This is a genomic window from Roseateles sp. P4_D2 (genome assembly GCF_056401875.1).
Genome location: NZ_JBFUIM010000008.1, coordinates 55,599 through 111,456, shown reverse-complemented (window position 1 = coordinate 111,456; position 55,858 = coordinate 55,599). Strand labels below are relative to the sequence as shown.

The 55,858-nt window shown below is 65.8% G+C and carries 50 protein-coding genes, 2 tRNA genes and 1 pseudogene (2 of these 53 only partly in view); 24 read left to right on the top strand and 29 right to left on the bottom strand.

Translation table 11 applies throughout. The features are described from left to right. Positions 1 to 533, top strand: partial view of a hypothetical protein gene (locus AC1DW0_RS15955; RefSeq protein WP_056203458.1) — the 3' portion only. 334 nt of this gene lie to the left of the window's left edge; the window shows 533 of its 867 coding nt (coding positions 335-867); the start codon falls outside the window, past its left edge; its stop codon occupies positions 531 to 533. A gap of 52 nt (positions 534 to 585) precedes the next feature. Here the strand turns inward: AC1DW0_RS15955 and AC1DW0_RS15950 are convergent, their stop codons facing one another. The 8 genes from AC1DW0_RS15950 to AC1DW0_RS15915 form a co-directional block, all read right to left on the bottom strand. Then, positions 586 to 1,098 (bottom strand): hypothetical protein, encoded by a 513-nt coding sequence (locus AC1DW0_RS15950; protein ID WP_477946824.1) that lies wholly within the window; start codon positions 1,096 to 1,098, stop codon positions 586 to 588. A gap of 9 nt (positions 1,099 to 1,107) precedes the next feature. Continuing rightward, positions 1,108 to 2,079, bottom strand: a complete 972-nt coding sequence (locus tag AC1DW0_RS15945; protein WP_477946822.1) for a family 43 glycosylhydrolase — start codon at positions 2,077 to 2,079, stop codon at positions 1,108 to 1,110. A gap of 19 nt (positions 2,080 to 2,098) precedes the next feature. Next, on the bottom strand, positions 2,099 to 2,593 hold the full coding sequence (locus AC1DW0_RS15940; protein ID WP_477946820.1) for a hypothetical protein: 495 nt from the start codon (positions 2,591 to 2,593) through the stop codon (positions 2,099 to 2,101). Positions 2,594 to 2,634: 41 nt separating this feature from the next. Beyond that, the gene (locus AC1DW0_RS15935) at positions 2,635 to 5,058 is read right to left on the bottom strand and encodes a glycosyl hydrolase 115 family protein (protein ID WP_477946817.1); all 2,424 of its coding nucleotides are present in this window, start codon (positions 5,056 to 5,058) and stop codon (positions 2,635 to 2,637) included. Then, on the bottom strand, positions 5,058 to 6,047 hold the full coding sequence (locus AC1DW0_RS15930) for a glycoside hydrolase family protein (RefSeq protein WP_457349996.1): 990 nt from the start codon (positions 6,045 to 6,047) through the stop codon (positions 5,058 to 5,060). Before AC1DW0_RS15930 ends, AC1DW0_RS15935 begins: the two co-directional genes overlap by 1 nt. Continuing rightward, a complete protein-coding gene (locus tag AC1DW0_RS15925; protein WP_477946815.1) occupies positions 6,044 to 7,876 on the bottom strand; it encodes a rhamnogalacturonan lyase in 1,833 nt (610 codons plus the stop codon). Before AC1DW0_RS15925 ends, AC1DW0_RS15930 begins: the two co-directional genes overlap by 4 nt. A gap of 95 nt (positions 7,877 to 7,971) precedes the next feature. Continuing rightward, positions 7,972 to 11,118, bottom strand: a complete 3,147-nt coding sequence (locus tag AC1DW0_RS15920; protein ID WP_477946813.1) for a TonB-dependent receptor — start codon at positions 11,116 to 11,118, stop codon at positions 7,972 to 7,974. 376 nt (positions 11,119 to 11,494) lie between these two features. Further along, the gene (locus AC1DW0_RS15915) at positions 11,495 to 12,847 is read right to left on the bottom strand and encodes a TolB-like translocation protein (RefSeq protein WP_477946811.1); all 1,353 of its coding nucleotides are present in this window, start codon (positions 12,845 to 12,847) and stop codon (positions 11,495 to 11,497) included. Positions 12,848 to 12,967: 120 nt separating this feature from the next. On the opposite strand from AC1DW0_RS15915, the gene AC1DW0_RS15910 reads away from it, so the two are divergent. Together AC1DW0_RS15910 and AC1DW0_RS15905 are read left to right on the top strand one after the other, a co-directional pair. Next, entirely contained in the window at positions 12,968 to 14,614 is a 1,647-nt protein-coding gene (locus AC1DW0_RS15910; RefSeq protein WP_477946809.1) for a rhamnogalacturonan acetylesterase, read from the top strand. A gap of 54 nt (positions 14,615 to 14,668) precedes the next feature. Beyond that, a tRNA-Met gene (locus AC1DW0_RS15905) sits at positions 14,669 to 14,745 on the top strand. Between the two features lie 202 nt (positions 14,746 to 14,947). On the opposite strand, the pseudogene AC1DW0_RS15900 reads toward AC1DW0_RS15905, so the two are convergent. Further along, a pseudogene (locus tag AC1DW0_RS15900) lies at positions 14,948 to 16,048 on the bottom strand (IS3 family transposase). A gap of 694 nt (positions 16,049 to 16,742) precedes the next feature. Here AC1DW0_RS15900 and AC1DW0_RS15895 point away from each other — a divergent pair. Beyond that, positions 16,743 to 17,555: a class I SAM-dependent methyltransferase gene (locus AC1DW0_RS15895; RefSeq protein WP_457389073.1), complete on the top strand. Its 813-nt coding sequence runs from the start codon at positions 16,743 to 16,745 to the stop codon at positions 17,553 to 17,555. Between the two features lie 262 nt (positions 17,556 to 17,817). Next, a complete protein-coding gene (gene pepA / locus AC1DW0_RS15890) occupies positions 17,818 to 18,483 on the top strand; it encodes a flocculation-associated PEP-CTERM protein PepA (protein ID WP_056203427.1) in 666 nt (221 codons plus the stop codon). Positions 18,484 to 18,512: 29 nt separating this feature from the next. On the opposite strand, the gene AC1DW0_RS15885 is transcribed toward pepA, so the two are convergent. Continuing rightward, positions 18,513 to 19,334, bottom strand: a complete 822-nt coding sequence (locus AC1DW0_RS15885; protein ID WP_200955330.1) for a Crp/Fnr family transcriptional regulator — start codon at positions 19,332 to 19,334, stop codon at positions 18,513 to 18,515. A 311-nt stretch (positions 19,335 to 19,645) separates the two neighbouring features. Between AC1DW0_RS15885 and AC1DW0_RS15880 the strand changes: the two genes are divergently transcribed. After that, positions 19,646 to 20,023 carry a hypothetical protein gene (locus tag AC1DW0_RS15880; RefSeq protein WP_477946805.1) on the top strand — a complete coding sequence of 126 codons (378 nt, stop codon included), beginning with the start codon at positions 19,646 to 19,648 and terminating at the stop codon, positions 20,021 to 20,023. Continuing rightward, positions 20,020 to 21,375, top strand: a complete 1,356-nt coding sequence (gene miaB, locus AC1DW0_RS15875; RefSeq protein ID WP_235532087.1) for a tRNA (N6-isopentenyl adenosine(37)-C2)-methylthiotransferase MiaB — start codon at positions 20,020 to 20,022, stop codon at positions 21,373 to 21,375. The genes AC1DW0_RS15880 and miaB overlap by 4 nt, the downstream gene beginning before the upstream one ends. On the opposite strand, the gene AC1DW0_RS15870 is transcribed toward miaB, so the two are convergent. Then, entirely contained in the window at positions 21,365 to 21,640 is a 276-nt protein-coding gene (locus AC1DW0_RS15870; protein ID WP_477946803.1) for a hypothetical protein, read from the bottom strand. The two genes, miaB and AC1DW0_RS15870, sit on opposite strands and share 11 nt — an antisense overlap. Positions 21,641 to 21,695: 55 nt before the next feature. Between AC1DW0_RS15870 and hemA the strand changes: the two genes are divergently transcribed. The 6 genes from hemA (at position 21,696) to AC1DW0_RS15840 (ending at position 26,551) form a co-directional block, all read left to right on the top strand. Beyond that, positions 21,696 to 22,958: a glutamyl-tRNA reductase gene (gene hemA, locus AC1DW0_RS15865; protein ID WP_056203417.1), complete on the top strand. Its 1,263-nt coding sequence runs from the start codon at positions 21,696 to 21,698 to the stop codon at positions 22,956 to 22,958. Between the two features lie 68 nt (positions 22,959 to 23,026). Further along, complete coding sequence (gene prfA / locus AC1DW0_RS15860) at positions 23,027 to 24,112, top strand: peptide chain release factor 1 (protein WP_477946800.1); 1,086 nt, start codon at positions 23,027 to 23,029, stop codon at positions 24,110 to 24,112. Beyond that, on the top strand, positions 24,109 to 24,918 hold the full coding sequence (gene prmC, locus AC1DW0_RS15855) for a peptide chain release factor N(5)-glutamine methyltransferase (protein ID WP_477946798.1): 810 nt from the start codon (positions 24,109 to 24,111) through the stop codon (positions 24,916 to 24,918). Before prfA ends, prmC begins: the two co-directional genes overlap by 4 nt. A gap of 111 nt (positions 24,919 to 25,029) precedes the next feature. Continuing rightward, complete coding sequence (locus AC1DW0_RS15850) at positions 25,030 to 25,614, top strand: hypothetical protein (RefSeq protein WP_056203407.1); 585 nt, start codon at positions 25,030 to 25,032, stop codon at positions 25,612 to 25,614. Positions 25,615 to 25,670: 56 nt separating this feature from the next. Continuing rightward, positions 25,671 to 25,985 carry a Grx4 family monothiol glutaredoxin gene (gene grxD / locus AC1DW0_RS15845; RefSeq protein WP_056203405.1) on the top strand — a complete coding sequence of 105 codons (315 nt, stop codon included), beginning with the start codon at positions 25,671 to 25,673 and terminating at the stop codon, positions 25,983 to 25,985. Continuing rightward, positions 25,985 to 26,551, top strand: coding sequence for a UbiX family flavin prenyltransferase (locus AC1DW0_RS15840; protein ID WP_457443082.1), 567 nt, complete (start codon positions 25,985 to 25,987; stop codon positions 26,549 to 26,551). Before grxD ends, AC1DW0_RS15840 begins: the two co-directional genes overlap by 1 nt. Before the next feature lie 167 nt (positions 26,552 to 26,718). Here AC1DW0_RS15840 and AC1DW0_RS15835 read toward each other — a convergent pair whose 3' ends face one another. The 3 genes from AC1DW0_RS15835 to AC1DW0_RS15825 form a co-directional block, all read right to left on the bottom strand. Next, entirely contained in the window at positions 26,719 to 28,857 is a 2,139-nt protein-coding gene (locus AC1DW0_RS15835) for a M3 family metallopeptidase (RefSeq protein WP_477946795.1), read from the bottom strand. 83 nt (positions 28,858 to 28,940) lie between these two features. Beyond that, complete coding sequence (locus AC1DW0_RS15830) at positions 28,941 to 29,549, bottom strand: lytic transglycosylase domain-containing protein (RefSeq protein WP_056203398.1); 609 nt, start codon at positions 29,547 to 29,549, stop codon at positions 28,941 to 28,943. Then, positions 29,546 to 31,291, bottom strand: a complete 1,746-nt coding sequence (locus tag AC1DW0_RS15825) for a proline--tRNA ligase (protein ID WP_477857502.1) — start codon at positions 31,289 to 31,291, stop codon at positions 29,546 to 29,548. Before AC1DW0_RS15825 ends, AC1DW0_RS15830 begins: the two co-directional genes overlap by 4 nt. A 167-nt stretch (positions 31,292 to 31,458) precedes the next feature. Between AC1DW0_RS15825 and AC1DW0_RS15820 the strand changes: the two genes are divergently transcribed. Then, complete coding sequence (locus tag AC1DW0_RS15820) at positions 31,459 to 32,061, top strand: RNA pyrophosphohydrolase (RefSeq protein WP_457389214.1); 603 nt, start codon at positions 31,459 to 31,461, stop codon at positions 32,059 to 32,061. A gap of 12 nt (positions 32,062 to 32,073) precedes the next feature. On the opposite strand, the gene proB is transcribed toward AC1DW0_RS15820, so the two are convergent. From proB to rplU, 4 genes are all read right to left on the bottom strand, one after another. Further along, on the bottom strand, positions 32,074 to 33,189 hold the full coding sequence (proB, locus tag AC1DW0_RS15815; RefSeq protein WP_477946792.1) for a glutamate 5-kinase: 1,116 nt from the start codon (positions 33,187 to 33,189) through the stop codon (positions 32,074 to 32,076). After that, the gene (cgtA, locus tag AC1DW0_RS15810; RefSeq protein WP_056203387.1) at positions 33,186 to 34,250 is read right to left on the bottom strand and encodes an Obg family GTPase CgtA; all 1,065 of its coding nucleotides are present in this window, start codon (positions 34,248 to 34,250) and stop codon (positions 33,186 to 33,188) included. The genes proB and cgtA overlap by 4 nt, the downstream gene beginning before the upstream one ends. Before the next feature lie 197 nt (positions 34,251 to 34,447). Beyond that, entirely contained in the window at positions 34,448 to 34,711 is a 264-nt protein-coding gene (rpmA, locus tag AC1DW0_RS15805) for a 50S ribosomal protein L27 (protein WP_056203384.1), read from the bottom strand. Positions 34,712 to 34,748: 37 nt separating this feature from the next. Next, on the bottom strand, positions 34,749 to 35,060 hold the full coding sequence (gene rplU, locus AC1DW0_RS15800) for a 50S ribosomal protein L21 (RefSeq protein WP_056203376.1): 312 nt from the start codon (positions 35,058 to 35,060) through the stop codon (positions 34,749 to 34,751). Between the two features lie 367 nt (positions 35,061 to 35,427). On the opposite strand from rplU, the gene AC1DW0_RS15795 reads away from it, so the two are divergent. The 8 genes from AC1DW0_RS15795 (at position 35,428) to AC1DW0_RS15760 (ending at position 42,110) form a co-directional block, all read left to right on the top strand. After that, positions 35,428 to 36,357, top strand: a complete 930-nt coding sequence (locus tag AC1DW0_RS15795; RefSeq protein WP_056203374.1) for a polyprenyl synthetase family protein — start codon at positions 35,428 to 35,430, stop codon at positions 36,355 to 36,357. Between the two features lie 20 nt (positions 36,358 to 36,377). Beyond that, positions 36,378 to 36,454 (top strand) — tRNA-Pro (locus AC1DW0_RS15790). A gap of 213 nt (positions 36,455 to 36,667) precedes the next feature. Further along, a complete protein-coding gene (pilB, locus tag AC1DW0_RS15785) occupies positions 36,668 to 38,335 on the top strand; it encodes a type IV-A pilus assembly ATPase PilB (RefSeq protein ID WP_082532993.1) in 1,668 nt (555 codons plus the stop codon). Between the two features lie 19 nt (positions 38,336 to 38,354). After that, the gene (locus AC1DW0_RS15780; protein WP_056203372.1) at positions 38,355 to 39,578 is read left to right on the top strand and encodes a type II secretion system F family protein; all 1,224 of its coding nucleotides are present in this window, start codon (positions 38,355 to 38,357) and stop codon (positions 39,576 to 39,578) included. After that, positions 39,578 to 40,507 carry a prepilin peptidase gene (locus AC1DW0_RS15775; protein ID WP_056203370.1) on the top strand — a complete coding sequence of 310 codons (930 nt, stop codon included), beginning with the start codon at positions 39,578 to 39,580 and terminating at the stop codon, positions 40,505 to 40,507. The genes AC1DW0_RS15780 and AC1DW0_RS15775 overlap by 1 nt, the downstream gene beginning before the upstream one ends. 4 nt (positions 40,508 to 40,511) lie before the next feature. Continuing rightward, positions 40,512 to 41,120 (top strand): dephospho-CoA kinase, encoded by a 609-nt coding sequence (gene coaE / locus AC1DW0_RS15770; protein ID WP_477946789.1) that lies wholly within the window; start codon positions 40,512 to 40,514, stop codon positions 41,118 to 41,120. A gap of 22 nt (positions 41,121 to 41,142) precedes the next feature. Beyond that, positions 41,143 to 41,898: a cell division protein ZapD gene (zapD, locus tag AC1DW0_RS15765; RefSeq protein ID WP_056203365.1), complete on the top strand. Its 756-nt coding sequence runs from the start codon at positions 41,143 to 41,145 to the stop codon at positions 41,896 to 41,898. After that, complete coding sequence (locus AC1DW0_RS15760) at positions 41,895 to 42,110, top strand: DNA gyrase inhibitor YacG (RefSeq protein ID WP_056203363.1); 216 nt, start codon at positions 41,895 to 41,897, stop codon at positions 42,108 to 42,110. Before zapD ends, AC1DW0_RS15760 begins: the two co-directional genes overlap by 4 nt. Before the next feature lie 8 nt (positions 42,111 to 42,118). Here AC1DW0_RS15760 and AC1DW0_RS15755 read toward each other — a convergent pair whose 3' ends face one another. From AC1DW0_RS15755 to tal, 3 genes are read right to left on the bottom strand one after another with little or no spacing between them, the layout of a single operon-like run. Beyond that, positions 42,119 to 42,739 carry an HAD family hydrolase gene (locus AC1DW0_RS15755; RefSeq protein ID WP_056203360.1) on the bottom strand — a complete coding sequence of 207 codons (621 nt, stop codon included), beginning with the start codon at positions 42,737 to 42,739 and terminating at the stop codon, positions 42,119 to 42,121. Further along, entirely contained in the window at positions 42,736 to 44,358 is a 1,623-nt protein-coding gene (gene pgi / locus AC1DW0_RS15750) for a glucose-6-phosphate isomerase (protein WP_477946786.1), read from the bottom strand. Before pgi ends, AC1DW0_RS15755 begins: the two co-directional genes overlap by 4 nt. A gap of 1 nt (position 44,359) precedes the next feature. Beyond that, positions 44,360 to 45,301: a transaldolase gene (tal, locus tag AC1DW0_RS15745; protein WP_477946784.1), complete on the bottom strand. Its 942-nt coding sequence runs from the start codon at positions 45,299 to 45,301 to the stop codon at positions 44,360 to 44,362. A gap of 123 nt (positions 45,302 to 45,424) precedes the next feature. Between tal and zwf the strand changes: the two genes are divergently transcribed. Further along, entirely contained in the window at positions 45,425 to 46,870 is a 1,446-nt protein-coding gene (zwf, locus tag AC1DW0_RS15740) for a glucose-6-phosphate dehydrogenase (RefSeq protein WP_457325867.1), read from the top strand. A 2-nt stretch (positions 46,871 to 46,872) separates the two neighbouring features. Beyond that, the gene (locus AC1DW0_RS15735; RefSeq protein ID WP_056203638.1) at positions 46,873 to 47,733 is read left to right on the top strand and encodes a MurR/RpiR family transcriptional regulator; all 861 of its coding nucleotides are present in this window, start codon (positions 46,873 to 46,875) and stop codon (positions 47,731 to 47,733) included. Here the strand turns inward: AC1DW0_RS15735 and AC1DW0_RS15730 are convergent, their stop codons facing one another. The 8 genes from AC1DW0_RS15730 to AC1DW0_RS15695 form a co-directional block, all read right to left on the bottom strand. Then, the gene (locus AC1DW0_RS15730; RefSeq protein WP_056203352.1) at positions 47,734 to 48,042 is read right to left on the bottom strand and encodes an STAS domain-containing protein; all 309 of its coding nucleotides are present in this window, start codon (positions 48,040 to 48,042) and stop codon (positions 47,734 to 47,736) included. 2 nt (positions 48,043 to 48,044) lie between these two features. Beyond that, a complete protein-coding gene (locus tag AC1DW0_RS15725; protein ID WP_056203349.1) occupies positions 48,045 to 48,695 on the bottom strand; it encodes an MlaC/ttg2D family ABC transporter substrate-binding protein in 651 nt (216 codons plus the stop codon). Between the two features lie 88 nt (positions 48,696 to 48,783). Further along, positions 48,784 to 49,644, bottom strand: a complete 861-nt coding sequence (locus tag AC1DW0_RS15720; protein WP_477856460.1) for an MlaA family lipoprotein — start codon at positions 49,642 to 49,644, stop codon at positions 48,784 to 48,786. Beyond that, positions 49,641 to 50,141, bottom strand: a complete 501-nt coding sequence (gene mlaD, locus AC1DW0_RS15715) for an outer membrane lipid asymmetry maintenance protein MlaD (protein WP_457350026.1) — start codon at positions 50,139 to 50,141, stop codon at positions 49,641 to 49,643. The genes AC1DW0_RS15720 and mlaD overlap by 4 nt, the downstream gene beginning before the upstream one ends. Positions 50,142 to 50,153: 12 nt before the next feature. Beyond that, positions 50,154 to 50,933, bottom strand: a complete 780-nt coding sequence (gene mlaE, locus AC1DW0_RS15710; RefSeq protein WP_056203342.1) for a lipid asymmetry maintenance ABC transporter permease subunit MlaE — start codon at positions 50,931 to 50,933, stop codon at positions 50,154 to 50,156. After that, the gene (locus AC1DW0_RS15705) at positions 50,930 to 51,784 is read right to left on the bottom strand and encodes an ABC transporter ATP-binding protein (RefSeq protein WP_056203339.1); all 855 of its coding nucleotides are present in this window, start codon (positions 51,782 to 51,784) and stop codon (positions 50,930 to 50,932) included. Before AC1DW0_RS15705 ends, mlaE begins: the two co-directional genes overlap by 4 nt. A gap of 38 nt (positions 51,785 to 51,822) precedes the next feature. After that, the gene (locus AC1DW0_RS15700; RefSeq protein WP_477946780.1) at positions 51,823 to 52,482 is read right to left on the bottom strand and encodes an energy transducer TonB; all 660 of its coding nucleotides are present in this window, start codon (positions 52,480 to 52,482) and stop codon (positions 51,823 to 51,825) included. Beyond that, on the bottom strand, positions 52,461 to 55,858 hold the 3' portion of the coding sequence (locus AC1DW0_RS15695; RefSeq protein WP_477946778.1) for a pilus assembly protein. Its footprint extends 118 nt past the window's final position; the window shows 3,398 of its 3,516 coding nt (coding positions 119-3,516); its start codon lies beyond the right edge, outside the window; it ends in the stop codon at positions 52,461 to 52,463. Before AC1DW0_RS15695 ends, AC1DW0_RS15700 begins: the two co-directional genes overlap by 22 nt.

Here is a 55,858-nt window from a genome sequence, read left to right as displayed (position 1 = left end):
GGCTCTGGGAACTGCATGACGCCACGCGCCGCCTGAAGATCCTGGGCGGCATCGCTTCGACGGACCCGGCCATCACCGGCATCCTGGCCGACGCGGCGCGGCTCCAGCTGGCGCTGGAAGCGCACGAATACATGGCTTCGCTGCCGGCTGTGCCACAAGCGGAATTGCGCCTGCGACTGCGGCGCAGCGACCCGCCGGACTTTCATCTGAGCCGCCGCCAGCGCTGTGCCATGAGTGGCGTCGACGCCGATTGGCACAAGTCGGTCACGATGCAACTCGCGCAGCACGCGCTCACGCTGCCGTTCTCCGTCCACCAGTTGCACCAGTTCCAGGCGGGTACGCCCCAGGCGCTCCGCCTACTGGCCATGCCGCTGCTCTTCGCCCTGCCCTTCCTGGTTCGCGCCATCCAGGCCATGGACCTGCTGACGCCCGGGCGAGTCCCCAAGCCGCCAAGCCGCACGGCTCGCACCATGACGGTGTGGCGCACCCTGGCCGAGCGAGGCACAAGAGACACCGGACGAGCCGCTGGCTAAAGGTACTGCTGCTCTGGATGACCCGTCTGCAGCGGCGGCAGCGAGCGGGCCATCAATCCCGCAGTACCGCCTGCAGGCGTTCGGCCAACTGGGCACGCTTGGCGTCCGAGCCGGCATTCGCCAGCGCACGCCGGGCCGCGGCCCTGGCCTCGTCGGCGCGGCCGACGGCCAGCAGCGCCTCGGCCTGCGCGGTGTTCAGCAGCCAGTCATCGGGCAGGGCGGCCAGCGACGGCGCCAGCACCTTCAGCGCCCGCCCGGTCTCCGCCAGGCGCAGCAGCCGGTCCGCCAAAAAGTAGCGCGCCACCTTCACGCTGGGCTGCGAGTCCCCCTGCCCCAGCGCCAGTTCTGCCGCCAGCGCCAGTTCGGATTGGGCGACGGCATCGGCCAGACGGCCGGCACCGTCCATCACGGCCGCCAGCTGGCCGTGCAGGTCGGCGACACCCGCCTGCCCGCCGGCTGCGGCGATGGCTCGGACAAAGCAGGCCTCGGCCGCGTCGAGGCGCCCGGCCTCCCAATGCGCGCGGGCCTGCCGCGCCAGCGCGTTGATCGATTCATCAGTGTTCATCGCTCCCCCTCAGCGCTTCGCGGCGCGCTGCGGGAAGTCGCCCACGCCTTGCTCCGTGCGCTCCACCTTGCGGATCGTGCCGTCGTCATTGAAGTGCAGGTACTCCGCCGCCACGTGCCGCTGCTTCTTTGCACAGACCGCACCGGAGACGTCCAGCCAGCGGTGATAGAACAGCAGCCACTGGCCTTTGTACTGGACGATGGAGTGGTGGTTGTTGCCGCCCTCGGCGTCCATGATGACGCCGCGGTAGGTCCACGGGCCTTTGGGCGAGGTGCCCGTGTAGTAGGTCAGGATGCGGTTGTGCTCGGGCATGGTGAAGTAGTACAGGCCGTTCCTCTTGAACACCCACGGGCCTTCCATCGGCGGCTCGTAGCCGCCCATGTCCATCTTCTGCAGTTCGCCCTTGATGCTGCGCATGTCGTCAGCCATCTCCGCCACCAGGTAGTTGACGCCTGATGTGCGGCTGTAGAGGTAGGCGCGGCCGTCGTCGTCAACGAACAGCACCGGGTCATTGGCGTAAGGCTTGCGCCACAGCGGCGCGCCGATCATGTCCTTGAAGGGGCCGGCGGGCGAGTCGCTCTCGGCGATGCCGATGCCCATCCACTTGGTGCTGTTCTTCGGGTTCTGGCGGTCCTTGACGCCGGTGCCGGCGGGGAAGACGAGGTAGTACCTGCCGTTCTTGTAGGCCGCGTCGGGCGCCCAGGCGTAGTCGTCAGCCCACTTCAGGTCCTTGACCGACAGCACCGCGCCGTGGTTCGTCCAGTTGACGAGGTCGGTGGACGAGAAGGCGGTCCAGTCCTTCATGTGGAAGTCGGCCTGGCATTCCTCGTCGTGCGAGGTGTAGAGCCACAGGCGGCCGTCGGGCCAGACATGGCCGGAGGGGTCGGCGGTGCGCAGGTCCTTGCCGAGGGCCAGCGGGTTCTGGGCTTGGCAGGCCGAGGCGGCGAGCAGGGCGGCAAGGGCGAGCGAAGCAAGTTTCACGAGGTCACCTCAGAAGCGGTTACCGGCACGTTGCGACGAGCACGCGGCGGAGCACCTTGCCGAGCGAGGCACCCTGCTCGTCGAAGGCCTCCATCAGAACCTGGCCGCCGAACTTGTCCGTCTTGCCGATGAGGTCGAACGTCCTGAGCCGCCGCACGTCGGCAGGCGAGAACGGCAGGTTGACGAAGTCACGCGTCTTCGGGGATTCGCGAAGACCCTGCAGGTGCACCAGCGAGCGTTCGGCGGCATTGAACTGCGCGAACTCCTTGCCATGGGGATCGGCGGCGAGTTTCAAGCCGGGGCGGACGACTTCGTCCACGGGCGAGGTGGCCGCGTTCGTCGTGCTGCCGTTGACCACCGCATCAAATCGTCCGTCCGGTCTCGCCTTGATCTCGACGGCAAACCGCCCCTGGCCGAACGCCGAGAAATCTGCGACGCAAGTCGTCTGCGCATGAGCGGCGCCTGTGAGGGCCAGCAGACAAGGGATCAGCGTGACTGGGATGCGTGCTCTCATGGGGAGGTGGGGTCAACAAGGTTGGGAATTCTGACTCGCGGTCAGGAGCGGCAGGCGCCGGGCAGCAGTTCGGCGCCATCGAACATCAGGTCGCGCTGGCCGGCCGCCAGTTGCAGCCGCAGCGTTCCGGCGGCGCGTTCTGGCAGGGTCAGGGATGCGCTCAGTCGATTGGCCAGCACGCCCTGCCCCCAGGCGGCGTCCTGCACGCCGCGCGGCCAGCGCAGTGGGTGGGTCTGGCCGTCGACGACCACGTCAGCCTGCCAGGGCTCGCCTGCGGTCAACGGGTAGGTGGGGAGCACGTAGACGCGCAGGCAGCTGGCGCCGGCGGGTGCCTGCGCTTGCAGCGCCAAGGTCGAGCCGGGCTGCTGTGCGGCGAGCACGCCGTCGCCGCGACCGAGGCCGGGGATGAGGCGCCAGCCCTGCGAGGCGGTCACACGCAGCGCGGGTGGCGCTGCAGCGGCCGTGGCCACGGGTGCGAGGTCGGCAGCGGCTTTCGCGATGTCGCTCAGCGCATCGGCCGTGCTGCCACCCAATCCGGCGGCCGGTAGCAACGGCGCCTGCTGGCGGTAGCTGGTCCAAAGGCCATCGGCCGGTTCCTCGGCCAGGATGCCGGCCCAGCGGCCGCCGTTGCAGCGCGCGGTCAAGGCCTTGAGGCGCTGATCGGCGCGCACGGCCTGGGCGGCGAAGCGGCGGGCACCAGCGGGATCGCGCTCCATCGTCGCCGCGTAGCGCTCCAACGCAAAGAAGCGCTCGTTGGCCAGGGCCGAGGCGCGCAGCGGGTATTCGACGAGTTGGAAGAAGCCGTCGCGCTGGGCGGCAGTGACGCGCAGGCGTACGGCATCCAGGCGCTCCAGCAGGCGCGCAAAGCGGCCCAGGCGCTCGTCGACGGCAGCAGGTGCGAGTCCGCTGCGGCGCATGCGCTCACCCGGCAGGTTGAATTGCAGATGCTCGGGGCGGCGCTCGAAGTTGAGGCGGTAGTAGCCGTCCCAGATGTCGGCGATGCCAGCAACGCCGAAGAGCCGCTGCGCCAGCTCACGAAGGTAGGCCTGCTGGCCCTGCGCCCGCACGGCGGCCGGGTTCCAGGCCAGGTCGAACCAGTGGCTGAGGTTGACCTCGTGCGGCTTGATGTCGCCGGCGTTGGCGATCCACAGCCGCTGCGCGCCGGCATCGAAGGCGCGGCCCATTTCTTCGGCGACGAGTGCGGGCGGCGTGGTGGACAGCCACAGATAGGACAGCGGCGCGCCGAGATAACTTAGGTGGTAGTACACGCCCGAGCCGCCTGAGCGCTTGGTCTGCTCCGCGTCGGGGAACTGGCGGATGTAGCCGAAGTTGTCGTCGGGCCAGACCAGCGTCACGTCGTCGGGCAGGGCCAGCCCGGGCAGCAAAGGCAGCACTTCCTTGTAGGGCACAAAGACCTGCGGCAACTGCGTCGGGTCGCCCACATGTTTGGCGAGCAGCTCGCGCTGGTCGGCAATCAGGTGGTTCAACAGCGCCTGCTTCTCGGCCACCGTGCCGCCGCCCTGCATGCCAGAGTCGTGGATGCCGCGCATGCCCAGCGTGTAGAGGTTGTCGAAGCGGCCATTCGTCTTCAGCCGCGCGGCCCAGTAGTCGCGCACCTGTTCGGGATGAGTTGCGTAGTTGTACTGCTCGGCCGGCGCCTTCCACTCGGCGACGTTGTTGCGCAGCATCGGCTCCGCGTGGGATGAGCCCATGACGATGCCATAGCGCTGCGCGAGCTCGGCATTGCGCGGATCGGCGTTGAAGGCGCCCGAGACTTGGTGCATGGCCGGCCACAGCGTGTTGGCCTTCAGGCGCAGCAGCAGGCGGAAGACCTGCTCGTAGGTGCGCGGGCCAATCGTGCGGGCCTCGGGCTCGAAGGTGCGAGAGGCCCAGGGGAAGAGGCCCCAGTCCTCGTCGTTGATGAACAGGCCGCGGTACTTCACGGCGGGGCCGTCGTGCAGCGGCTCGGTCAGGCTGACATGCAATGGCCCGCGCTTGAGCGGCGCGACGTCCGCCCACCAATGCCAGGGCGACACGCCCAGCGCCTGGCTCAGCGTGTAGACACCATAGGCCGTGCCGCGGCGGTCGGCGCCGGCGATGACGAGAGCCGCTTTCACGCCCGGTGCGGGGTCGCGCAACAACGCGATCTGGAAGCACTCCCAGCAGCCCTTGAGCTTGCTGAGGTCCAGACCTGATGCGTCGATGGCCGCGTGGTGGCCGGCGGCGCCTACCCAGATCTGCACGGCGCCTTTGTTGTTGCCCATGCTGGCGCGCAGGCCGAGGCGCTTCAGGTCATCCGCGAGGTCCTGGGCAACAAAAGCTTCGAGCGGATCGGCATCCGGCGCGGCGACGATGACGGCGCCGTCGAGCGGCACGCTGCCCGGCGTGGCCTTGGTTGCAACGTTGAGCCCGGCTTGCGCGGTGCCAGCCAGACCGATCCACAGACCCAGCAGCAGCGCGCGCATCAGCGGGCCTTGAATGCAGACCGCAGATCGGGCGGCGGCGCGTTGCGGTCCACGGTCAGCCAGCCGTCCTGCAGCTTCATCTCCGCGACCTGGATGACGGTGCGCTGGTGCCAGCGGTCGTCGGCCTTCGCTTCAGGCTCGCCGCTCTGGTGCGTGAAGTAGAAGAGGTAAGCCCGGCCGTCGACAACGGTGACGCCCGGGTGCTGGCCCTTGGCGCGGTCGGTGGGATGCTCGCCGATGCCGGCCAGCAGTCGCGTGGGCTGCTCCTGCCAGTTCTCGGCGTCGTCGGAGCGCAGCACCAGCAGCCCCTTCCACAGATCGGCCACCAGCCACCATTTGCCGGCGAACTGGAACACCGTCGGCCCTTCACCGGGCAGCGGGCTGACCGGGCCGCGCACGGTCCAGGTCTTCATGTCGGGGCTGTCGGCCACCTTGAGCTTGCTGCCGCCCTGCTCGTCCTTGAACCACATGCGCCAGCCGCCCTGCGGCGCGCGGATGACGGACGCGTCGATGACCTTGGGCGAGCCCAGCTCCGCCTTGCCGGCGCAGGTCCAGTTGCGCAGGTCCGTGCTGGTGAGGTGCTCGATGCGCCGCTCGCCCGTCCAGCTCTTGTGCACGCCGGGCACGATGGTGAGCCACAGGTGGTACACGCCGTCGAAGTCCTGGATCTCTGGCGCCCACAGCGTGGCGCCGGTGCACTCGGCAGGGAACTTCGCCTCGCCCGACGCGCGCCAGCGGTTGCCGTCGTCCGTCGTCGCGATGCCGATGGGCGTGGCGTGCACCCAGGTCACGTCCTTGGGGTCGTCCAGCCGCATCGTCGCGCGACGGTTGGTGTAGAACATCTCCCAGCGCTTCAGGCCACGGTTGAAGACGAGGGAGACATCGGCCGCGCCGTCCAGCACCGGGTCTCGGTAGAGCGGCCGCGGTGCCGGTTCGGGAGCAGCGCAGCCGGCAAGCAGTGCCAGCAGCAACAGCGCAATGAACTTCATGGCGTCGTGACGGCCAAGTAGCGCGGCGGCTTCATCCCGTGGCCGAGGTGGAAGCTGGTGTGCGGCGGCTGGTTGTAGCCGGCGTTCTGCGCGGCCACCTGCACGCGGTATTGCGGGTCGTGCATCAGCGTGACGAGGCGGTGCTCAGTCGGCACGGCCGTCGAGAAGACCAGCAGGGCCGTGCTGTCCTCGTTGCGCCAGACGACTTCCTCGCGCCAGTCGCCGAACAGGTCGGCCGACAACACCGGGTTGCCCTTGGTGCCGTTGTTGGACGCCGCACCAAACTTCTTGCCGTTCAGCACGTTCTCGAACTTGAAGCTGGCAGGGTTCCACTTGTCGATGGCGACGTGGTCCAGTGACTCGCGCAGCAGGTCGCCGTCCCACCAGATGGCGAAGTTGTAGCGGTTGGGGTGCTGCTCGCTGATGAGCTTGCCGCCCGCGCTCATCAGGCCGCCGACCGAGCCCCAGCATTCGGCGCCGGGGTAGGCCGGGTCGATGTCGAAGCAGACACCGCGGCCTACGTCGGTGTTCTTGCCGGACATGCTCCACAGCAGCTTGCCGGTGGCGGCGTCGTGCATCTCCAGCCCATGCTCGCCGTAGCAGCGCGGAGTCTCGTGGACCATGAAAACTTGCTGGCCCTCGCGCGCCGGGTCGAAGGCGCTGGCGTGCAGCGCGTCGCCGTGGCACAGGCCGGTGCTGTAGAGCAGCTTGCCGGTGCCGGAGATGGTGGCAGCGCCGTAGATGATGTCGTCCAGGCCGTCGCCGTTGACGTCGGCCACCGAGAACCAATGCGCGCCCTGGCCCGCAGCGGGCTTGCTCGCAGCATCCGCGTCGCTGTCGAACACCCACCGCTGAGTCAGCTTGCCATCGCGCCAGTCCCAGGCGGCCAGCACGGCGCGGGTGTAGTAGCCGCGCGAAAACACCGCGCTGGGGCGCTGGCCGTCGAGGTAGGCCACACCGGCCAGGAAGCGGTCGACGCGGTTGCCGTAGGCATCGCCCCAGGCCTGCACGTCGCCGCGCGGCGGCGTGTAGTTCACGGTGGCCATGGCCGCGCCGGTCAGGCCGTTGAATACGGTCAGGAACTCCGGCCCGGCCAGCACATAGCCCGCCTCGTTGCGGTAGTCGGCCTTGGCGTCGCCAATCACCATGCCCGCGCCATCCACCGTGCCGTCGGCCGTCTTCATCATCACTTCGGCCTTGCCGTCGCCATCGAAGTCGTAGGCAAGGAAGCTGGTGTAGTGGGCGCCGGCGCGGATGTTCTGGCCAAGGTCGATGCGCCACAGCCGCGTGCCGTCGAGCTTGTAGGCGTCCAGCAGCGTGTGGCCTGTGTGGCCCTTGTGCGAGTTGTCATGCGCGTTGGTAGGCTGCCATTTCACGACGAGTTCGTATTGGCCGTCGCCGTCGAGGTCGGCCGCTGCGCCGTCGTTGGCCTCGTAGCGGTAGGCCAAGCCGTCGGGCGTCACGCCGCCTTCGGGCTTTTGCAGCGGCACGCGCAGATAGGGCTGGCTCCACGGCGCGACGGCGGCGGACGCAGGCTGCTCCTGGCCGCCCACAACGGCGCGCACGGTATAGAGGCTGTCGCTGCGGCCTTGTGCATCGACCAGGTTGGTCAGCGCCTGAGGCTCGTGGGTGACGCGCTGGCCGTCGCGGTAGACGTTGAAACGCACGCCGGCCGGCTCGGTGCCCAACAGGCGCCAGCTGACGAACACGCCGGACGAAGTCGTCAACGCAACGACGCCGCGATCAAGCCTCTCCATCTGCCTGGGCTGTGCTTGAGCTGCGCCGGCCAACAACAGGCAGCAGACGAGGAGATGGCGCAGAAGACTCATGGTGGCGGTCAAAAAAAGCGGCCCCAGCGGAGGCGGGGGCCGGTGCGCGATCAGCGCAACACAGAGGCCATGCCGGCCCGGGAGTCCAATTCAGGTCAGAGCTTGTAGCCCAGTGTGACGTAGTAGCGGCGGCCCGACCAGGCCAGCTCGTTGGGCCGGCCCAGGTCGCCGGCATAAGTCAGCTCGGCCTGGTTGGTCAGGTTCTTGGCTTCCAGGGCCAGCGTGAAGTTCTTCGTCGCCTTCCACTGGATCTTGGCGTCCAGGTAGCCGGTCTTGTCGCTGAAGTTCGGGTTGCCCGACACGTCGTTGCCGCCGGTGTAGTACTTGTCGCGATAAGCGTAGGCCAGGCGCGCGTTGAAGTTGCCGTCGTCGTACCACAGGCCCAGGTTGTAGGAATTCTTCGACATGCCTGGGTAAGGCAGAACCGAGTTGTCCAGCGGGCTGATGAGTTCGTTGCCCTTGGCGTAGCTGAACGCCATGCGCGTGTAGTTGGCATCCACGCCGAAGTTGCCCAGCCAGCCCGGCAGGAAGGACAAGGCCGTGCGGCCCGCCAGCTCGATGCCCTGCGTCTTGGCACCCTCGCCATTGACGGCCTGGGTCACGTCGAACAGCCGACCGTCGCCGTAGAAGTTCACGCTCGGCCGGTAGACGCCGGTACGCACATAGGTGCCGATCTCGGTGCGGAACGTGGCCAGGCTGACCTGCGTGTCGCGGCTGGGGTAGTACTCCACGCTCAGGTCGTACTTGGTGGCGCGGTAGGGCTTGAGTTCCGGGTTGCCGGCCGTGCAGTCGTCGGTGCCGTCACCGCCGCGCGCCGGGTCGCCGCTGCCGGTCGTGCAGGTGACGTTGGGCGCCAGCAGATTGATCGCCGGACGGGCCATCACCTTGGCCGCACCACCGCGGACCAGCAGCTTGCCGTTGATCAGCTGCAACGTGGCGTTCAGGCTGGGCAGCACGTCGCTGTAGCTGTTGCTGATGGACACCACCTTGTTCGTGTTCACGAGCGGCGAGCAGGTCGACACCGTGGCCGGGTTGCAGGTACGGTCCGTCTGCAGGCCGGTCGAGGTCACGTCGGTGCGGGTGTAGCGCACACCGACATTGCCATCCAGCGGCAGGCCGAGGATCTCGGTGCCCCAGTCCAGCCGCACGTAACCCGCCTTGACCTTCTCGGTGATGTCGAAGGCCGGGATCTGCGGATAGGTCTTGCCGTCGTTGCCAGGCGTCGAGTACAGGTATTTGTGGCTGAAGTCGCTGGTGTCGAAGATGCCCGAGGCCACCGTGGCGGCATAGTTCGGCGCCGTCCAGTTGGCGGGTACGCCGGAGACGTCGCCATAGCCGCCCATGAAGGTGCCGGGCGACTTGGTGCGGATCGCGTTGACGATCTCCTGCATGCGCGCGCCGGTCACATACGCCGTCTTGAAACCGCTGTTGATGTAGGTCTGCGCGTCGTTGGGGCGTTGCGCCGTGCCGGTGTAGAGCGGGTCCCAGATGAAGGTCTGGTTGACGTTTGCCGTGCGGGCATTGATGTCCACCGCCTCGTCGGTGGCGGTCAGGCTGCCGTTGTTCTGCACCAGGTAGCCGCCACCGTTGTACTGGCGCGAACTGGACTCGCGCGCCTGGCCGCCGAACCACAGGCTCTGGAAGAGGTTGTGGTCGAAGTTGTACTGGAAGTCCAGCTTGCCCTGGCGCTCGGTGTTCTTCGTGGCCGACGGCCGGTACTGCAGCTGCGCCTGCACATAGGACGACGCGTTGTCCGGGCTGTAGGCCGTCGGGAACGTGAACTGCGGCAGGTGGCTGCCGTCGAGCTTGACGACCAGGCCCGGCGCGTTCTGCGTCAGCACGATGTTGTTGCTCTCGCTCTTGTAGTCCGACTTGGAGTCGCCCAGCAGCCCTTCGACGCGCCAGCTGTTGTTCTTGAACTTGAAGCCGGCGGTGGTGTACTTGGACTCGATGTCCAGCGCGAAGTCGCGCGCCGACGTGCTGAACGCGCCCTGGCCGCCCTGGCCCGCCACGTTCAGGCAGTTGCCGACGGTGAACTGCGTGACGTGGTGGTTCTCCACCACCATGCCGGCCGGCGTGGCGGCGGTGGGCGCCGCGACGCAGGTGCCGGCAGTCTGCACCGTGGCGTCGGCGCGGTAGACCGGCGCATTGCCCGGCGAAGCCAGCCGCGTCACCGCCGAGAAGTCGGTACCGTAGTTCATGTCGTTGAGCCGCTGGGCCTGCGTGTTGGCCTGGTAGCTCACGTAGGCGTCCAGCTCCTTGGTGAACTGGTATTGCGCCGTCACCTCGGCGGAGCTGCGCTTGTGGTCGCGGGTCCAGATGCCGTAGCGCGAGATGCGCGGCGAGTAGTCGAACCACTGGCTGCGGCAAGGCGCCTGGTCAGCGGCAGCCAGGCTGCTGCAGCCGGCCGACGTGGTGACAGCCGCCGCATTGGCGTTCAGGCTGGTGACGGTCTTGTCGGCCGAGAAGTCCCAGTCGCGCAGGAAGGCCCAGGAGGTGTTGCGGGAGAAGTCACCGCGCGTGTAGATCTTGTCGTAGACCAGGTTGGCCATGAGGCCGAGCTTGCCGTCCAGGAATTTGTCGGCCAGCAGCAGCGTGCCGCGCGGCTGCATGCCGCCGCGCAGACTGCCCTGCTCGGCCGCCAACGTACCAGCGATGGTGCGCTTGGTGAAGTCGAGCGGCTTGCGCGTCGTGATGCGCACGGTGCCGCCGATGCCGCCTTCGGTCAGGTCGGCCGTGGAACCCTTGATGACGTCGATGGAGGAAATCAGCTCCGACGCCAGCTCGCGCAACTCGGCCCCGCGGCCCGCGCCGCCGTTGGTACCGAGCACCGACATGCCGTTGATCTCGACGCGGTTCAGGTCGGGCTCGACACCGCGGATGGACACCTGCGAGCCTTCGCCGAACTGGCGCGACAGCTGCACGCCGGTGATGCGCGACAACGCCTCGCCGACGTTCTTGTCCGGGAACTGGTCGATGTCTTCCGCAACGATGCTGTCGCTGACGGTCGACGCATTCTTCTTGCGGTCGATGGCGCTCTGGATGGAGCGGCGGATGCCGGTGACGGTGACCGTGTCGAGCTGCTGGGCCTTGGCCTTGTCGGCGGCCGCAGGTGCCGAAGCGGCATCAGCCGGCGCGGCGGGCTGCTGGGCGTGCGCCTGGCCGGCCAGGACCGCCGAGATAGCCAGGGCCAGCGGCGTCCAACGCGAAACCGGCGAACCACCGTGAATCTTCTTCAGCATTTTGTCTGTCTCCGAAAATATCAACCGGGGAGAACTCGAAAAGGCTCTCTTTAATGCCCCGAAGACAGTCTAGGGGCCGGTTTTGCGCTGTGTTCACACGCCGGCAAAGAATCACGACCGTGATTGCTTTGACTCCGCAAAAACCCTTGAAAGGCGCAGATTCGCTCAAATTCCTGATTAACCCGGCCCAGCGGCTGAGCGCGCAACGGCCCAATGGCCAGTGATGCGGCCATGCGCCAGCCGCGTGCCGGCAATTTGAGCGTTAGGCAATATGGCGCCTGATTTTCAATATCAACAAACCCGCCCGCGACGGTTTCATTCGAACGAATCGAATATCAATATTTGAATATTGGCGTCGAACCGTCAGCGTACAGGCTCACGGCTTGCGCTCGACCCAAGCTTGGGGTACCGGCACGATGCAGATATTCATCTCGCGTCCGTCGGCGGCGAGCATGGCGGACTGGATCTGGATCTTCTTGCCGTCCGGGCTGAAGGTCGGGTGCGGGTGGTCGCGCGCCGTGGTCTTGTGGCCGGTGGTCAGCAGGATCATTTCGCGCGTCTTGCGGTCGATCAGGTAGAGGCTGCGGCTGAAGTCGTCGCCAACCGCAAAGCGCCCGTCTGACGAGCCGTGGACATGCCACAGGCCGCTGCCCGAGGGCGTCTGGCCGGCAATCGTCATCTCCCGCGTGCGCAGGTTGACGATGGCCAGGCCCGTCGGCTTCTCGCGCGTGCCGGCATCGCCCCAGGCGGCGTCCTGACCGGGGTTGGCGCCGCCCACGTCGGTGGCGGCCGGCCGGTTCGGATCAACGACGCCGGGAATAGCGCGGTGGCCCATGATGGCCAGCGCCACCTCGTCCTTGCCGATGAAGGCCTCGTGCGTGACCCATTCATACGGTGCTTCGGGGTAGAGCGGCCGCAGGCCGGTGCCGTCGCCCTTGACCGTCCAGGTCCGCTGCGGTGACTTGCCGCCCGTCTCCCAGCTGAACACCAGTTCGCCCGGGTTCCAGCTGTTGCTCTGGATGTGGCCGATCTGGAAGGGCACCGAGACGACGTGGCGGATCTCGCCCGTCTGCACATTGATCTTGCCGATGGCATGCGGCCCGGCACCCATGCCGCGCGGGCCGAAAGGTGGCTCGATCTTGGTACCAGCGGGCAGGCGGGCACCGGCGTAGGCCTTGCCCTGGATGCGGAAGTAGAACCACTGGCCGTCGGCATCCAGCGCGTTGTCGCCTACGGCCTCCAGCTCGGGCGGCAGCGTGCCGATGACGCGCTGGTAGCTGCTGGCCGGCTTGATCATGCCGGCGCGGCTGTCGGCGAAGACGCGGTCCAGGTCGACCTCGATGGCCTGCATGGCCTTGGGGGCGCCCTTCCTGTCGGGCCGCAGGAAGTAGAGCTTGTTGCCGCCCGACTGCGCGAGGTTGAGCATGCCGTCGTAGCCGCCCTCGGTGACCTGCACCATCTCGCCGCTGGCCTCGCTGACGGCGATGGCTTCGCCCTTGACGCGGTTGGAGCGGAACACCAGCCACTGGCCGTCGGCCGTCCACTGCGGATGGCTGGGGTAGATCTTGGAGTCGCCGCGCGGCTGTGTGGTCAGGAAGGTCAGCAGCGCGCCGGTGACGGGGTCGGGCACGACGCGCTTCTCGGACGGGAAGCGCTGGCCGATCTGTGCCCAGGTGGACGCCGTGGCCAACAGCAGGCACAGCAGCAGGGAGGTCTTGCGAAGCGACATGATGGGTGCCCGGTAGAAGTGGCGCGACTCTAGGACTCGCTCTGTTGCGCGATGTTGCTGGGCCTCAATCGCTCAAGAACTTGCGCCGTCCTGGCCCGGCCTGCTCCTAGCATGCGCGCCATGATCCGCACGCTCATCGCCTTGCTCTCACTGTTCGCCTTGCCCCTGACACAGGCCCAGACCTTCACCGCCAGCACCGACCCCGCCCGCGCCCAGGTCAAGCTGCCCGAGCCAGCCAAGCCCGAACTGCCGTCGCTGATCCTCATCGGCGACTCGACAGTGCGCAACGGTCAGGACGACGGCCAGGGCAAGGGAGCCGAAGGTCAGTGGGGTTGGGGCAACCCGATCGCCGCCTACTTCGACACGAACAAGATCAACGTCGTCAACCGCGCCGTGGGCGGCCTCTCCAGCCGCACCTATCGCAGCAGCGGCCATTGGGACCGCACCAAGCCCTTCATCAAGCGAGGCGACTGGGTCGTCATGCAGTTCGGCCACAACGACGCCAGCCCCGTCAACGACAACAGCCGCGCCCGCGGCGTGTTGCGCGGCACGGGGTCGGAGAAGGAAGACATCGACAACCAGCTGACCGGCAAGCCGGAGACGGTCTACACCTACGGCGCCTACCTGCGTGGCTACATCGCCGAGATCCGCGCGGCCGGCGCCACACCCGTCGTCTGCTCGCCCGTGATCCGCAAGCGCTGGGAGGCTGATGGTGTGAAGGTGACGCGCGCCGGCGGTAATTTCGCGGCTTGGGCCGCCGAGGTGGCCAGGCAGGAGGGCGTGACCTTCATCGACCTCAACGAATGGGGCGCGTTGCGCTATGAGGCGCTCGGCAAGGCCACGGTCGAGAAGCTCTTCCCTGCCGACACGCCGCAGGAGACCGTACACACCAACTGGCTCGGCGCGGCGGTCAACGCGCAGCTCGTCATCGCCGGGCTGATCCAGAACAAGGTGCTGCCGGACGCCTTCTACACCCGTCGCTTCGCGCCCGACGGCTCAGACGACCGGCCTGTCGTCGACGCCCGCAAGGTCAAGGTCGAAGCACCTCGCGATCCCAAGTTGCCCAGCCTCGTGCTGATTGGGGACTCCACCGTGCGCAGCGGTGGCCAGAACGGCGCCTATGGCTGGGGTGAGCGACTCGCACCCTTCTTCGACACCCAGCGCATCAACGTCGTCAACAACGCCATCGGCGGCCGCAGCAGCCGCACCTTCTTCACCGAAGGCCGCTGGGCCTCGGTGCTCGACCAGCTCAAGGCCGGCGACACGCTGCTGATCCAGTTCGGCCACAACGACGGCGCCCGCATCGGCGACCCGGCGGGCAAGAACCGGGGCTCCGTGCCCGGCATCGGCCCCGAAGCCGTGGAAGACACCAAGCCTGATGGCAGCAGGGAGATGGTGCAGAGCTTCGGCTGGTATCTCGCGCGCTTCATCAGCGATGCCAAGGCCAAGGGCGCGAGCGTTATTGTGTTGTCGCCCATCCCGCACAAGGACCGCTGGCAGACGGGCCAGCCGCGCGACTTCGAGAACTACACCGCCTGGGGCGAGCAGGTGGCGCGCGAGAACGGCGCCCAGTTCATCGACCTGACGATGCTGGTGACCGAGGCCTATCGCGTCATCGGTGCCGAGCGCGTCGACGCCTATTTCGCCGACGCCCGCACCCACACCAATGACGCCGGCGCCGTGTTCAACGCCACCCGGGTCGTCGAGGGCCTGAAGCGCCTGCCGGGCAAGCCGCTGCAAGCCTACCTGCGCGAGCCCACGCTGTGATCTTTCGCGACAGCTTGCCAGCCTCCAAAAACTTCGCTTAGAATAGCCGGCTCAGGCGCTTTAGCTCAGTTGGTTAGAGCGATGGAATCATAATCCACAGGTCCGGGGTTCGAGTCCCTGAAGCGCCACCAAAAATAGTCCAAGCGCGAAAGCACTTAGACACGAAAGCCACCCTAGCGGTGGCTTTTCTGCTTTCTAAGCTTCAGTGGCGGCCTATAGCGCTTCTTACGCGCTTCTTACCCCCAAGGCGCCTACGGAGCGCGCCTCTGCCCGCACGTACGGGACGGCCCCACTTCCCCGTACGTACGTCGTCGGGGCGGCGTATTGTGCTGATCAAGTTTTCTCGGACACAGCGATAGGTTGTTTGACTGCCGATTGCTGCTCGAAGGCATTGGGTAGCAGGTTGCCCAGTTTGAGTGCGGGCGCACGCTGTTGTAGAAGTCCACGGTGTAGTCGGCGATGTCGGTCATGGCCTCGGAGTGGTTGGCGCAGGCGCGTTGCCAGACGCGCTCGGTCTTGAGGCTCAGGAAGAAGCGCTCCATCACCGCGTTGTCCCAGCAGTTGCCCTTGCGGCTCATGTGCCGACCAGGCCGTAGCGAGCCAGAAGCCCCTGATGCAGCGCACTGGCGTACTGACTGCCCCGGTCCGAATGCACGATCAGCCCTGGCGCCGGGTGACGTTGCGCGATGGCCAGTTGCAACGCCGCGCAGACCAACTCGGCGTGCATGCTCGGTGCCATCGCCCACCCACGACTTTGCGCGCGTACAGGTCCAGCACTACCGCCAGGTACAGCCAGCCGCTGCGCGTGCGGATGTAGGTGATGCCGCTCACCCAGGCCTGGTTGGGGCCGCTGGGATCAAAGCGCCTCGCCAGCACGTTGTCGGAGACGGGCAACACATGGCCACTGACGGTGGTGTGAATGAACTTGCGCCTCCACAGCGCGTGCAGCCGGTGCTCGCGCATCAGCCGACGCACCGTGTCGCCCCAGCCGCGGACCCTTGGCGCGCAGCGCCGCACACAGCCAGCGGCTGCCGTACACCCGGCCGCTGGCGGCGAACCCTGCCTTGAGTTGCGTGCGGCGGCCCACAGTGATGGCCTTCTTGCTCAACTGCTCGACGAGTCGGTGACTCAGCGCAGTTCCCGGGCGAAGAAGGCCGATGCTTTTTTAGGATGTCGACGTCGCCTCGCAGCTGCTTGTTCTCGGCTTCAAGCTGACGGATGCGCTGCTGCTCTGCGGTGAGCGGCTTGCCGATGCCAGGCCGGCCGGTCGCCTCTTCATCGAGCTGGGCCTGATCTTGCCACCGCCTCATGGCGAGGCTCGCCCAGCTTCATGTCGCGGCAGACCTCGCTCACGCCCAGGCCATGCTCGCGAATCATCTGCACGACCTGCAGCTTGAATGCCGCGTCGAAGTACCTTCGTTGTCTCTTGCTCATGTCCCTCGTCCAGGTGAATTCCACCTATCGAGGTGTCCGTGGAAATTAGACCAGCACCGGTCCGATGCGCAGCGGCTATGTAACTAATAACGCTCATGGAGAAACGCAGGCCGATCCGTCGTAATCTCCAGTCGATCGCCTTCACAGGGGCTGCCTCGGGAAATCTTGGGACAGTCGTTGACGAAACGAATGAGTTGGGCTGCGTAGTGGAGCACGATCCGGGAACAGGCGGGGTAATCAGTCAGTACGGCACCGCAGCTCCGACCGGTTCTGGACTTTGGGCGGTCGGTGACCGTGTTATCCAGCTGGCTTCGGCGGTAGGACTGCCTAAGGCATGGCGCTGCACTGTGGCCGGAAATCCTGGCACTGGGTCGTCAGAGGGCAACCTTGGAAACGACGGGTGGACGAATATGCCTGAGCACAATTCCGGTTAGGCGCATTCAGATGTCGTAGCGAATGATGTGGGGAGCATCAATACCACCGATCGCGGCGAGCAAAGAGCTAGTTAGTTGTAAGCCATGGCGGCAGCAATGTCGGTGTGCTAGAGGTGCTTCAATTCACCCGCGAGGCGTCTTTTGATAAGTGTGAGGCGAACTCTTGGCTGAAATCATGTCAATGTCACTATGCCAATGTCACTATGCCAATGTCACTATGCCAATGGTAATTCTTCGCTATGGCAGTTAGGAGAAGCTTGATGGATGACGGAAAATTTGAGCTATATATTTCTGGCAAAAGGCTCTACGGAGATGATTTGACGCCTCCGCAGATAATGGATTGGTTCAAAAGCGAGGAAGATGGGTATGCAAATCTTGGCGCAAAGGACAAATCGAACTATCGTTATGAGTATCACGCATTAAATAATGAGCTGTTCTACAAATTTCTCAGAGGGAAGAGATTCAAAGAAGCGCTCGGCATTGGTAGTGCCTACGGCGACGAATTGATTCCGATAGCTGACCGCTTGCAAAGCATAATGATTCTTGAGCCATCCGACGCGTTCGCTATGGACTCGACGATTGGCCAAACACCTACAACCTATGTAAAGCCGAACGTATCTGGGGATTTTCCCTTTGAGAGCAACCGTTTCGACTTAATTACGTGCTTCGGAGTAATGCACCACGTGCCCAATGTTTCGCACGTAATGAAGGAGATTTACCGATGCCTATCTGTCGGCGGCTCTTTCTGTATTCGAGAGCCAATTGTTTCAATGGGCGACTGGAGGAAGCCGAGGGCCGGCCTCACTGCTAACGAGCGGGGAATTCCAATCGACATATTTGATAAGATAATTGACGAGGCTGGTTTCAAGGTCGCGCGCCGGTCTTTTTATGATTTCCGGCCCATCCCAATAATTGCAACAAAAATTGGTGTTGATGCTTACAACAATTATTTCACTGTGAAACTCGACCAATTGGTATGCAACTTGTTGTCATGGCGGACGCCTTATCACCGAACGACGTTCGTGGAGAAACTGCCCCCCGCATCCGTCGCCTACCTTCTCGAAAAAGCGTGACGCTTGGCGGTTGAGGCTCAAGTGCCGCCGTCGTTGCAGACAGTGCAGCATGGTCCCGACGGCCAACGAAGGAGGTCCGCTCCTGCTTGGCGCGTGGGACCAGATCAATGCCTCAAGCATGGCCGCGGAACGGCTTGGTTCCTTCGCTAGAGGAGCTAACAGCCGGGATGCAAGCGCGCTGGTGGGGGGGGTTCCTTCATGCCCGAAGTCGTTGAGTCGTTGGCTCAAGGTATTGGGGGTGGTGTTGGGGGGACATGTGTGAGTGCGCGCGCAGACGCCGCTCCATGCGACTGCTGTACTGATCTCGGACTATTCCACCGTCACCATCGACGCACTGGGCAACTTCACCGAGACCGGCTATCTGCCCGTCACCGGCTTCCAGCTCGGCGGCAACGCCCTCACACCCACCGGCCTGAACACCGACTACGGGCTGTATCTCGCCTTCACCGGTACCGGCACGACGACGACGAACGATCCGACCACGACGTTCAATTTCGGCAACTTCACGACCTTGACCTACACGCTGTACGGCTACAACGGCACAGCGACCTTCGGCTTCAGCGGCAACACGCCCACCGAAACAGCCAGCGGTGAAATGGCACTGGCCAGCGGCACCTTGATCTCGGGCAGCGTGCTGACGGTGCCGACTGGCGGCGGCACCTTCAGCCCCTCGGCCAACGCCATGCTGACGGTGGCGCTGAACCAGCCGACGTTCTTCTCACCCGATCCCTTCTATTCGGTCGCGCTGACGGCCTTCTCCAACACGCCGTCACAGGTCGAGCCGTTCGCGGGCGGCTTCCGCATTCGCCAGGGCGGCGGATCGCTGAACTTTGCGCCGGTGCCCGAGCCGAGCAGCACCGCCATGCTGTTGGGCGGTCTGGCTGCCGCAGGCTTCCTCGGCTACCGTCGCCAGCGCAAGCAGGGCTGACGCAAGGGACGCCGGGGCCGGCCCCGGCGTCAGTAGACCGGGCGGGGCCGCAGCAAGCGCTCAAACTCGCGGTGGATGGTGTGATAGCAGTCGCAGGTGCGCGTCTCTAGTCCGCTGCGATTCAGTACCGTGATATGGCCCCGTGCATAGCGGATATAGCCCCCCTGCTGCAGCCGAGCCGCGGCCAGCGTGACGCTCTCGCGCCGCACACCCAGCATGCCGGCCATGGACTCCTGGGTCATGGTCAGCTCATCGGACTGCTGGCGGTCCATCCGCAGCAGGATGAGGCGCGCGAGCTGCTGCTCCAGGCCATGATGCCGGCTGCATAAGGCGGTCTGCATGATCTCGGCGACCAGGGCCTGCGAATAGGCCAGCAGCAGCCGGCGTACCGTGGCGTGGCGCGCGAACTCCTCGGCCACGGCAGAGGCACGCAGGCGCAGCGCCTTGCCCGGCATGTGCACCACGGCGCGGCTGCGCGTGTAGTTGCCATCGATCAGCGGCAGACCCACGACACCTTCGCGGCCAACGGTCGCCACTTCGGCGCAGGCGCCCGCGCGATCAGGCACCGAGAGCGACGCCAGCGCGGTGATCGGAAAGTACACCCACTGGATGAAGGCAGACGCTTCGTGAAGCATCTGGCCGGGGCGCAGGTAGACCCATTCCGCTTGCGCCAGCCACCTCTGGCGGTGCTCCGGCAGCAACGCTGCCAACAGTCGGTTGTATCGCCAGTCGCCCGCGTACGCCGCTCCGCGCCGGATACCTTCCTCCACGTCGTCCTGCAGCCAGGCTCGGGCGTGAACTCCCGCGGTCGAGCTCTCATCGGCGGCATGGAGGGTGGGTAAATCTTTCATGTTCAAGCCGTGTATGCGCTCTGGGCGCGGTGGACAGGCGGCTGCCAACATTTCAATTGGCAAAGGCCGTTCCCGCCTCAGGCAGCGGCAAGGATTTCCTGCCCGTCTTTGCACCGAAGGGATGCCGACGCGGCCAGCTTGAAAAATTTGCCGAATCCTTTCCATGCCGGGGACTGCCGCGCATGAGCCGCCACCAAGCTCAACCGGTCCCGTCGCTACAATGGCGGGCGCTTGGCTCGTCATGCCGAGCCCGACGGCTCGGGACACTCCCGGGTCGTTTTCATTTCCACCGCAGCCACTGGACACATACCATGTACCGCTGTGCACTCCCGCTGGCGCTGGCCGTCAGCTGTCTGGCCGCCCAGGCCCAGACGCACCGCTTCTTCACGCCTCAGACCCTGCGTGGCGAACTCGTCGTCACCCAGCACCCTGACGTGCTGTTGAACGGCAAGTACGCGCGCCTCGCACCCGGCAGCCGCATCAAAGGCGACACCAATCTGCTGGTGCAGCCAGGCGCCATCACCGGCCAGAAGTTCATCGTGCACTACACGGTCGAGAACAGCGGCTTGATCATGGACGTCTGGCTGCTGAACCCGGCCGAGATCGCCAACAAACCCTGGCCGACGACGTCGGCCGAGTCGGCAACCTGGCAGTTCAACCCGGGCAACCAGACCTGGAGCAAGCCATGAGCGAGGTCGTGACAAAAAAGGTCTTCATCAAGACCTTCGGCTGCCAGATGAACGAGTACGACTCGGACAAGATGGCCGACGTGCTGGGCGCCGCCCAAGGCTACGAACCGACGACCGATGTCGAGCAGGCCGACCTCATCCTCTTCAACACCTGCTCGGTGCGTGAAAAAGCGCAGGAGAAGGTCTTCAGCGACCTCGGCCGCGTGAAGCACCTGAAGGCCAAGGGCGTCATGATCGGCGTCGGCGGCTGCGTCGCCTCGCAGGAAGGCGCGGCCATCATCGAGCGTGCACCCTACGTGGACATCGTGTTCGGCCCGCAGACCCTGCACCGCCTGCCCGCCATGCTGGATGCCCGCCGCGAACAGCGCCGCCCGCAGGTGGACATCTCCTTCCCCGAGATCGAGAAGTTCGACCACCTGCCGCCGGCCAAGGTCGAGGGTGCCTCGGCCTTCGTCTCCATCATGGAAGGCTGCTCCAAGTACTGCAGCTACTGCGTGGTGCCCTACACCCGCGGCGAGGAGGTCTCGCGCCCGTTTGACGACGTGCTGACCGAGATCGCCGGCCTGGCTGACCAGGGCGTCATGGAGATCAACCTGCTGGGGCAGAACGTCAACGCCTACCGCGGCAAGATGGGCGATACGCCTGAGTTCGCCGACCTGGCCCTGCTGCTGGAATACGCCGCCGAGATCCCCGGCATCCGCCGCCTGCGCTTCACGACCAGCCACCCTAACGAGTTCAGCCCCCGCCTCATCGAGGCCTACGGCAAGATCCCGCAACTCGTGAACCACCTGCACCTGCCCGTCCAGCATGGCAGCGACCGCATCCTGATGGCGATGAAGCGCGGCTACACGGCGCTGGAGTTCAAGAGCATCGTGCGCAAGCTGCGCGCCATCCGCCCGGACCTGCGCCTGGCCAGCGACTTCATCGTCGGCTTCCCCGGCGAGACGGACGAAGACCACGCCAAGCTGATGAAGCTGGTGCACGACGTCGGCTTCGACGCCTCGTTCAGCTTCATCTTCAGCCCCCGCCCCGGCACGCCGGCCGCGGCGCTGGAGGACACGACACCCTACGAGGTCAAGGTCAAGCGCCTGCAGGAGCTGCAAGCGGCCATCGAGGCGCATGCCATCACCATCTCGCAAGGCATGGTGGGCAAGGTCGAGAAGGTGCTTGTCACCGGCAATGCGCGCAAGGACGTCTCGGAGCTGATGGGCCGCACCGAGTGCAACCGCATCGTCAACTTCCCCGGCTCGCCGCGGCTGATGAACCAGCTGGTCGATGTGCGCATCACGACGGCCTTCGCGCATTCGCTGCGCGGCGAGGTCGTCACGACCGAGGACGTGCTCAGCGCTTGAAGCTCAGCAAATACCACTGCGGCAGGGCGACGCCAAGCACCAGCAAGGCGTAACCCGCCATGCGGCCATCGCGGCCCAGCAGGATCAATGTGGCGATGGTGGCCGCCGTGCCGCCCGCCGCTCCCCAGGCCCACAACCGTTGCCACGCCAGAGGCTTCGCCACCCGCCGCCACAGGCCCTTGATCGCCAACGCCAGTAGCGCCGCCAGCCCCCAGGCTGGGGCAAAGAGATTCGCGATGTGCCAAAAGGCGTCAAGTGGGCTCATTCGGGCTTGACCGATGTCAGATGCGGAAAAGCCGCGAATCCTACAATTCACGCCCATGTCCGTCTTTGCTCTCGGCCTGAACCACAACACCGCCCCGCTCGATCTGCGCGGGCGGTTTGCATTCACGCTCGAGCAGCTCGCCCCTTCACTGACCGGCCTGCGCCAGAAGCTGTCCGGCACGCCCGAGGCGGCCATCCTGTCGACCTGCAACCGCACCGAGGTCTATGTGGCCGCACCGTCAGCCCTGGTGCAACCCGCCATCGCCTGGCTGGCCGATGCCGGCGGCGTGCAGGCCGGCGCCTTGCGCGAGCATGCCTATGTGATGCAGGGCAGCGATGCCGCTCGCCATGCTTTCCGCGTCGCGGCTGGCCTGGACTCCATGGTGCTGGGCGAGCCACAGATCCTGGGCCAGATGAAGCAGGCCGTGCGTGAAGCCGAGAACGCCGGCGCCCTGGGCACGACGCTGCACCAGCTCTTCCAGCGCAGCTTCTCGGTGGCCAAGGAGGTGCGCAGCTCCACCGAGATCGGCGCCCACTCCATCAGCATGGCCGCTGCTGCCGTGCGGCTGGCCGGCCAGCTCTTTGAGGACCTGGCCAAGACACGGGTCCTCTTCGTCGGCGCCGGCGAGATGATCGAGCTGACCGCGACTCACTTCGCGGCCAAGACGCCGCGCCAGATGGCCGTGGCCAATCGCACGCTGGAACGCGGCGAGAAGCTCGCCACCCATTTCGGCGCCGAGGCCATGCGCCTGGCCGACCTGCCTGAGCGCCTGCACGAGTTCGACATCGTCGTCTCCTGCACGGCCTCCAGCCTGCCGCTGATCGGCCTGGGCGCCGTCGAGCGCGCGCTGAAGAAACGCAAGCACCGCCCGATGTTCATGGTCGACCTGGCCGTGCCGCGCGACATCGAGCCCGAGGTCGCCCAGCTGGACGACGTCTATCTCTATACGGTCGACGAGCTCGCCGCCCAGGTGCAGACCGCCGGCGAGAAACGCCAGGCCGCCGTGGCCCAGGCCGAGGCCATCGTCGAGACCGGCGTGCAGAGCTTCATGCACTGGCTGGACCAGCGCCACACCGTGCCTCTGATCCAGGCTCTGCATGCCCAGGCCGACGACTGGCGGGCGCTGGAGATCGCCCGCGCCCGCAAGCTGCTGGCCAAGGGCGCGGACGTGGACGAGGTGCTGGATGCGCTGTCCAAGGGCATCACGCAGAAGCTGCTTCACGGCACGCTGGCCGAACTGCACGCCAGCGACGGCGAGCAACGCCTGCAGTTGGCCCAGACGGTGTCGCGCCTCTTCCTGCGCGGCAAGCAGTCTTAGCGGCGCTCTCAAGCCGCCGCTCGGTGCATCGCTTGCGCCGCCCCTGACCGCATTCCCGTTCCGTGCCCATGAAAGACTCCCTGCGCCAGCAGTTCGACCGCCTCGGCTTCCGCCTCGCCGAGCTCGACACCATCCTTGCCGACGGCAGCGTCGCCTCGGACATGCAGCGCTACCGCGCGCTGACCAAGGAGCAGGCCGAGGTGTCTGGCCTGGTCGAGCGCTACCGGCGCTATCTGCAACACGAGGCCGATCTCGCCGCGGCACGCGACATGCTGGCGGACGCTGAGATGGCGGAGATGGCCCGCGAGGAAATTGCGTCCAACGAGACAGCACTGACGTCGCTCGACGCAGAGTTGCAACTCGCGCTGATCCCCAAGGATCCGGACGACGAGCGCAACGCCTTCCTCGAAATCCGCGCCGGCGCCGGTGGCGACGAGGCGGCCCTGTTCGCCGGCGACCTGGCGCGCATGTATCTGCGCTTCGCCGAAGGCCAGGGCTGGCGCACCGAAATCCTGTCCGAGAACATCTCCGACCTCGGCGGCTACAAGGAACTGGTCGTGCGCGTCGAGGGCGATGCCGTCTACGGTCGTCTCAAGTTCGAATCCGGCGGCCACCGCGTGCAGCGCGTGCCGGCGACCGAAACCCAGGGCCGCATTCACACCAGCGCCTGCACGATCGCCGTGATGCCCGAGCCCGACGAGGCCGAGGTCATCACGCTGAACCCGGCCGACCTGCGCATCGACACTTTCCGTGCCAGCGGCGCCGGTGGCCAGCACATCAACAAGACCGATTCCGCTGTACGCGTCGTCCATCTGCCCACCGGCATCGTGGCCGAATGCCAGGACGGCCGCAGCCAGCACAGCAACAAGGCCAAGGCGCTGCAGGTGCTGCAGGCACGCATCCAGGAGAAGGAACGCAGCGAGCGCGCCGCCAAGGAGGCCGCCACGCGCAAGGGGCTGATCGGCAGCGGCGACCGCAGCGACCGCATTCGCACCTACAACTTCCCCCAGGGCCGCCTGACCGACCACCGCATCAACCTGACCCTCTACAAGCTGGGCCAGATCATGGACGGCGACCTCGGCGACGTCATCCAGGGCCTGCAGGCGGCGCAGGCGGCCGAGCAGTTGGCTCAGCTCGAAGAAGGCCGGGCGTGACAGTCGATGAGGCGCTCGCCCTCGCCCGCCAGCTCGGCGTCGAGCGCGGCGATGTGCAGACGCTGCTCGGCCACCTGACCGGCCAGGGCCGCGCCTGGCTTGTCACCCACGGCGACGCACTCGCACCCGGCGCCGAAGCCGCGCTGCAAAGGCTGGCCGCTGGTGAACCGCTGGCCCACCTGACCGGCTGGCAGCCCTTCCACGGCCTGATGCTGCAGGTCACGCCGGCCACGCTAATCCCTCGGCCGGACACCGAAACCCTGGTCGACTGGGCGCTGGAACTGCTCGCCGCCCTGCCGGGCCAATCCAGCGTCGCCGACCTCGGCACCGGCAGTGGCGCCATCGCGCTGGCCATCAAGGCCGCCTGCCCGCACGCCCAGGTCACGGCCGTTGACTTCAGCGCCGACGCCTTGGCTGTTGCTCGCGCCAATGGTGAACGCCTGGGTCTGGCCGTTGACTGGCGGCACGGCAACTGGTTCGCGCCGCTGGCCGACCGGCGCTTCGACCTCGTCGTCAGCAACCCGCCCTATATCGCCGGCGACGACCCGCATCTGCCAGCCCTGCGCCATGAGCCGATCGCGGCCCTGACGCCTGGAGGTGACGGACTGGCCGACCTGCAAACCCTGATTGATGCTGCACCGCAACACATCAACGATGGTGGCTGGCTGCTGATGGAACACGGCTGGGACCAGGCCGAAGCGGTCGCCGCCCGCCTGGCCGCACGGGGGTTTGCCCAGGCCACGCTGAGGCGCGACCTGGGCGGTCGGCCGCGGGCCAGTGGCGGCTGCTGGCGTGCAACCAGCTGAAAGCTCCCCGAAATGTGTGATGTATTGCTGCCAGTTCTTCATTCCCGTAACTGACTGGCCGGCGTAGTATCAAATCCCGGTGCCACTCGATGCACCGCGCAGGAGACGATCATGGCCCGCCTCGCCAGCGCTGCAGTACTGAGCCTCTCTGTCCTTTGTGCTATCCATGCCGTCTCGGCCCAGGCCGACGACAACGCCAATCCGCGCTGGCAGGCGCGATTGCAGCTGAACAGCATCGACAGCGGCAGCGAGGCGCAGCAGCCCCATCTCGGCGGATCCCGTGTGCTCAGCGCCAACCTGCTTGGCGACTACTACCTCACCAGCTCAGGCTTCTCCAGCCTGCGCGGCGGCCTTCGTGCCACCGGCGGCCTGTTGCTCGGACCGCTGTCCATGTCGCAAAGCAGTGGCGGCCTGGCCCTGGGCAGCGGCCCGGTCTCCGCGGGGCGGCGCAGCCTGTCGCTGAACGGCCCTGACGGTTATTCGCTGGACAACGCCAATCTCTCCTATGTCGGCATCGGCTACACCGGCCGCGTGCACAAGAGCGGCCTGGCCTTCAGCGCCGACTTCGGCCTGATGTCAGGCTCCTATGGCAGCAGCCTGCGCCTGGGCCGCAGCAGCGCCCAGGGCTTCGAGGACGCCATGCGCGATTTGCGCTTCAAGCCCTTGCTGCAATTGGGCTTGGCGTACAGCTACTGACGCTCAACCGGGCGCGTCCCGGATAATTGCCGTTTTGCCTTTTGACGAGAACAGCAATGAGTGACGTTCAGCAACGCATCGACGACCTGGTCAAGTCCAATCGCGTCGTGCTCTTCATGAAGGGCACCGCCCAGTTTCCGATGTGCGGTTTCTCCGGCCGCGCCATCCAGATCCTGAAGGCCGCCGGCGTGACCGATCTCAAGACCTTCAACGTGCTCGAGGACGAGGAAGTGCGCCAGGGCATCAAGGACTACGCCAACTGGCCCACCATCCCCCAGCTCTACGTCAACGGCGAATTCCTCGGCGGCTCGGACATCATGATGGAGATGTACGAGTCGGGTGAGCTGCAGCAGGCATTGACGGCCGCCTGATGAGCCCGCAGCGGCTCGTCGTCGGGCTGACCGGGGCGACGGGCGCCGCCTACGCGCTGCGGCTGCTGCGCCGCTCGCGCGAGCTGGGCGTCGAGACCCATCTGATCGCCACGCCCGCCGGCATCCTCAACGTCCATCACGAACTCGGCCTGGACCGCTCTGCGCTGGAAGCCGAGGCGGACCATGCCTACGCGCCAGGAGACATCGGCGCCTGCATCGCCAGCGGCAGCTTCGCGACCGCCGCCATGATCGTGGCGCCCTGTTCGATGAAGTCGCTCGCGGCGATTGCTCACGGGCTTGGCGACAACCTGCTGACCCGCGCCGCCGACGTCACCTTGAAGGAGCGCCGCCGGCTGATCCTGATGGTGCGCGAGACACCGCTCAACCTGGCCCATTTGCGCAATATGGTCGCGGTGACCGAAATGGGCGGCATCTGCTTCCCGCCGCTGCCGGCCTTCTATCACCGCCCCAAGACGATCGAGGAGATGGTCAACGAGACCGCCGAGCGGGTACTGGAGCTGGCCGGCGTCGCGGCAGCGCAGCCCAAGTCCTGGGCCGGGCTCTAGGGAAACGCTAAACCAGTCACTCGCGCGCAGCGCATCCCTGCTTTGGGCGGCCTGCGGCGTTGCAAATCCTCGCCATAGCCCGCTATGGCTGTGGTTTGCGCCTTGCAGTCCATCCCAAACCAGGGCGCGCTGCATCACGGGACCGATTCAGCGTTCCCCTGGCCCGCTCAGGGCTTCTGCACCACCAACCCACGCCGCTCCAGCAGCGGCTTGATGTCGGGCTCGTGGCCCACGAGGTTGCGGAACAGCACCATCGCATCCTCGCTGCCGCCACGCGACAACAGCTTGGCGCGCAGCGCATCGCCGTTGGCACGCTTCAAGCCACCATTGGCCTTCAGCCATTCGACGGTGTCTGCGTCCAGCACCTCACTCCAGATGTAGGCGTAGTAACCGGCCGAGTAGCCGCCCATGATGTGGCTGAAGTAAGGCAGGCGATAGCGCGGCGGCACGGGGCCGAAGTCAACGCCTTCGTCCTTCAGCACCTTGGCCTCGAAGGCCATGATGCCGTCGGCTGCGGGCACTTCGCCGGCCTTGAGCTGGTGCAGGCGCTGGTCGACGATGGCGGCGCTCAGATAGGACAGTGTCGTGTAGCCCTGGTTGAAGCGCTTGGCACGCGCCACCTTGTCGAGCAGTTCACGCGGCATGGCCTCGCCAGTCTGGTAGTGCTTGGCATAGCTGGCCAGCACGCTGGGCCAGTCGGCCCAGACCTCGTTGACCTGCGAGGGATATTCAACGAAGTCGCGCGGCACGCGGCCCAGGCCCGGGTATTGGCCCTTGTTGAACATGCCATGCAGCGCGTGGCCGAACTCGTGGAACAAGGTGTTGACCTCATCCCAGGTCAGCAGCGTCGGCTCACCGGCTGGTGGCTTGGGGATGTTGAGATGGTTGGCAACGACCGGCTGCGTGCCCTCCAGCGCGTTCTGGCTGACGTAGGCGTTCATCCATGCACCGCCGCGTTTGCTGGGTCGGGCGTAGAGGTCGGCGATGAAGATGGCGAGTTGCTTGCCGTTGGTGTCGAAGACGTCGTAGGTGCGCACGTCGTCGCGGTAGACCGGCAGGTCGGTGCGGCGCTTGAAGCTGATGCCGTAGAGCTGGTTGGCCGCGAAGAACACGCCGCGCTCCAGCACGCTGGTGAGCTCCAGATAGGGCTTGAGCTGGCTTTCGTCGAAGCCGTACTTGGCGGCACGCAGCTTCTCGGAGTAGTAGCTCCAGTCCCAGGGCTGCAGGGCGAAACTGGGTTGCTTCTTGACGGCCTGGTCGGTATCAATGAGCTTTTGCAGCTCGGCAGCCTCCTGTTTGGCCGACGCCACGGCCGCCGGCCCAAGCTTGCCGAGCATGGCATTGACGGCTTCGGCGGACTTGGCCGTCTCCTCCTCCAGCACATAGGCGGCGGGCGTCGCATAGCCGAGCAGGGCCGCGCGCTCCTGGCGCAACGTCATCACGCGGGACACGATGCCCGTCGTGTCATTGGCATTGCCGCGGCTGCCGCGCGCGACGGATGCGCGGTGCAGGCGCTCGCGCAATGCACGGTTCTGCAGCTCGGTCTCCAGCGGCTGGATGGTGGTGTTCAGCAGCGTCAACAGGTACTTGCCTTCTAGACCCTTCTTCTTGCCGGCTTCGGCCGCGGCGGCCACCTGGGCCGGCGTGAGCCCGGCAAGATCCTCGGCGCTGTCAACGATGAGAGCCGAGTCATTGACCTCGGCCAGCACCGCCTTGTTGAAACGCGCGCCCAGCGTCGCCAACTCGGCGTTGATGGCCTTCATGCGCACCTTCTGTTCGTCGCTCAGCTGCGCACCGGCGCGCACCATGTCGCGGCGGTAGCGCTCGATGAGGCGCTTGCCTTCGGCGTTGGGCGCTGCCTTGCCACGCGCCGCGTACAAGGTCTCGATGCGGGCGAACAGCCTGGGGTTGAGCAGCACCGCGTCGCGATGGGCGGCGAGCTTGGCGGCGTAGTCGGTCTGCAACTGCTGGCGGGCGGGGTTGGCATCGGCACCAAGCAGGCTGAACAGCAGCGTGGAGGTGCGGCCCAGCAACCGGCCGCTCTTCTCCCAAGCGACGATGGTGTTGTCGAAGGTGGGCGCTGCAGGGTTGTCGGCGATGGCCTGGATTTCGGCCAGTTGCTCAGCCATGCCCTTGTCCAGGGCCGGGCCAAAATGCTCGTCGCGTACCTTGTCGAACTGCGGGTATTGCAGCGGCAAGGGGCTGGGCGCGAAGAGGGGGTTGTCCGAGGGCTGCTGAGCCCAGCTCAGGTTGGTGGCCAGCAATGTCGTCAGGAGAAGAGGCGCGAAGCGTTTGGCAGCGGGCATGGGTGGCTTGTCTTGTGGACGAAACCTCAAAGCCTAACGCCCTGACCGCTCCCGGCCACAAGCCACGCCGGGAAAGCCCTGAGTCATTTCTCGCCGGGCAGCAACCACTGCCGCCGCGCGGCAAATACGGCGTTCGGATACTCGGGCCGGCCGCGGCTGCCGTTGTAACGGCCCAGAGCCAGGAAGAGGTCGCCCTTCTCCAGGTCCAGGTAGTGGCGCAAGATGACGCAGCCGAAACGCAGATTGCTCTGCATGTGAAAGAGGCGCGCGGCATCGCCGTCGCCGATCAGCTTGGCCCAGAAGGGCATGACCTGCATATAGCCGCGCGCGCCGGCGATGCTGATCGCGTATTTGCGAAAGCCGCTCTCGACCTGCACGAGACCAAGCACCAGGCTGGGCTCCAGGCCCGCGCGCTTGGCCTCGTACCAGACCGTCTCGAGGAACTCGATACGGATCTGCGTCTCGGTTTTGCGCTTCTTCAGCCGCTCGCTCATCGCGCCCAGCCAGCGCAGATAGGCCATGCGCTCATCGACCTGGCTGGCCTCGAACTTCGGGCGCGGCGGGGCCGCCTGGGCGATGGAGGCGGTCAGCGCCGAGCGCATCGAGTCCGCCAGCGGCTCCTCGACCTGGGCGCCGGCCTGCGCCGCCAGCGGCGCGGCGAGCAGGCTGGACAGCAGCAGCCGGCGCTTCAAAGCTTGAGCAGGCCCTTCAGGTGGCCGACCACATCAGCCACGGCGAGCTTGGTCGCCGCCTCATCGCGACGGCCCTGGTACTCGACCTGGCCTTCCTTCAAGCCACGGTCGCCCAGCACGACGCGATGCGGCACGCCGATGAGCTCCCAGTCCGCGAACATCGCGCCGGGGCGCTCACCGCGGTCGTCCAGCAGCACGTCAACGCCCAGCGCCTTGAGCTCCTCGTACAGCTTGTGGGCGGCGGCCTTGACCTCTTCGCTCCGGTCCATGCCGATGGGGCAGATGACGACGGTGAAGGGTGCGATGGCGTCCGGCCAGATGATGCCGCGCGCATCATGGTTCTGCTCGATGGCGGCACCCAGGATGCGGGTCACGCCGATGCCGTAGCAGCCCATCTCCATCAGCTTGGGCTTGCCGTTCTCGTCCAGGAAGTTCGCGTTCATCGCGGCGGAGTATTTGGTGCCGAGATAGAAGACATGGCCGACCTCGATGCCGCGCTGGATGGCGAGCAGGCCCTTGCCGTCCGGCGAGGGGTCGCCGGCAACGACGTTGCGAATGTCTGCAACGACGTCGGGCTCGGGCAGATCGCGGCCCCAGTTGGCGCCGGTGAAGTGGAAGTCAGCCTCGTTGGCGCCGCAGACGAAGTCGCTCATGACGGCGACCGTGCGGTCGGCGACGATCTTCAGCGGCTGCTTCAGTCCGATGGGACCAAGGTAGCCGGGCTTGCAGCCGAAGTGGGCGTCGATCTCGCCGCTGGTCGCGAAGCGGAAGCCGCCCTTCAATCCCTCGACCTTGCCGGCCTTGACCTCGTTCAGGTCGTGGTCGCCGCGCACCAGCAGCAGCCAGACCTGGGTCTTGACGATATTGCCGTCCTTGTCGAGCTCATCGGTGGCCAGCACCAGGGACTTGACCGTCTGCGCGAGCGGCAGACCGAGCAGCAGCGCCACCTCGGCGCACGTAGCCTTGCCCGGCGTGGGCGTCTTGGTGAGCGTCTGCAGCGCGTCGGCGCGGCCGGGCAGCAGGGCGACGGCTTCCGCCAGCTCGATGTTGGCGGCGTAGTCGCTGGTCGGGCAATAGACGATGGCGTCTTCGCCGGTCTCGGCGATGACCTGGAACTCATGCGAGCGGTCGCCGCCGATGGCGCCGGTGTCGGCCGCAACGGCGCGGTACTGCAGGCCGAAGCGGTCGAAGATCTTGCCGTAGGCCGCGTACATGTTGTCGTAGCTGCGGCCGGCGGCCTCGACGTCACGGTCGAAGGAGTAGGCGTCCTTCATCGTGAACTCGCGGCCGCGCATCAGGCCGAAGCGCGGACGGCGTTCGTCGCGGAACTTGGTCTGGATGTGATAGAAATTCTTCGGCAACTGGCGGTAGCTGCGCAGCTCCTGGCGGGCAATGTCGGTGATGACCTCCTCGCTGGTCGGCTGCACGATGAAGTCGCGGCCATGGCGGTCCTTCACGCGCAACAACTCGGGGCCCATCTTGTCGAAGCGGCCCGTCTCCTGCCACAGCTCGGCAGGCTGGATGACGGGCATCAGGCATTCGACGGCGCCGGCAGCGTCCATCTCCTCGCGGATGATCTTCTCGACCTTGCGGATGACACGAAGACCCATCGGCATGTAGTTGTAAATGCCGGCGCCCAGGCGCTTGATCATGCCGGCGCGCATCATCAGCCTGTGGCTGACGACCTCGGCATCGGCGGGCGCTTCCTTGAGGGTGGAGACGAAGAACTGGGAGGCTTTCATGGGCAGACCGGATCAAAGGCCAGGAGAGCGCCTGGCAAATGCGAAGGCCGGGTGAAAACCCGGCCGAAGTCACGACAAAACAGGGAGAAATCTTCGGGTTAGCGAGGGCGCTGTGACGATCGTGGCCCGATGCAATAATCGAACCAACTAGAGATTTGAGGTTGATTATGCTCGACCGTGAAGGCTTCCGCCCCAACGTCGGCATCATCCTGCTCAACCAACGCAACGAGGTCTTCTGGGGCAAACGCATCCGGACGCACTCGTGGCAGTTCCCGCAAGGGGGCATCAAGCACGGTGAAACGCCTGAGCAGGCGATGTTCCGAGAGCTCCACGAAGAAGTGGGGCTCACGCCAGAGCATGTGCGCATCATCGCGAGGACTCGCGACTGGCTGCGCTACGAGGTGCCCGAGCATTTCATTCGGCGAGATGCGCGTGGCCATTACAGGGGCCAGAAACAGATCTGGTTCCTGCTGCAGATGGTGGGGCGCGACTGCGACATGAACCTGCGCGCCACCGATCACCCGGAGTTCGACGCCTGGCGTTGGAACGAGTACTGGGTACCGCTGGAGGCCGTCATCGAGTTCAAGCGCGGTGTTTACGAGATGGCGCTGACGGAACTGGCGCGCTACCTGCCGCGCATCAACCATCACAACCGCTATCTGCGTGCCGGCATGCGGCCCGCGCACCGGGAGCGCAACAGCGGGCCAATGCCGCTGGACGCGCCACTGGAAACAACGGCGACGCCGCCGGAGGGCGAGCCGCCGAACTGAGGGGCTGCGCTTCTAGCGGAGCACCAAGTTGTCTCGATGGATAAGTTCGGGCTCTGCCGCATAGCCGAGCAGCGCCTCGAACTCCGACGAGGGCTTGCGCGCAATCAGCCGGGCTTCCGAGGCTGAATAGTTGGCCAGGCCGCGCGCGAGTTCGAAGCCCTCGGCCGTCTGCACGGCGATGACATCGCCGCGATGGAAGCCGCCCTGCACTTCCACCACGCCGATGGGCAGCAGACTTTTTCCTTCGTCCCGCAGCTTGATCGCCGCACCCGCATCCACCTTGACCGAGCCACGCAACTGCAGGTGGTCGACCATCCACTGCTTGCGGGCCGCCAGCTTGGGCGTGGCTGCCAGCAGGGCCGTGCCGATGGCCTCGCCGCGCGCCAGGCGCAGCAGCACATCGGGCTCGCGCCCCCAGGCGATGACAGTGCCGGCGCCACTGCCAGCTGCGCGCTTGGCCGCGAGGATCTTCGTGATCATGCCGCCGCGGCCGATGCTCGAGCCGGCGCCGCCAGCCATGCGCTCCAGCTCCGGATCGCCGGCCTGTGCCGTATCGATGAAGCGGGCGGTCGGGTCCTTGCGTGGGTCGGCTGAATACAGGCCGCGCTGGTCGGTCAGGATCACCAGCGCATCGGCCTCGACCAGGTTGGCGACCAGCGCCCCCAGCGTGTCGTTGTCGCCAAACTTGATCTCGTCGTTGACGACGGTGTCGTTCTCGTTGATGACGGGCAGCACGCGGTGGGCCAGCAACGTCAGCAGCGTCGAGCGCGCATTGAGATAGCGCTCCCGGTCCGCCAGGTCGGCGTGCGTCAGCAGCACCTGGGCACTGGCCATACCCTGGGCACTGAGCTGGCTCTCGTACATCTGCGCCAGGCCCATCTGACCGACGGCTGCAGCGGCCTGCAATTCGTGCAGTTCCTTGGGGCGTGTCGCCCAACCGAGACGCTTCATGCCCTCAGCGATGGCGCCGCTGGACACCATGATCAGCTCACGGCCCTCTTTCGCCAACGCCGCCAGCTGGCGGCTCCAGTTCGCGATCGCCTCGGCATCAATGCCGCGACCCTCGTCGGTGACGAGGCTGGAACCGACTTTGACGACGATACGGCGCGCGCTGGACAGCAAACTCATTCGGCGGGGCTGTTGGACTCGAAACGGATATCGGGCTCGACCAGCACGTTCTGCTCGGCAGCAACGTGTTCGTAGATCGCATGGATCAGCGGCTGGCAGCCCTGGCGTGTCAGCGCCGAGATCTCGAAGACCGGCCCCTTCCAGCGATAGCGCTTGACGAAGTCCTTCACGCGCGTGGCACGCTCTTCCTCGGGAACCATGTCCAGCTTGTTCAACACCAGCCAGCGTGGCTTGGCATGCAGCTGAGGGTCGTATTTCTTCAGCTCGGCCACGATAGCCTTGGCTTCCTTGACCGGATCGACCTCGGGATCAAAGGGCGCGAGGTCGACGACATGCAGCAGCAGCCGCGTGCGTTGCAAATGGCGCAGGAACTGGTGACCGAGGCCAGCGCCCTCGGAGGCGCCTTCGATGAGGCCTGGAATGTCCGCGACAACGAAGCTCTTCTCGGGCGCGACGCGCACGACACCGAGGTTGGGATGCAACGTCGTGAACGGATAGTCCGCAATCTTGGGCTTGGCGTTGGAGATCGCCGTGATCAATGTCGACTTGCCGGCGTTGGGCTGGCCCAGCAGGCCAACGTCGGCCAGCACGCGCAGCTCCAGGCGCAGCTTCTTGGCCTCGCCCGGCCAACCCGGCGTTTTCTGGCGCGGCGCACGGTTGGTCGACGTCTTGAAATGCAAGTTGCCAAAGCCGCCGTCGCCGCCCTTGGCGAGCAGAATGCGCTGGCCGGACTCGATCAACTCGCCGATGACGGATTCGGTTTCCAGGTCCGTGATGATGGTGCCGACCGGCACACGCAGCACGATGTCGTCGGCCGCCGCGCCGAAGCAGTCGGAACCGCGACCAGCCTCACCGTTGCGTGCCTCGTGGCGGCGTGCGTAGCGGTAGTCGATCAGCGTGTTCAGGTTGCGGTCCGCCTCGGCCCACACGCTGCCACCCTTGCCGCCGTCACCGCCGTCCGGCCCACCGAAGGGAATGAACTTCTCGCGACGAAAGCTGGCGCAGCCCGCGCCGCCGTTGCCGGCTGCGATGTCAATGGTGGCTTCGTCGACGAATTTCATGGCTGAGCAGCCATCGTACTGGCTGGGTTGCGGCGCGCCCGCTGCGATTCAGTGCGGCGGGCTTTCCAAAAAACAAACCCGGCAAGCCGGATCAAACAAGCAAAGGCTCCGGCAAGCCGGACCTTAAAAAACAAAAGCCCCGGCGAGCCGGGGCTTGGAAGTATCCGGGCGGGCGACCCGTCCGGATCACGCAATCATCAAGCCGCCAGCGGCGTGATGACGACGGTCTGACGGTTCTTCTCGCCCTTGATGGCGAAGGACACGTGGCCATCGACCAACGCGAACAGCGTGTGGTCCTTGCCCATGCCGACGTTGACGCCAGCGTGGAACTTGGTGCCGCGCTGACGCACGATGATCGAACCTGCGGAGATCAGTTCACCGCCGTAAGCCTTGACGCCCAGCATCTTGGGCTTGGAGTCGCGGCCATTCCGTGTGGAACCGCCGCCTTTTTTCTGTGCCATGAGTTAGCTCCTAGAAATTAGCGAAAGACGACTGAAATCAGCCGTTGACCGCGCTGATTTCCAGCTCGGTGAAGTTTTGGCGATGGCCTTGGCTCTTCTTGTAGTGCTTGCGACGGCGCATCTTGAAGATGCGAACCTTGTCGTGCTTGCCATGGCTGACAACCTTGGCGCTGACAGTAGCGCCGGCGACCAGCGGAGCGCCGACCGTCAGGCCGTCGCCGCTGCCGATGGCCAGCACTTGGTCGATAGTGACCTCAGCGCCGACTTCCACGTCGAGCAACTCGACCTTGATCTTTTCGCCGGCAGCAACCTTGTATTGCTTGCCGCCGGTTTTGATGACCGCGTACATATTCATCCTTCCGCACCTCAGGGGTGCAATCACCCGGCTCCAGCAGCTTGACGCCAGCCATTCAGCCCGCGCCGCCGCCCTCGTCGGGCCTTTTTGTCGGTTTTGATCCCCATTGCCCGCCACCCATCAAAGACACACGGCTTGCAAAGAGCCCGCGAGTATACCCTGACGCTTCATCGAAAGGCAATGCTCCACGCGCTGGGCCTCCTGCAAGCCTCACGACAACAGTGCGGCCCGACCATGCCCGCAAGCGCATGGACGCCGTTTCTATAATCACCACATTCCTTGCCTGAGAGTCCACGTGCGCGTCGAGTCAGCCTCGCCCCCATCCCAAGTTGCTGAGGTACTCGCCCTGCTGGCCGACGAAATGGCCCAGGTCGACGCGGTCATCGCGCAGCGCCTGTCCTCCGATGTGGCGCTGATCGACCAGATCGCGCACTACATCGTGCATGCCGGCGGCAAGCGCATGCGCCCCAAGCTCGTGCTGCTGTTTGCGAACGCGCTCGGTTTTGCCAAGCCGGCGCGCTTTGAGTTGGCCGCCGTCGTCGAGTTCATCCATACGGCGACGCTGCTGCACGATGACGTCGTCGACGAGTCCTCACTGCGTCGCGGCAAGCCGACCGCCAACGCCCTGTTCGGCAACGCTGCGAGCGTGCTGGTCGGCGACTTCCTTTATTCGCGCGCCTTCCAGATGATGGTGTCGGTCGACCGCATGCGGGTGCTGGAGGTGCTGGCAGAGGCCACCAACGTCATTGCCGAGGGCGAAGTCCTGCAGCTGATGAACATGCACGACCCGGACATCACGGTGGAGAGCTATCTGCGCGTGATCCGGTTCAAGACTGCCAAGCTTTTCGAAGCCAGCGCTCGCCTCGGCGCGGTACTGGCCAACGCCCCGCCCGAGGTCGAGGAAGCCTGTGCCGCCTATGGGCGCGCGCTGGGAACGGCCTTCCAGCTCATCGACGATGTGCTGGATTACGAAGGAGACGCCCTGGAGCTCGGCAAGAACATCGGGGACGACCTGCGCGAGGGCAAGACGACACTGCCGCTGTTGATCGCGATGGAGCGAGCAACGGGCGAGCAACGCGCATTGCTTCGGCATGCCATCGAAGAGGGCGAGCAGGAAAAACTGCAGGATATCGTTGCCATCGTGCGCTCAACCGGCGCCCTCGAATCGACCCGGGAAGCGGCGCGAACCGAAGCGCGGCACGCGGCCGAATGTCTCAGCCACCTGCCTCCAAATAGGTGGACAGAATCTCTGCTAGAATTCGCAATTCAGTCGGTTGAGCGCCACTCCTAGGCGGCTCGCGCAGAAGACATCGGGGTGTAGCTTAGCCTGGTAGAGCGCTACGTTCGGGACGTAGAGGCCGGAGGTTCGAATCCTCTCACCCCGACCAAGTCTTCGCCCTCGGGATGAGGGTCCGCAAATCGACCGGGCCACAGTACCGGCAACCCTGAAATCCTGACGTTATCCCTGGAATTCGTTTGCCTCGCGCCCGGCTACCGACTGGCACAATTGGCAGACTTCGCTCTTTCCGTCGTTGACGCAACTGCCTGTGGAAACCACGCTCGCCGAGCCGCTTCAGTCTTCCCTGTCGGGGGTGGCGCGCATGCTGGTGCACGCCGGCAAGCTGCAGGCCAAGGCCGCCGAAGATCTCGTCAAGCAGGCGAGGGAAAAGAAGGCCAGTTTCGTCAACGCGGTGATCGCAAGCGGCCTGGTTTCGCCAGTCGATCTGGCGCACACCTTGTCCAGTGCCCTGGCCTTGCCGCTGCTGGATCTGTCGGCGATGGACCCGCAGCGCATGCCGCAGAACGTCATCGACGCCAAGCTGGCCCAGCAGTACCAGGTCGTGGCCCTGTCGCGGCGCGGCAATCGCCTTTTCGTCGGCGGCGCCGATCCCACGGATCTCGAGGTCATTGAACGCATCAAGTTCGCGACCCAGCTGCAGCCGGAATGGGTCATCGTCGAGCATGACAAGCTGGCCAAAATGCTGGCCAGCAGCGGCGTCAGCGCGACGGAATCGCTCGAGAGCATCGCTGGCGGCGACTTCGACTTCGACATCGCCGAAGAGGATGCGACGCCGCAGCAGGAGGCTGCCGAACTGGCAGACGTCGAGGACGCACCCGTCGTCCGCTTCCTGCAGAAGATGCTGGTCGACGCGATCAATCTGCGCGCTTCGGATTTGCACTTCGAGCCCTACGAGTTCCACTACCGCGTGCGCTTTCGCGTCGACGGCGAGTTGCGCGAGATCACGCAACCGCCCATCGCGATCAAGGACAAGCTGGCCTCGCGCATCAAGGTGATTTCGCGCCTGGACATCTCCGAGAAGCGAGTGCCCCAGGACGGGCGCATGAAGCTGAAGTTCGGCAGCAAGTCCATCGATTTCCGCGTCAGCACGCTGCCTACGCTGTTCGGCGAAAAGATCGTCATTCGTATCCTGGATTCGTCCTCCGCGAAGCTGGGCATTGAAGCGCTGGGCTACGAGAAGATCGAGAAGGAGCGCCTGCTCGCCTGCATCTACCGCCCTTACGGCATGGTGCTTGTGACCGGCCCGACGGGCTCCGGCAAGACGGTGTCTCTCTACACCTGTCTGAACATCCTGAACCAGCCTGGCGTCAACATCGCGACCGTGGAAGACCCGGCCGAAATCAACTTGCCCGGTATCAACCAGGTCAACGTCAACGACAAGGCGGGCCTGAACTTCTCGACGGCCCTGAAGTCCTTCCTGCGCCAGGATCCAGACATCATCATGGTCGGCGAAATCCGTGACCTGGAAACCGCCGATATCGCGATCAAGGCCGCTCAGACGGGCCACATGGTCATGTCGACGCTGCACACCAATGACGCGCCCAAAACGTTGACCCGTCTGCTCAACATGGGTGTGGCGCCGTTCAATATCGCGTCCAGCGTGCTGCTCATCACCGCTCAGCGCCTCGTGCGCCGGCTGTGCGAGAACTGCAAACAGCCGGCAGACTACCCACGCGAAGCGCTGATCAAGGCCGGCTTCGTCGAGGAAGATTTCGACGGCAGCTGGAAGCTCTATCGCGCCGTCGGCTGCAGCAGCTGCACAAATGGTTACCGCGGCCGCGTCGGGCTTTACCAAGTGATGCCCGTCACGGAGGCGATCCAGCGCATCATCCTGGCTGAGGGAACGGCGATGGACATCGCCGAGCAGGCCAAGAAGGAAGGGGTGCGCGATCTGCGCCAGTCCGGCCTCGTGAAGGCGCGCGTCGGCGTCACGACACTGGAAGAAGTGCTGTCCGCCACCAACGAATAATCAGTCTCGAGGAGAGCGCATGGCTACTGCCACTGCCGCAGCAAAAGGCGTCAAGGACTTCGTCTTCGAGTGGGAGGGCAAGGATCGCAATGGCAAGATCGTCAGAGGCGAACTCCGGGCCGGCGGCGAGGCCATGGTCAGCGCCACCTTGCGCCGCCAGGGCATCCTGGTCAACAAGGTCAAGAAGCGCCGCTCCAGCGGTGGCAGCGCGGTCAAGCAGAAGGACATCGCGATCTTCACGCGCCAGCTCGCGACGATGATGCGCGCCGGCGTGCCGTTGCTGCAGTCCTTTGACATCGTCGCCCGCGGCGCGACCAACCCGCGCCTCACACGGCTGCTGAACGACATCCGACAGGATGTGGAGACCGGCACGAGCCTGTCATCGGCCTTCCGCAAGCACCCGATATATTTCGACGCCCTGTACTGCAACCTCGTCGAAGCGGGCGAAACCGGCGGTATCTTGGAGGCCCTGCTGGACCGGCTGGCGGTCTATCAGGAAAAGACGGTTGCCATCAAGAACAAGATCAAGTCGGCACTGACCTACCCCGTCGCGGTGATGGTGGTCGCCTTCATCGTGGTCGCAGTCATCATGATCTTTGTGGTGCCGGCTTTCGAGGACGTGTTCAAGTCCTTCGGCGCCGACCTTCCAGCACCGACGCTGATGATCATTGCGATGTCGAAGTTCTTCGTCTCCTACTGGTGGGCCATCTTCGGCAGCATTGGCGGTGGCATCTATTTCTTCCTGCAGACCTGGAAGCGCTCCGTGCCGATGCAAAAGCGCATGGATCGCCTGCTGTTGAAGGTCCCCGTCTTCGGTGACCTCATGTACAAGTCCGCCGTCGCGCGTTGGACGCGGACCCTGTCGACGATGTTTGCCGCAGGCGTCCCGCTGGTCGAGGCGCTCGATTCCGTCGGCGGCGCCTCGGGGAATGCGGTATTCGCTGAGGCGACCGAACAGATCCAACGCGACGTTTCCACCGGCGCCGCGCTGACGACGTCGATGCAGACGACGGGCATCTTCCCGACCATGGTGTTGCAGATGTCTTCCATCGGCGAGGAATCCGGCTCCCTCGACCACATGCTGGCCAAGGCCGCGGAGTTCTATGAGGACGAGGTGGATGAAGCGGTCAAGGCGCTGTCCAGCCTGATGGAGCCCTTCATCATCGTCATCCTGGGCGGCCTGATTGGCGGCATCGTCGTGTCGATGTACCTGCCGATCTTCAAGCTCGGCCAGGTGGTCTGATGGCGGTGGACTACAGCCTGCTGCTGTCACCCTGGATCCTCGGCATCTTCGGTCTTTGCATCGGCAGTTTTCTCAACGTCGTCATTTACCGCCTGCCGCTGATGTTGGAGCGCCAGTGGCTGCATGAGTCGGCCGCGCAGCTCACTGACGCGGCCGCCATGGCGCGCGTCGCTGACGTGCCTTTGCCCGAGGCTGAAAAGCTGGCCAAGGCCGTGGATGTCTACGGCACCAAGATCGAAGCCCTGCCTCCATTCACTATCGCCGCGCCGCGTTCACGCTGCCCGCATTGCGGCCATCAGTTGCGCTGGCATGAAAACCTGCCGGTCATTGGCTGGCTTCGCCTGGGCGGTAAATGCGCCACGTGCAAGGCGCCGATCTCCAAGCGCTATCCCATCATTGAAGCGCTCACCGGCGCCGCCTTCGCCGCCCTATCCTGGCGCTTCGGCGCCCAGCCGACCACGCTGCTCTGGTGCGGCTTCGTCGCTGCTCTGATCGCGCTGGCGATGATCGACTGGGACACCACGTTGCTGCCGGATGCGATCAACCAGCCCCTGCTCTGGGCCGGGCTCGCCGCCGCCCTGATGGGCTGGACGATTCCGCTGGACAAGGCCCTGATCGGCGCCTTGAGCGGCTATCTGTCGCTGTGGTCGGTGTACTGGGTGTTCAAGCTCCTCACCAAGAAGGAGGGCATGGGCTATGGCGACTTCAAGCTGCTCGCGGCGCTGGGCGCCTGGCTGGGCTGGCAGATGGTGCTGCCCATCGTCCTCGGCGCCTCAGCCATCGGTGCCGTCATCGGCATCATCATGAAGATGAATGCCGGCCTGCGTGAGGGCCGCTACGTGCCCTTCGGCCCTTTCCTGGCCGGCGGTGGCCTGGTGGTGCTGTTTGCCGGCCAGCCGACGGTGCTGGGCTGGCTCGGCTGGACATGAACCCTTGATGAGGGTCGGCCTGACCGGCGGCATCGGCAGCGGCAAGAGCACGGTCGCAGGCTTTCTACACGAAGCCGGCGCCGCCCTCATCGATACGGATGCCATCTCCCGCACCCTGACCGCGCCCGGCGGTGCGGCCATGCCTGCCATTGCAGTGCAGTTCGGCGCGGACTTCATCAGCACCGATGGGGCCCTGGACCGCGATCGAATGCGCGCCCTGGTCTTCTCTGACCCGACGGCCAAGCGCCGGCTCGAGGCCATCCTGCATCCGCTGATCACCGCTGAAGCACAGGCGCAGGCTGAGACCGCGACGGCCCGCCTTGTCGTCTTCGACGTGCCTCTGCTGGTCGAATCCGGTCGCTGGCGGGCGCGCGTCGCCCGCGTGCTCGTCGTCGATTGCGCGATCGAAACCCAGATCGAACGGGTGCTGCAGCGCCCGGGCTGGACGCGCGAACGCATTGCGGGCGCCATCGCAGCACAGGCCAGCCGCGAAGCCCGCAGGGCGGCGGCCGACGCTGTGCTCCACAACGATCGCCTACCGCTTGTTGCGCTCAGAAACGAGGTTCTCAGCCTGGCCGAGCGCTGGGGCTGTGAAACAATCGCCCGGCCCTGATCGCAGTCCACCCGAGGCACCTTTGGTCCTGTACGAGTACCCGTTCAACGAAAGCATCCGCACGATGCTTCGCCTCGAGCATCTGTTCGACCGCCTCGGCACGCTGATGTCGCGCGAGACCGCGCTGGACCATCATTTCGCCCTGGTCACGCTGTTCGAGATCATGGACGTCGCTTCGCGTGCCGACCTCAAGAGCGATCTGCTCAAGGAACTCGAGAAGCACAAGGCGCAATTCATCGGTTACCGCGGCAGCCCCGGCCTTGACGAAGCACGCCTGGATGAAGTCGTCGCCCGCATCGACGGCGCCTTCCAGCGTTTGAACGCGCTGGCCGGCAAGGCCGGCGCGACGCTGACGGGCAACGAGTGGCTGATGAGCATCCGCAGCCGCATCAGCATTCCCGGCGGCACCTGCGAGTTCGACCTGCCGGCCTACTACAACTGGCAGCAGTTGCTGCCGGTGCGCCGCCGCAAGGATCTGATGACCTGGGCCCAGACGCTGATGCCGCTGGCTGAGGCCCTGCAGGTGCTGCTCGGCCTGCTGCGCGACTCTGGAGCCCCGCACAAGGTGGCGGCCACCGCGGGGCAGTTCCAGCAGAGCCTGCCGCCTGGCCGCGTCTACCAACTGCTGCGCATGCGCATCGACCCCAGCCTCGGGCTGATCCCCGAAATCTCCGGCCATCGGCTGATGATCTCCATCCGCCTGATGCGCCAGGACGAGGAAGGCCGGCTCAAGCTGGCACAGGAAGACAGCGGCTTCGAACTCGCCTTGTGCCAATGAAGACGAACCCCGCAGGCGAGCGCATCGTGCGCTGCCCTCAATGTGGCGGCGACAGCGTGTTCGCACCCAGCAACAAATGGCGGCCCTTCTGCAGCGAGCGCTGCCGGCAGATCGACCTCGGCGCCTGGGCCAGCGAGTCGTTCCGCGTGCCCGCCACGCCGCCCCAGAACCCGGATGAATACGGGCCGGACGGCGAGCCGCTGGTGCACTGATCAGGCGCTCAAGCGCTCAACAGACGCCGCGACACCAGCTCACGCCGCGCGCTGGCGGCATCCGTGAACAGGAAGGCCTGCCAGTCGCGTGACAGGGCCGCATCGACATTGGCCGGGTGGTCGTCCAGGAAAAGCAGGTCCTGCGGCGGCGCATTGAAGTGACGCTCGGCCATCGCGAACATCTCGGCGCTCGGCTTGATCTGCTTGACACGGCCCGAGAACAGGCCCGACTCGAACCATTCATTCAGTGGAAAGCTGCGGCTGAGATGGTCCGCATACGGCTCGGGCATGTTGGACAGGAAGTGCAGCGTGTGCCCCGCGGCGCGCAGATCGCGGATCAGCACGGCAGTAGCGGGGATCAGCATCAGCTCGTCCGGCACTGCACGCACGACCGCAGCGACGTCGCCCCGCGGCCAGCCGGTGCGCGCCGAGATGCGGCGCACCACCTCGTCGGCGCCGATCAGGCCCTGGTCGAACAGGCCCCAGTCGCCACCATAGTTCTGAAAAAAGACCACAGCCGCGGCCGCCCCCTGCTCCAGCGTCTCGATGCGGTGCGGCCAGATGCGCGCGAGGAAGCTGGCCGGATGCCAGCGGAACACCACGCCGCCAAAATCAAAGACGATCTTCATGCGGCCACCAGCCGCTTCAACAGGCCGGCGGTCGAGCCGTCCAGGCCCGCCGTGTCGCCGGAGTCCAGGCGCGGCAGCAACTGGTTGCAGAGTGCCTTGCCCAGTTCCACGCCCCACTGGTCGAAGCTGTTGATGCCCCACAGTGCGCCGGTCACGAAGACGCGGTGCTCGTACAGGGCGATCAGCGCGCCGAGCGAACGCGGCGTCAGCGCATCCAGCACGAGGGTCGTACTCGGGCGGTTGCCAGGAAAGCTGCGGTGCCGGGACAAGACGCCACGGTCCAGCGTTGCCGACGCGGTCGGCGCCTTCTCGGTGAGGGCCTTGGCGGCCGTCTTGCCTTGCATCAATGCCTGGCTCTGCGCCAGGCAGTTGGCCAGCAGCTTGCGGTGCTGGTCGGCCAGCTTCTCGGCCAGTTCTCCGCTTACGCCGTGATTCGGGCGCTTCACCGCGATGAACTCCACCGGGATGACGTCCGTGCCCTGATGCAGCATCTGGAAGTAGGCGTGCTGGCCGTTGGTGCCGGCCTCGCCCCAGACGACGGGCGACGTCCCGATTGACAGCGCGTTGCCGTCCAAGTCCACGCCCTTGCCGTTGCTCTCCATCTCCAGCTGCTGCAGATAGGCGGGCAGGCGGCGCAGGCCCTGGTGATACGGTGCGACGCTGCGGCTGGTGAAGCCATGGAAATTGCGGTACCAGACGTCGACCAGGCCCAGCAGCACCGGCAGATTTCGGTCGAGCGGCGCGGACGCGAAGTGTTCGTCCATCGCATGCGCGCCGGCCAGCAGTTCACGGAAGTTGTCGGCGCCGACGGCGATGGCAATGGGCAGGCCGATGACCGACCACAGCGAGTAACGGCCGCCGACCCAGTCCCAGAAACCAAAGGCGGTGTCGATGCCGAAGGCGGCAGCGGCGGCAGTGTTGCTGCTGGTCGCGACGAAGTGGCGCGCCACATCCGTTCCACCGGCGGCCAGGAACCAGGCCTTGGCAGCTTGCGCATTGGCCAGCGTCTCCTGCGTCGTGAAGGTCTTGGAGGCAATGACGAACAGCGTGTGCTTTGCGTCAACGCCGGCCAGCACGGGCGCCAGGTCATGGCCGTCGACGTTGGAGACGAAATGCAGCTTGAGATCGCGACGACCAAAGGCCTGCAGCGCCTGCACGACCATGGCCGGGCCGAGGTCGCTGCCGCCGATGCCGATGTGCACGACGTCGGTGATCTCGCCCCGCTCGCCGCGGCGCACGCGCTCGGCAAAGGCCAGCATCGCATCCAGAGATGCTTGCACCTCGGCATTGAACGGTGCCTTGCTGCCTGCCGGCGCGCGCAGCGCCGTGTGAAGCACCGCGCGGCCTTCGGTGTGGTTGACCGGGTCGCCGCGCAGCAGCGCATCGCGCCGCGCCTCGAGGCCACAGTCGGCCGCCAGCTTCAGCAGCAGGGCCAGCGTGGGCATGTCGATGCGGTTCTTGGACAGATCGGCGAACACCTCGGGCGCTTCAAACGACAGCGCGCCGAAGCGGTCCGCATCCGCCTTGAAAGCTTCACGGATATCGAAGCCGCGACCGCTCGCGGCGTAGTGGGCTTGCAGTTCAGCCCAAACGGGAGACAGGTCGCAGCGCGCCGTCATGTCAGGCGGCCTCGATGAGCTTGTCGAGCTTGCCGGCATCGACGGCGAACTGGCGGATGCCCTCGGCCAGCTTCTCGGTGGCCATCGCATCCTCATTCAGCGCGAAGCGGAAGGCGGCTTCGTCCAGGTGGATGGCGGGTACGGCCGCCGCCTTGGCCGGGTCGAGCGCGCGCTCCAGCTTGGCGTCGGTGGCCTGAAGTTGGGCGAGCAGATCGGGGCTGATGGTCAGCAGGTCGCAGCCGGCCAGCGCCTGGATCTGGCCGATGTTGCGGAAGCTCGCGCCCATGACCTCGGTCTTGATGCCATGCTGCTTGAAGTAGGCGTAGATCTGGCTCACCGACTTCACGCCGGGGTCGTTGACGCCGGCCATCGCCGCCTCATCCCAACTGCTGCCGGCCGACTTCTTGTACCAGTCATAAATGCGGCCGACGAAGGGAGAGATCAGCTGGACCTTGGCTTCACCGCAGGCCACGGCCTGGGCGAAGGCGAACAGCAGCGTCAGATTGCAGCGGATGCCTTCGCGCTCCAGTTCGGCAGCGGCCTGGATGCCTTCCCAGGTCGAGGCCAGCTTGATCAGCACGCGCTCGCGCGAGATGCCGGCGGCTTCGTACAGGCCGATGATGCGGCGGGCGCGGGCGAGCGACGCGGCCTTGTCGAAGGACAGGCGCGCATCGACCTCGGTGGACACACGGCCTGGCACGACCTTGAGGATCTCGAGACCGAAGCGCACCAGCACCTGGTCGACGATCTCGTCCAAGGGCTTGCCGCGATGCGCCTCAACTGCTTCCTTCAGCAACGGCGCGTAGTCGGGCGACTGCACCGCCTTCAGGATCAGTGAAGGGTTGGTCGTTGCATCTCGCGGTGCAAACTGCGCGAGCTGCAGGAAGTTGCCCGTATCGGCAACGACGGTGGTGAGGGTTTTGAGCTGGTCGAGCTGGTTCATGGGCTGCCTGTATCCGGGTCGAACGGATTGACCCGACGAAGAAACTGCTGCATAGTATTTCACGAAACTTAGTTACACAACGGTTAGCGCTCCATGGGAGACGCTGGCCTGGAGACCCCGCAGATGTCTTTCGATCTCGTGTTCTTTGGCGGTACCGGCGACCTGACATGGCGCAAGCTGATGCCCGCGCTGTTCCAGGCCTTCCGGCACGGCAAGCTGCCCGAAGGCGGCCGTATTCTCGCCGTCGCGCGTGACGACCAGACGGACGAGCGCTATCGCGAATGGCTGAAGGAGCGCTTCCGCGAAGTGGATGGCGCCAAGCGTCCCAACGACGAGGAGTTCGAGCGCTTCGCGGCGCTGATCCATTACCGCCGCATGGACTTGTCCCAGCCCGATCACTACGCCGGGCTCAAGGAATGGCTGGACGCGCGCAACGCCGACACCGTCGTCCTTTATCTCGCCACCAGCCCGCACCTGTTCACCGGCATCTGCCAGCAACTCGGCGCCGTGGGCCTGAACCACGACAAGGTGCGCGTGGTGCTGGAGAAGCCGCTGGGCCATGACCTGGCCAGCGCCCAGGAGATCAACCGCGCGGTGCGCAGCGTCTTCGCCGAAGCGCAGGCCTTCCGCATCGACCACTACCTCGGCAAGCCCTCGGTGCAGAACCTGATGGCGCTGCGCTTCGGCAACGCGCTGTTCGAGCCGCTGTGGCGCCGCGAGAGCATCGCCAACATCCAGATCACGCTGGCCGAGCGCCTGGGTGTGGGCACACGCGGCGCCTTCTACGACGGCACCGGCGCGCTGCGCGACATGATCCAGAACCATGCGCTGCAACTGCTGACCATGATCGCGATGGAGCCGCCGGCGCGCAACGACGCCGACGCCATCCGCGACGAGAAGCTCAAGGTGCTGCGTTCGCTGAAGCCCTTCACGCCCGACAGCGTCGCCCGCGACGTCGTGCGCGGCCAGTACCGCGCCGGCAGCATCGAAGGCAAGGCCGTGCCCGGCTATCTGGAAGAGGTCAAGGTGCCGCCCGACAGTGCCTGCGAAACCTTCGTCGCGCTACGCACCGAGGTCAACAACTGGCGCTGGGCCGGCGTGCCCTTCTACCTGCGCACCGGCAAGCGCCTGGCCGAACGCGACGCACAGATCGTCGTCAACTTCCGCCCCGTACCGCACAAGATCTTCCCCGGCGCAAGCCAGCCCAACCGCCTGGTCATCAAGCTGCAGCCCGAGGACGGCCTGGAGTTGCAACTGCTGGCCCAGAAGGGCGCGGGCCACGGCGAACAGTTGACGCCGGTGTCGCTGGACCTGGACTTCGACAAGGCCTTTGCGACGCAGCGCGTCGGCGCCTACGAGCGCCTGCTGCTGGATGCGATCGCCGGCCGCCTCAACCTCTTCGTGCGCAGCGATGAGCAAGAGCAGGCTTGGCGCTGGGTCGAGCCCATCCTTGACGCGTGGGAGGCCGACGCGAGCGGGCCGCGCCCCTATTCGGCAGGCTCCTGGGGCCCGGCCGCCGCAAGCGCACTGGTCGCGCGTGATGGTTTCAGTTGGGCGGAAGAACAATGAGCATTCTTGAGCGCGTGAAGGCCGCCCTGCCGGCCCTGCCGCCGGCCGAGCAACGGGTTGCCAAGCTGTTGCTGCTTGATGCCCGCAGCTTCGCCAGCCTGCCGGTCAGCGAGTTGGCCGACCGGTCGCATGTGTCCAAGCCGACGGTGGTGCGCTTTTGCCGCAGCGTCGGCTATGACGGCCTGGCCGACTTCAAGCTGAAGCTGGCCGGCAGCGTCAACGAAGGTGTGCCCTTCGTGCACCGTGCCGTGGACGAGGACGACAAGACGGGCGACATCATCGTCAAGGTGGTCGACAACGCCGTTGCCGCCCTGCTGCATTACCGCAACGATGCAGCCAGCCATGCCTTCGAGCGCGCCATCGACGCGCTGACCGATTCGGCCCGCCACAACCGGCGCATCGAGTTCTACGGCGTCGGCAACTCCGGCATCGTCGCCCAGGACGCCCAGCACAAGTTCTTCCGCCTGGGCGTGAACACGGCGGCGACCAGCGACGGCCATGTGCAGCTCATGAGTGCGACCATGCTGCAGCCAGGCGATTGCGCCGTCATCATCAGCAATTCGGGGCGCAGCCGCGACCTGCTGGATGCGGCCGACATCGCGCGCAAGAAGGGCGCGACCATCATCATCATCACGGCCAGCGCTTCGCCGTTGGCGCAGCTGGCGCTAGGCCCCAGCCAGATCCTGCTGGCGGTGGACCATCCCGAAGACTTCGACCGCTACAGCCCCATGGTGTCGCGTTTGCTGCATCTGATCGCGGTGGACATCCTGACCACGGGCGTGGCGCTGAAGCTGGGCCAGCACCTGCGGCCCATGCTGCAGGAGATCAAGAAGAATCTGCGCGCGAAACGTTACGCGGGCTGATCAGACGGCCGCGGCAGGCGGCCACAGCAGTTCGGCCACGCCGTAGACGCGAGCCAGTTCGCGAAGCTTGTCGGGCGCGTTGTCCAGCTTCAGCGTGGCGCCCTGCTCGGTGCACTGGCGCCCGGCCGATAGCAATACGCTCAGCGCCGCGGAATCGAAATCCTTCAACTCGGCAGCCGACAGCCTGACCTCACGGCCGGCCGCCGCCAGCACCTGGGCGGCCTCGGCGCGCAGGGCGGGCGACATCTGCGCCCAGGCGGCGCGGGCGCCGTCCGTGCGCAGCCGTGCGGGCAGCTTCAGGCCGCTCAAGATCAGCCCTTCGCGGCGGGAGCGCCGGCCTTGGCGTTCTTGTCCGCCAGGCTCTTGATCAGGCCGTCGATGCCGTTGGCGCCGATCTCCTGGGCGAAGCTGTTGCGGTACTGGTCCGCCAGCCAGATGCCCAGCACATTGACGTCATAGATCTTCCACTCGGCACCGGCCTTCTCCAGGCGATAGTCGAGCTGGATGGCATCGCCCTTGCCACGGATCTCGGTCTTCACGACGACCTCGGTGTCGGTCGGCTGGGCGCGCAGCGGCTTCAGGCCGATGGTCTGGTCCTTCACCTGCGTCAGCGCGCCGGCATAGGTGCGCACCAGCAGGGTCTTGAACTCGGCCTGCAGCTTGGTCTGCTGCTCCGGCGTGGCCTGGCGCCAGAAGCGGCCGACGGCCGATGCCGTCATGCGCTGGAAGTTGACGTGAGGCATCACCTTGGCGTCGACCAGGGCGATGATCTTGTTGACATTGCCGGCCTGGATGTCCTTGTCGGCCTTGACGGCCTCGATGGTTTCCAGGGACAGCTGGCGGATCAGCTGGTCGGGCGTGCCGCCATCGGCCGCATGGGCGCCATGCACGAGGCCAAGGCTCAAGGTCGCCAGGGTGGCCACGGTGAGCAGGCGGCGGCGCAGGGATTTCAGCACAGTCATGGTTTCGCTTTCTCTGAACGGGACGGGCGCTCAACGCGCCAGTCCGGATTTTGGTTGGCTCTCGGGACGTAACCGTTCGCGTGCGGATTCACCGCGCCGCTGCAGAGGCAGGCTCGGCAGGCTTCTTCACGTTCGCCGCGGGTTCGGACGCCGCAGGCTCGGGCGCTGAAGCTGCGGTGGCCGCTGCCGAAGCGCCGTTGCCCGGCACGAGCACCTCGACCTCGTCGTCATCATCGAAGCTGCCGCGGCGTTGCAGATAGGCGTCGCGGTAAAAGGTGTATTTGTCCAACGCAATGCCATCGAGCATTTCACCGGCACGCAGGAAGTTGGAGCGCGTGTTGACGAGGCTCAGCGCGGTAATTGCGACCTTCTTGCGGCCATCGTCGAAGATCACGCCCGGCGAGGCCTGCCAGTCCACCGGCAAGGCCAGCGAGTCGCGCACCGAGGACGGGCCGAACAAGGGCCAGACGATATAGGCACCCGTGCCCATGCCCCATTTGCCCAGCGTCTTGCCGAAGTCCTGGCTGTTCTTCTCCAGGCCCGCTTCGGTGGCGATATCCAGCACGCCAGCCAGGCCGAGCGTCGAGTTGACGGCAAAGCGCATGCCCTGCTCCACACCGGCCTTGAAACGACCCTGCAGGAACAGATTGATCGCCGACCAAGCGTCGCCGATGTTGCCGAAGAAGTTGTCGACGCCGGTACGGATGGGCGCAGGCACGATCTCGGTATAGGCGGTCGCGACGGGCTTGAGCACGTTCTCGTCCAGCTTCTCATTGAAGGCGAAGACCTTGCGGTTCCAGGATTCCCAGGGATCCAGCCGCTGGCCCTTGGAGCCCATGACCTTGTCGACAGCCCGCTCGATGCGCGTGCCGACACCCTTGACGGTCTGGCAACCCGCCAGGCTCAGGGCCAGGACAAACAGGGCCAGCATGCGGACGATACGGTTCACGGCTTGCTCCCCGAGGCAGGTACTGCCGCTGCGGCGCTGCCCATGTCCGACGCCTTGCTGTTGATGAACTGGCCAATGAGGTTTTCCAGCACCACGGCGCTCTGCGTCTGCCTGATGATGTCGCCGCTGGCGAGGTTCTTCTCATCCGCACCCGGCTCCAGGCCGATGTACTGCTCGCCCAGCAGGCCCGAGGTCAGGATCTTGGCCGAACTGTCCTTGGGGAACTGCGTGTTCTTGTACATATTGAGCAGCACCTTGGCCTGGAAGGTCTTGTCGTCGAAGCTGATCGACTCGACACGGCCGACGACGACGCCGGCGCTCTTGACCGCGGCGTTAGGCTTCAGGCCGCCGATGTTGTCAAAACGCGCCGACACCTGGTAGGTGGCATCGAAATTGAGGCTCAGCAGGTTGCCAGCCTTGAGCGCGAGGAACAGCAGCGCAGCGCCGCCGATCAGCACGAACAGGCCCACCCAGGCGTCATATCGAGAGGATTGCATCCTTCCTTCTCCCTAAATCGAAAACATCATGGCGGTCAGCGTGAAGTCCAGGGCCAGCACGGCCAGCGACGACAGCACGACGGTACGCGTGGTCGCTGCCGACACGCCCTCGGGCGTGGGCCGGCAACCATAGCCCTGAAGCAGCGCGATGAAGGTGACCGTCACGCCGAACACCAGGCTCTTGATGACACCGTTACCGACGTCCTTGAACACATCCACGCCGCCTTGCATTTGCGACCAGAAGGCACCGGGGTCGATGCCCAGCAGTGGCACGTCAACCAGCCAGCCGCCCATGATGCCAACCGCCGAGAAGACCGCGGCCAGCAAGGGCATCGCGATCAGCCCACCCCAGAAGCGCGGCGCCAGCACACGCTGCACCGGGTCCACGGCCATCATCTCCATCGCGGTGAGCTGCTCGCCGGCCTTCATCAGGCCGATCTCGGCGGTCAGCGACGTCCCGGCGCGGCCCGCGAACAGCAACGCCGTGACCACCGGGCCGAGCTCGCGCACCAGGCTCAGCGCAGTCAGCAGGCCCACCGCTTCCCGGGAGCCGTAGCGCTGCAGCGCGTAGTCGCCCTGCAGGGCCAGCACGGAGCCAACGAACAGGCCCGACACGCCGATGATGAGCAGCGAGCGATTGCCCAGATAGAAGAGCTGCTCGCGCACGAGCACGAAACGCATCAGCGCCCGGGGGGAACAGGCGAGCAGCGCGCCGAACAGCCGCGCGGCGGCGCCCCAGTCGGCGAGCAGCATGCGCACGCTCAAACCCAGGTTGGCGGCCAGCGCCATCATGACGCCACCCCGAAATCCTCGGCCACCGGCACGGCAGGCTGGTGAAAGCGCACCGGCCCGTCAGGCTCGGCACCCACGAACTGACGCACCAGCGGGTCATCGCTGTGGCGCAGCTCGTCCGGCGTGCCTTGGGCGACGATGCGGCCATTGGCCACCATCGCCACCTCGTCGGCGATCTCGAAGGTCTCGTGCAGGTCATGCGAGACGATGATGCTGGTCAGGCCGAGGGCGTCGTTCAGATCACGGATCAACCGAGCAGCCACGCCCAGCGAGATCGGGTCCAGGCCGGCGAAGGGCTCGTCATACAGCACCAGGTCCGGATCCAGCGCGATCGCACGGGCCAGGGCCACGCGCCGGGCCATGCCGCCGGAGACTTCGCTGGGCAGCAGGTCGCGCGCACCGCGCAGGCCGACGGCATTGAGTTTCATCAGCACCAGGTCGCGGATCATGGCCTCGGGCAGGTCGGTGTGCTCGCGCAGCGGGAAGGCCACGTTCTCGAAGACGCTGAGGTCGGTGAACAGCGCGCCGAACTGGAACAGCATGCCCATGCGCCGGCGCACGGCATACAGGCCGTCCAGGTCCAGGGGCGCCAAGTCCTGGCCGTCGAACAGCACCTGGCCGCTCATGGGCCTGAGCTGGCGGCCAAGCAGGCGCAGCACGGTAGTCTTGCCGCCACCCGAAGTGCCGATCAGCGCCAGCACCTTGCCGCGCTCGAGCTTCAGGTTGACGCCGTCCAGCACCACGCGGTCGCCGTAGCCGACGCTGACGTTGCGCAGTTCAATCAGAGGTGCGGTTGCCAAGGGATTCACGCAGGCAGGCTGCAAGCCGGGGGGCGGGAGAAAGGGCGCCATGATAGGGGAAACACCAAGCCTTCCCGCACGCCCGGCCTTCAAGGCGGAGCGGCGACTTTCTCCGACTCGAAGTTCACCTCGATGCGCATCCAGGACTTGACCGCCTGGCCATTCAGCTGGCCGGGGCTGAAATCGGTTGCCATGAAAGCCTGCCGCGCCGTCTCGAACAGCGGCTCGGGCAGCACGGCGTCGCCGTCGGGCTCGACACGCTCGACCCGCCCCTGCTCGTCCAGGTAGAGCTTGAGGATGGCGTTGTAGGACCGCCGCACCGGCCAGTTGAGTGGCCATTGCAGCAGCACGGGCGTGCGCGCCACGGGCCCGACGCTGAGCAGCGCCCGCGGCACGTAGATGGCCGGCTCGACGATGGGCACCGCGGGTTGCGGCGAGGGCTCACGGGAAATCTCAGGCGGAAGGGGCGACGGCACCGTCGCCGGGCCAGAGATGGCGGCCGCAGGCGACGGTTGCTCGGCCGCCGCCGCAATCGGCGTGACGGCAGGCGCGGCCACGTACCGCACCTTCAGCGCCGCCGGCGCGTCGGTAGGCTTGGGCAGCAGCTGGTCCCGCTTCCAGTCGCTCAGCGCCTGCGCCCCGGAGGCGAGCAGCGCGAGGTGTGCCAGCGCCGCCCCGGCCAGGCACCACCACGGCGCCCGTACCGAGCCGCTGGCGCCTGCGCCTCTCAGTTCATCAGCTCGCGCCATGAGGTGCGCCGCAGGGTGCCCGGCGGCAGGTTGATCGGGTCAGCACCTGTGCGGGGGACGTTCTTGCCGTCGACCTGCTGCACCAGGGTCAGCAGCTTGCCGGTGGAGCTGACGATGGTCGTGATACCCGCCACCAGCGTCGTGCTGGAATAGGTCAGCAGCGGCTTGCCGGAACCGACGTCCAGGTAGTAGAGCCAGGAAGTGCCGCCGGGCGAGCAGACAGTCGGCTGCGGAATGTTGGTGGCGACGATGAGCTGGTTGAGCTGCTGGTCGAAGTCGACGCTGACACGTTCGCCGGCGCTGAGGCTGAGATCGACGTACCAGCCCTTTTGCGTCGCCCAGTTGATGGTCGCGCCGTTCTCCAGGCCGCTGCGGTCGGCTTTCAGCGTCTGCTGGACCATGTTGGCATTGCTGCGCAGCGCGCCCAGGCCAGACACCGCCAGGTCGTCCTTGAAGCTGTAGATGGACTGCAGCGAGGTGTCGCCAACGTCCCCGGTGCCCAGGTAGCGCCCCGTAGCCACCGAAACGATCGGGTATTTGTAGTTGCCATCAATGATCTCGCTCAGCACGGGCTTGGTCGTGATGGGCTGGTTGCTACCCGTCTGGCCCAGCAGCATGCTTTCCTTGCCGGCCGGGCCGTAGTTGTCGTCAAAGTCGAAGCGCCAGACGTTGCCGAGCATGTCGGCGCCATACACCCGCGATGCGACGCCGAGCTTGTCGTCATCCACCCAGGCGTTGATCTTGCCCAGGTTGCTGGGGTCGCTGGGGCTGCCTACACTGGTCCCGGCCTTGATCTTGCTCGTTGCATCCACCAGCGCGCCCGTGACGGCGTCCACCACGTACAGATAGCCCACGCCCGAAGCGTTGTTATAGCCCGAGGTGAACATCACGACCCATTTGCCGGCCTTGTTCTTGGTGATGATGGGGTTGCCGTAGCTGTAGCCCAGGTCGCCGTCAGTGGCGTACTCCCACAGGGCCTTGGGAGAGACGGGATCGGTAATGTCCAGCGCGTAGTAGCCCTTGCCGCCCTTGCCCAGGCCGCCCACCAGGATAGTGCGCCACTTCGTGCCGTCATACACATCGCCCACCACCGGCGCGCCGTCGACGAAGAAGCGGTGGTTGGATTCATAGTTGGCGTCCGCCAGCATGTACATGTTCGACATGACCATGGACGGCACATAGGCCCACAGCTCGGTGCCGCTCGTGGCATCTGCCACGTTGTCTTTGTCCACCACTTTGATGGCGTGCAGCATGCCGTCGTTGGCGCCCACATAAAGTACGCCAGGCCGCTTGGTGCCGGCGAACGCGGTGTAGCCGGCATCGCTCAAGCTCATGGGCGACTGCTTCACGTAGACCGGTGCGCCGTTGACGATGTCGCCCAAGGGACCGGCGCGGGTGCGGAACACCTTGTCGGCATCGGCGCTGGCGGACTGTTCGTAGGTGGTGGCGCCAAGCAGGTAACTGACGAGGTTGGCGGTCGTGGCCTTGAGCTTGGCGCCCGGGTCCATCGTTGCGCACTGACTCAGCTGACTCGCCCCGACGCATGGGTCCGGAAATTTGCTGATCTTGCCGGCGGTGGTCAGATTGGCCACGGTGAAATCGACGAGGCTGTTGCTGCCGTTGTTGAACAGGATGGTGCGCGAGGCCTGGGCCTTGATGCGATCGGCGGCCGACCAGATCGGCGTGCCCGGGTTGATCACGGCGCCGGTGCCGGTGTCGATCTTGAACGCATTGACGGTGCCGTCCCAGGTCTTGGTGGTGTACAGGGGGATGAACAACCAGTCGTCGCCCGCCGACGGTGTCAGCGAACTGGTGGCCGCCGCGGCCGAACTGCCCGTGGCCGCGTCGATGCGGGTCAGCGCATCCACGAGGCTGGCGGCCATTTCCGACGCGTTGTTGGCGCTGTAGTAGGTGCCGCGCCCGTTGACGGCGGCATGCCAGAGATCGTCGACGGCCGTCAGCGTGTTGGACTTCGGCTCGGGCCAGACCTTGTTGCCCTGCTTGATGTCGAAGAAGTCGCCGCTCCTCTGGGTTTCGTAATTCTTGTCGTAGGTCAAGGTCCCGCTCAAGCCCAGGCCCATCGCGAACGTGGTCATGTGCTGGGCCGGGTTGTTGTCCTTGGTGTCGACCGGCACGATGTTCGCGCAGACGTCCTGGTTGGCGACCGAGCCCGTGCAGTTGCCCAGCGCCGAGGTGCGCAGGTCGTTGACGTAGTAGTACTGGGCCACGTCGGCCAGCGTGTCGGCGTAGCCGGCGCCGCCGTTGCCCTCATCGCGCATCGGCCGCGCCACCGACGCGCCCGCATCGGTGTTGCCGATACCCACGGTGCCGGCCAGGTCCTTGTGCGTGATGCTGCCCTCGTTCCAGTAGCCGTCCGTCGAGAGGATGGTGTAGTTGCGCTGGCAGGCGTACTGCATCGGGTCGCTCTGCCCGCTCAGCTTGTTGGCGAAATAGCGCCCCGCCCGCGCCAATGCCGGCCGCAGCGGCGTGGCGCTGTTGCCCGACGTGCCGTACAGGCGGGTGAAGAAGTCGGTCTTCTGCGTACCGCCGTCGAAGTCACGGATGTTCAGGAAGCCCGTGCCGTCGGCGCCGTTATTGGCGTACTCGCTGATCTTGGAGAAGCCGACGCGAAACCGCGTGGCGTCGATCCTGGCGAAGGCCATGCCGGCACCGGCCCGCATGGCCAGCATGCGGGTGCGGTAGTAGGAGAACCAGTTGGCATAGTTCTGCTTCTGCGCAGCGGTCGCGTTCTGGGCGCGCACGACGTCGAAGTCGGGGCCCGCGCAGCTGCTGCCCGTTTTCCCGGCCTTGGGCGTCGCCCAGAGGAAGGAGCCATAGTCACCCTCGGTCTTGGTCGTGGTGACGGTTTTTTGGATGGAGCAGCTATTGGCTACGTTGTTCTTGCAGGTCTTGCCGGGTGCATTGATGCGCGCGTACGACGTCACGACGCTGGTCGTCGTGTTGCTGGCACTGTCGTAGTTCGACGTGGAGCCGCTGCCGGGAACGCTACAAGCGGGATCGTTTCTGGCGCCGCACACCGCGGAGGTGGCCGACTGATCGGGGTTGCCGACGGTCGCCCCGACGACACTGGGCGTTTCCGGGTTGTCGTTGCTCAGGTCGACGGTGCTCGAGCCGCTCTTGTAGCCGTCGTTCCAGGCGGCCGTGAAAGTGGCGTCCGTCATCGACGTGCCATTGGATTTCAAGGGCGCCGGATAGCTGCGGTTGGGATCGTAGAAGATCTTGTTGGCACCGACCCAGCCGAAGCACACGTCGCCGGTCGGCGCGTCGTCGGGCAGGTAGTTGTCGCTCATGGAGCCCGAGTCGTCGAGCACGAACATCAGGTTGGCGCGCACCAGCGTGCCATTGGTCGTGCTGG

What these genes read in the sequence shown, in the direction of transcription:
- AC1DW0_RS15950 (WP_477946824.1), bottom strand. Translation starts at nt 1,098, where the DNA reads ATGAACACTGATGAATCGATCAACGCGCTGGCGCGGCAGGCCCGCGCG.
- AC1DW0_RS15940 (WP_477946820.1), bottom strand. Translation starts at nt 2,593, where the DNA reads ATGAGAGCACGCATCCCAGTCACGCTGATCCCTTGTCTGCTGGCCCTC.
- AC1DW0_RS15935 (WP_477946817.1), bottom strand. Translation starts at nt 5,058, where the DNA reads ATGCGCGCGCTGCTGCTGGGTCTGTGGATCGGTCTGGCTGGCACCGCG.
- AC1DW0_RS15930 (WP_457349996.1), bottom strand. Translation starts at nt 6,047, where the DNA reads ATGAAGTTCATTGCGCTGTTGCTGCTGGCACTGCTTGCCGGCTGCGCT.
- AC1DW0_RS15925 (WP_477946815.1), bottom strand. Translation starts at nt 7,876, where the DNA reads ATGAGTCTTCTGCGCCATCTCCTCGTCTGCTGCCTGTTGTTGGCCGGC.
- AC1DW0_RS15920 (WP_477946813.1), bottom strand. Translation starts at nt 11,118, where the DNA reads ATGCTGAAGAAGATTCACGGTGGTTCGCCGGTTTCGCGTTGGACGCCG.
- AC1DW0_RS15915 (WP_477946811.1), bottom strand. Translation starts at nt 12,847, where the DNA reads ATGTCGCTTCGCAAGACCTCCCTGCTGCTGTGCCTGCTGTTGGCCACG.
- AC1DW0_RS15910 (WP_477946809.1), top strand. Translation starts at nt 12,968, where the DNA reads ATGATCCGCACGCTCATCGCCTTGCTCTCACTGTTCGCCTTGCCCCTG.
- AC1DW0_RS15895 (WP_457389073.1), top strand. Translation starts at nt 16,743, where the DNA reads ATGGATGACGGAAAATTTGAGCTATATATTTCTGGCAAAAGGCTCTAC.
- AC1DW0_RS15885 (WP_200955330.1), bottom strand. Translation starts at nt 19,334, where the DNA reads ATGAAAGATTTACCCACCCTCCATGCCGCCGATGAGAGCTCGACCGCG.
- AC1DW0_RS15880 (WP_477946805.1), top strand. Translation starts at nt 19,646, where the DNA reads ATGTACCGCTGTGCACTCCCGCTGGCGCTGGCCGTCAGCTGTCTGGCC.
- miaB (WP_235532087.1), top strand. Translation starts at nt 20,020, where the DNA reads ATGAGCGAGGTCGTGACAAAAAAGGTCTTCATCAAGACCTTCGGCTGC.
- AC1DW0_RS15870 (WP_477946803.1), bottom strand. Translation starts at nt 21,640, where the DNA reads ATGAGCCCACTTGACGCCTTTTGGCACATCGCGAATCTCTTTGCCCCA.
- hemA (WP_056203417.1), top strand. Translation starts at nt 21,696, where the DNA reads ATGTCCGTCTTTGCTCTCGGCCTGAACCACAACACCGCCCCGCTCGAT.
- prfA (WP_477946800.1), top strand. Translation starts at nt 23,027, where the DNA reads ATGAAAGACTCCCTGCGCCAGCAGTTCGACCGCCTCGGCTTCCGCCTC.
- AC1DW0_RS15850 (WP_056203407.1), top strand. Translation starts at nt 25,030, where the DNA reads ATGGCCCGCCTCGCCAGCGCTGCAGTACTGAGCCTCTCTGTCCTTTGT.
- grxD (WP_056203405.1), top strand. Translation starts at nt 25,671, where the DNA reads ATGAGTGACGTTCAGCAACGCATCGACGACCTGGTCAAGTCCAATCGC.
- AC1DW0_RS15840 (WP_457443082.1), top strand. Translation starts at nt 25,985, where the DNA reads ATGAGCCCGCAGCGGCTCGTCGTCGGGCTGACCGGGGCGACGGGCGCC.
- AC1DW0_RS15835 (WP_477946795.1), bottom strand. Translation starts at nt 28,857, where the DNA reads ATGCCCGCTGCCAAACGCTTCGCGCCTCTTCTCCTGACGACATTGCTG.
- AC1DW0_RS15825 (WP_477857502.1), bottom strand. Translation starts at nt 31,291, where the DNA reads ATGAAAGCCTCCCAGTTCTTCGTCTCCACCCTCAAGGAAGCGCCCGCC.
- AC1DW0_RS15820 (WP_457389214.1), top strand. Translation starts at nt 31,459, where the DNA reads ATGCTCGACCGTGAAGGCTTCCGCCCCAACGTCGGCATCATCCTGCTC.
- proB (WP_477946792.1), bottom strand. Translation starts at nt 33,189, where the DNA reads ATGAGTTTGCTGTCCAGCGCGCGCCGTATCGTCGTCAAAGTCGGTTCC.
- cgtA (WP_056203387.1), bottom strand. Translation starts at nt 34,250, where the DNA reads ATGAAATTCGTCGACGAAGCCACCATTGACATCGCAGCCGGCAACGGC.
- rpmA (WP_056203384.1), bottom strand. Translation starts at nt 34,711, where the DNA reads ATGGCACAGAAAAAAGGCGGCGGTTCCACACGGAATGGCCGCGACTCC.
- rplU (WP_056203376.1), bottom strand. Translation starts at nt 35,060, where the DNA reads ATGTACGCGGTCATCAAAACCGGCGGCAAGCAATACAAGGTTGCTGCC.
- AC1DW0_RS15795 (WP_056203374.1), top strand. Translation starts at nt 35,428, where the DNA reads ATGGCCCAGGTCGACGCGGTCATCGCGCAGCGCCTGTCCTCCGATGTG.
- pilB (WP_082532993.1), top strand. Translation starts at nt 36,668, where the DNA reads ATGCTGGTGCACGCCGGCAAGCTGCAGGCCAAGGCCGCCGAAGATCTC.
- AC1DW0_RS15780 (WP_056203372.1), top strand. Translation starts at nt 38,355, where the DNA reads ATGGCTACTGCCACTGCCGCAGCAAAAGGCGTCAAGGACTTCGTCTTC.
- AC1DW0_RS15775 (WP_056203370.1), top strand. Translation starts at nt 39,578, where the DNA reads ATGGCGGTGGACTACAGCCTGCTGCTGTCACCCTGGATCCTCGGCATC.
- AC1DW0_RS15760 (WP_056203363.1), top strand. Translation starts at nt 41,895, where the DNA reads ATGAAGACGAACCCCGCAGGCGAGCGCATCGTGCGCTGCCCTCAATGT.
- AC1DW0_RS15755 (WP_056203360.1), bottom strand. Translation starts at nt 42,739, where the DNA reads ATGAAGATCGTCTTTGATTTTGGCGGCGTGGTGTTCCGCTGGCATCCG.
- pgi (WP_477946786.1), bottom strand. Translation starts at nt 44,358, where the DNA reads ATGACGGCGCGCTGCGACCTGTCTCCCGTTTGGGCTGAACTGCAAGCC.
- tal (WP_477946784.1), bottom strand. Translation starts at nt 45,301, where the DNA reads ATGAACCAGCTCGACCAGCTCAAAACCCTCACCACCGTCGTTGCCGAT.
- zwf (WP_457325867.1), top strand. Translation starts at nt 45,425, where the DNA reads ATGTCTTTCGATCTCGTGTTCTTTGGCGGTACCGGCGACCTGACATGG.
- AC1DW0_RS15725 (WP_056203349.1), bottom strand. Translation starts at nt 48,695, where the DNA reads ATGACTGTGCTGAAATCCCTGCGCCGCCGCCTGCTCACCGTGGCCACC.
- mlaD (WP_457350026.1), bottom strand. Translation starts at nt 50,141, where the DNA reads ATGCAATCCTCTCGATATGACGCCTGGGTGGGCCTGTTCGTGCTGATC.
- mlaE (WP_056203342.1), bottom strand. Translation starts at nt 50,933, where the DNA reads ATGATGGCGCTGGCCGCCAACCTGGGTTTGAGCGTGCGCATGCTGCTC.
- AC1DW0_RS15705 (WP_056203339.1), bottom strand. Translation starts at nt 51,784, where the DNA reads ATGGCGCCCTTTCTCCCGCCCCCCGGCTTGCAGCCTGCCTGCGTGAAT.
- AC1DW0_RS15700 (WP_477946780.1), bottom strand. Translation starts at nt 52,482, where the DNA reads ATGGCGCGAGCTGATGAACTGAGAGGCGCAGGCGCCAGCGGCTCGGTA.